This is a genomic window from Janthinobacterium sp. 344, from assembly GCF_900112025.1.
Lineage (GTDB): Bacteria > Pseudomonadota > Gammaproteobacteria > Burkholderiales > Burkholderiaceae_D > Janthinobacterium.
Window position 1 is genome coordinate 57,672 of sequence record NZ_FOKL01000006.1, and the last position, 54,650, is coordinate 112,321.

Annotated in this window: 59 protein-coding genes and 1 tRNA gene (2 of these 60 cut by a window edge); 22 read left to right on the forward strand and 38 right to left on the reverse strand. The window is 63.4% G+C overall.

Annotated features, from left to right (window positions below):
• The 13 genes from gspD to gpmA all read right to left on the reverse strand — a co-directional run.
• Window positions 1–1,245 carry the 5' portion of a type II secretion system secretin GspD gene (gene gspD, locus BM193_RS16730; RefSeq protein WP_092798624.1) on the reverse strand. Its footprint begins 996 nt before the window's first position, so the window shows 1,245 of its 2,241 coding nt (coding positions 1–1,245); its start codon is at window positions 1,243–1,245; the stop codon falls past the left edge of the window.
• Window positions 1,242–2,018 (reverse strand): type II secretion system protein N, encoded by a 777-nt coding sequence (locus tag BM193_RS16735; protein ID WP_092798625.1) that lies wholly within the window; start codon window positions 2,016–2,018, stop codon window positions 1,242–1,244. The genes gspD and BM193_RS16735 overlap by 4 nt, the downstream gene beginning before the upstream one ends.
• Entirely contained in the window at window positions 2,015–2,548 is a 534-nt protein-coding gene (gene gspM, locus BM193_RS16740) for a type II secretion system protein GspM (protein WP_092798626.1), read from the reverse strand. Before gspM ends, BM193_RS16735 begins: the two co-directional genes overlap by 4 nt.
• Window positions 2,545–3,774 (reverse strand): type II secretion system protein GspL, encoded by a 1,230-nt coding sequence (gspL, locus tag BM193_RS16745; RefSeq protein ID WP_175533322.1) that lies wholly within the window; start codon window positions 3,772–3,774, stop codon window positions 2,545–2,547. The genes gspM and gspL overlap by 4 nt, the downstream gene beginning before the upstream one ends.
• An 18-nt stretch (window positions 3,775–3,792) precedes the next feature.
• Window positions 3,793–4,764 (reverse strand): type II secretion system minor pseudopilin GspK, encoded by a 972-nt coding sequence (gene gspK, locus BM193_RS16750; protein ID WP_092798628.1) that lies wholly within the window; start codon window positions 4,762–4,764, stop codon window positions 3,793–3,795.
• Entirely contained in the window at window positions 4,761–5,384 is a 624-nt protein-coding gene (locus BM193_RS16755) for a prepilin-type N-terminal cleavage/methylation domain-containing protein (RefSeq protein WP_092798629.1), read from the reverse strand. Before BM193_RS16755 ends, gspK begins: the two co-directional genes overlap by 4 nt.
• Window positions 5,384–5,767, reverse strand: a complete 384-nt coding sequence (gene gspI / locus BM193_RS16760) for a type II secretion system minor pseudopilin GspI (RefSeq protein WP_092798630.1) — start codon at window positions 5,765–5,767, stop codon at window positions 5,384–5,386. Before gspI ends, BM193_RS16755 begins: the two co-directional genes overlap by 1 nt.
• Window positions 5,764–6,234, reverse strand: coding sequence for a GspH/FimT family pseudopilin (locus BM193_RS16765; RefSeq protein ID WP_092798631.1), 471 nt, complete (start codon window positions 6,232–6,234; stop codon window positions 5,764–5,766). Before BM193_RS16765 ends, gspI begins: the two co-directional genes overlap by 4 nt.
• A gap of 36 nt (window positions 6,235–6,270) precedes the next feature.
• Window positions 6,271–6,723, reverse strand: a complete 453-nt coding sequence (gspG, locus tag BM193_RS16770; protein ID WP_092798632.1) for a type II secretion system major pseudopilin GspG — start codon at window positions 6,721–6,723, stop codon at window positions 6,271–6,273.
• Window positions 6,724–6,817: 94 nt separating this feature from the next.
• The gene (locus BM193_RS16775; protein WP_092798633.1) at window positions 6,818–7,579 is read right to left on the reverse strand and encodes a HesA/MoeB/ThiF family protein; all 762 of its coding nucleotides are present in this window, start codon (window positions 7,577–7,579) and stop codon (window positions 6,818–6,820) included.
• A gap of 8 nt (window positions 7,580–7,587) precedes the next feature.
• Window positions 7,588–9,081 (reverse strand): S41 family peptidase, encoded by a 1,494-nt coding sequence (locus BM193_RS16780; protein WP_092798634.1) that lies wholly within the window; start codon window positions 9,079–9,081, stop codon window positions 7,588–7,590.
• A 47-nt stretch (window positions 9,082–9,128) separates the two neighbouring features.
• On the reverse strand, window positions 9,129–10,592 hold the full coding sequence (locus BM193_RS16785; protein ID WP_092799171.1) for a murein hydrolase activator EnvC family protein: 1,464 nt from the start codon (window positions 10,590–10,592) through the stop codon (window positions 9,129–9,131).
• Between the two features lie 77 nt (window positions 10,593–10,669).
• Window positions 10,670–11,416: a 2,3-diphosphoglycerate-dependent phosphoglycerate mutase gene (gpmA, locus tag BM193_RS16790; protein WP_070220895.1), complete on the reverse strand. Its 747-nt coding sequence runs from the start codon at window positions 11,414–11,416 to the stop codon at window positions 10,670–10,672.
• Window positions 11,417–11,522: 106 nt separating this feature from the next.
• Here gpmA and BM193_RS16795 point away from each other — a divergent pair, with 106 nt between their 5' ends.
• From BM193_RS16795 to BM193_RS16815, 5 genes are all read left to right on the forward strand, one after another.
• A complete protein-coding gene (locus BM193_RS16795) occupies window positions 11,523–11,939 on the forward strand; it encodes a rhodanese-like domain-containing protein (RefSeq protein ID WP_092798635.1) in 417 nt (138 codons plus the stop codon).
• Between the two features lie 25 nt (window positions 11,940–11,964).
• Window positions 11,965–12,231 (forward strand): glutaredoxin 3, encoded by a 267-nt coding sequence (grxC, locus tag BM193_RS16800; protein ID WP_034783579.1) that lies wholly within the window; start codon window positions 11,965–11,967, stop codon window positions 12,229–12,231.
• A 160-nt stretch (window positions 12,232–12,391) separates the two neighbouring features.
• Window positions 12,392–12,868, forward strand: a complete 477-nt coding sequence (gene secB, locus BM193_RS16805; RefSeq protein WP_076565035.1) for a protein-export chaperone SecB — start codon at window positions 12,392–12,394, stop codon at window positions 12,866–12,868.
• Window positions 12,869–12,954: 86 nt separating this feature from the next.
• Window positions 12,955–13,416, forward strand: coding sequence for an SH3 domain-containing protein (locus BM193_RS16810; protein WP_092798636.1), 462 nt, complete (start codon window positions 12,955–12,957; stop codon window positions 13,414–13,416).
• Window positions 13,417–13,460: 44 nt separating this feature from the next.
• Window positions 13,461–14,513 (forward strand): NAD(P)H-dependent glycerol-3-phosphate dehydrogenase, encoded by a 1,053-nt coding sequence (locus BM193_RS16815; protein ID WP_092798637.1) that lies wholly within the window; start codon window positions 13,461–13,463, stop codon window positions 14,511–14,513.
• 35 nt (window positions 14,514–14,548) lie between these two features.
• On the opposite strand, the gene BM193_RS16820 is transcribed toward BM193_RS16815, so the two are convergent.
• The 4 genes from BM193_RS16820 to mscL are packed head-to-tail and all read right to left on the reverse strand — an operon-like array spanning window position 14,549 to window position 17,275.
• A complete protein-coding gene (locus BM193_RS16820) occupies window positions 14,549–14,890 on the reverse strand; it encodes a cupin domain-containing protein (protein ID WP_092799173.1) in 342 nt (113 codons plus the stop codon).
• A gap of 18 nt (window positions 14,891–14,908) precedes the next feature.
• A complete protein-coding gene (locus tag BM193_RS16825; RefSeq protein ID WP_092798638.1) occupies window positions 14,909–15,601 on the reverse strand; it encodes a DUF2461 domain-containing protein in 693 nt (230 codons plus the stop codon).
• 21 nt (window positions 15,602–15,622) lie between these two features.
• A complete protein-coding gene (locus BM193_RS16830; protein WP_175533323.1) occupies window positions 15,623–16,783 on the reverse strand; it encodes a Do family serine endopeptidase in 1,161 nt (386 codons plus the stop codon).
• A gap of 42 nt (window positions 16,784–16,825) precedes the next feature.
• Complete coding sequence (gene mscL, locus BM193_RS16835) at window positions 16,826–17,275, reverse strand: large conductance mechanosensitive channel protein MscL (RefSeq protein WP_092798640.1); 450 nt, start codon at window positions 17,273–17,275, stop codon at window positions 16,826–16,828.
• 414 nt (window positions 17,276–17,689) lie between these two features.
• Between mscL and petA the strand changes: the two genes are divergently transcribed.
• The 8 genes from petA to BM193_RS16885 all read left to right on the forward strand — a co-directional run bounded on the left by petA (window position 17,690) and on the right by BM193_RS16885 (window position 24,064).
• Complete coding sequence (gene petA, locus BM193_RS16840; protein WP_092798641.1) at window positions 17,690–18,298, forward strand: ubiquinol-cytochrome c reductase iron-sulfur subunit; 609 nt, start codon at window positions 17,690–17,692, stop codon at window positions 18,296–18,298.
• Window positions 18,299–18,300: 2 nt separating this feature from the next.
• Window positions 18,301–19,713, forward strand: coding sequence for a cytochrome b (locus BM193_RS16845; protein WP_092799175.1), 1,413 nt, complete (start codon window positions 18,301–18,303; stop codon window positions 19,711–19,713).
• Window positions 19,714–19,749: 36 nt separating this feature from the next.
• Window positions 19,750–20,514, forward strand: coding sequence for a cytochrome c1 (locus BM193_RS16850; protein WP_092798642.1), 765 nt, complete (start codon window positions 19,750–19,752; stop codon window positions 20,512–20,514).
• Between the two features lie 120 nt (window positions 20,515–20,634).
• Window positions 20,635–21,246: a glutathione S-transferase N-terminal domain-containing protein gene (locus BM193_RS16855; protein WP_010394154.1), complete on the forward strand. Its 612-nt coding sequence runs from the start codon at window positions 20,635–20,637 to the stop codon at window positions 21,244–21,246.
• A 227-nt stretch (window positions 21,247–21,473) separates the two neighbouring features.
• On the forward strand, window positions 21,474–21,986 hold the full coding sequence (locus BM193_RS16860) for a ClpXP protease specificity-enhancing factor (protein WP_092798643.1): 513 nt from the start codon (window positions 21,474–21,476) through the stop codon (window positions 21,984–21,986).
• A 26-nt stretch (window positions 21,987–22,012) separates the two neighbouring features.
• Window positions 22,013–22,088 (forward strand) — tRNA-Thr (locus BM193_RS16865).
• 485 nt (window positions 22,089–22,573) lie between these two features.
• Window positions 22,574–23,152, forward strand: a complete 579-nt coding sequence (locus tag BM193_RS16875) for a Panacea domain-containing protein (protein WP_092799177.1) — start codon at window positions 22,574–22,576, stop codon at window positions 23,150–23,152.
• Between the two features lie 705 nt (window positions 23,153–23,857).
• The gene (locus BM193_RS16885; protein ID WP_092798646.1) at window positions 23,858–24,064 is read left to right on the forward strand and encodes a dodecin; all 207 of its coding nucleotides are present in this window, start codon (window positions 23,858–23,860) and stop codon (window positions 24,062–24,064) included.
• Between the two features lie 40 nt (window positions 24,065–24,104).
• On the opposite strand, the gene BM193_RS16890 is transcribed toward BM193_RS16885, so the two are convergent.
• Window positions 24,105–24,416 (reverse strand): hypothetical protein, encoded by a 312-nt coding sequence (locus BM193_RS16890; RefSeq protein ID WP_092798647.1) that lies wholly within the window; start codon window positions 24,414–24,416, stop codon window positions 24,105–24,107.
• Window positions 24,417–24,567: 151 nt separating this feature from the next.
• On the opposite strand from BM193_RS16890, the gene BM193_RS16895 reads away from it, so the two are divergent.
• Window positions 24,568–24,942, forward strand: a complete 375-nt coding sequence (locus tag BM193_RS16895; RefSeq protein ID WP_092798648.1) for a hypothetical protein — start codon at window positions 24,568–24,570, stop codon at window positions 24,940–24,942.
• Window positions 24,943–25,156: 214 nt separating this feature from the next.
• The gene (locus BM193_RS16900) at window positions 25,157–26,143 is read left to right on the forward strand and encodes an EDSAP-1 family PEP-CTERM protein (protein ID WP_092798649.1); all 987 of its coding nucleotides are present in this window, start codon (window positions 25,157–25,159) and stop codon (window positions 26,141–26,143) included.
• Window positions 26,144–26,208: 65 nt separating this feature from the next.
• Here BM193_RS16900 and BM193_RS16905 read toward each other — a convergent pair whose 3' ends face one another.
• The 14 genes from BM193_RS16905 to BM193_RS16970 form a co-directional block, all read right to left on the reverse strand.
• On the reverse strand, window positions 26,209–27,282 hold the full coding sequence (locus tag BM193_RS16905) for a LytR C-terminal domain-containing protein (protein ID WP_092798650.1): 1,074 nt from the start codon (window positions 27,280–27,282) through the stop codon (window positions 26,209–26,211).
• 11 nt (window positions 27,283–27,293) lie between these two features.
• On the reverse strand, window positions 27,294–28,232 hold the full coding sequence (locus BM193_RS16910) for a type II secretion system F family protein (protein ID WP_092798651.1): 939 nt from the start codon (window positions 28,230–28,232) through the stop codon (window positions 27,294–27,296).
• 28 nt (window positions 28,233–28,260) lie between these two features.
• Window positions 28,261–29,238, reverse strand: coding sequence for a type II secretion system F family protein (locus BM193_RS16915; RefSeq protein WP_092798652.1), 978 nt, complete (start codon window positions 29,236–29,238; stop codon window positions 28,261–28,263).
• Between the two features lie 8 nt (window positions 29,239–29,246).
• Window positions 29,247–30,593, reverse strand: a complete 1,347-nt coding sequence (locus BM193_RS16920) for a TadA family conjugal transfer-associated ATPase (RefSeq protein ID WP_175533324.1) — start codon at window positions 30,591–30,593, stop codon at window positions 29,247–29,249.
• Between the two features lie 55 nt (window positions 30,594–30,648).
• Window positions 30,649–31,818: a CpaE/TadZ family protein gene (locus BM193_RS16925; RefSeq protein ID WP_092798654.1), complete on the reverse strand. Its 1,170-nt coding sequence runs from the start codon at window positions 31,816–31,818 to the stop codon at window positions 30,649–30,651.
• 48 nt (window positions 31,819–31,866) lie between these two features.
• Window positions 31,867–32,463, reverse strand: a complete 597-nt coding sequence (locus BM193_RS16930) for a TadE/TadG family type IV pilus assembly protein (RefSeq protein ID WP_092798655.1) — start codon at window positions 32,461–32,463, stop codon at window positions 31,867–31,869.
• Complete coding sequence (locus tag BM193_RS16935; RefSeq protein ID WP_092798656.1) at window positions 32,453–32,935, reverse strand: TadE/TadG family type IV pilus assembly protein; 483 nt, start codon at window positions 32,933–32,935, stop codon at window positions 32,453–32,455. The genes BM193_RS16930 and BM193_RS16935 overlap by 11 nt, the downstream gene beginning before the upstream one ends.
• Entirely contained in the window at window positions 32,932–34,359 is a 1,428-nt protein-coding gene (locus BM193_RS16940) for a pilus assembly protein TadG-related protein (RefSeq protein ID WP_175533325.1), read from the reverse strand. The genes BM193_RS16935 and BM193_RS16940 overlap by 4 nt, the downstream gene beginning before the upstream one ends.
• On the reverse strand, window positions 34,349–34,651 hold the full coding sequence (locus BM193_RS16945; protein ID WP_139176183.1) for a tRNA dimethylallyltransferase: 303 nt from the start codon (window positions 34,649–34,651) through the stop codon (window positions 34,349–34,351). Before BM193_RS16945 ends, BM193_RS16940 begins: the two co-directional genes overlap by 11 nt.
• A gap of 42 nt (window positions 34,652–34,693) precedes the next feature.
• The gene (locus BM193_RS16950; protein WP_092798659.1) at window positions 34,694–36,127 is read right to left on the reverse strand and encodes a type II and III secretion system protein family protein; all 1,434 of its coding nucleotides are present in this window, start codon (window positions 36,125–36,127) and stop codon (window positions 34,694–34,696) included.
• A 34-nt stretch (window positions 36,128–36,161) separates the two neighbouring features.
• Window positions 36,162–37,004, reverse strand: a complete 843-nt coding sequence (cpaB, locus tag BM193_RS16955; protein ID WP_092798660.1) for a Flp pilus assembly protein CpaB — start codon at window positions 37,002–37,004, stop codon at window positions 36,162–36,164.
• Complete coding sequence (locus BM193_RS16960) at window positions 37,001–38,374, reverse strand: ATPase (RefSeq protein ID WP_092798661.1); 1,374 nt, start codon at window positions 38,372–38,374, stop codon at window positions 37,001–37,003. The genes cpaB and BM193_RS16960 overlap by 4 nt, the downstream gene beginning before the upstream one ends.
• A 93-nt stretch (window positions 38,375–38,467) precedes the next feature.
• The gene (locus BM193_RS16965) at window positions 38,468–39,001 is read right to left on the reverse strand and encodes an A24 family peptidase (protein WP_092798662.1); all 534 of its coding nucleotides are present in this window, start codon (window positions 38,999–39,001) and stop codon (window positions 38,468–38,470) included.
• Between the two features lie 53 nt (window positions 39,002–39,054).
• Window positions 39,055–39,237, reverse strand: a complete 183-nt coding sequence (locus BM193_RS16970) for a Flp family type IVb pilin (protein ID WP_092798663.1) — start codon at window positions 39,235–39,237, stop codon at window positions 39,055–39,057.
• Between the two features lie 481 nt (window positions 39,238–39,718).
• On the opposite strand from BM193_RS16970, the gene BM193_RS16975 reads away from it, so the two are divergent.
• Window positions 39,719–40,765, forward strand: a complete 1,047-nt coding sequence (locus tag BM193_RS16975; RefSeq protein WP_092798664.1) for a GGDEF domain-containing protein — start codon at window positions 39,719–39,721, stop codon at window positions 40,763–40,765.
• A 116-nt stretch (window positions 40,766–40,881) separates the two neighbouring features.
• On the opposite strand, the gene BM193_RS16980 is transcribed toward BM193_RS16975, so the two are convergent.
• Complete coding sequence (locus tag BM193_RS16980) at window positions 40,882–42,108, reverse strand: HD-GYP domain-containing protein (RefSeq protein ID WP_092798665.1); 1,227 nt, start codon at window positions 42,106–42,108, stop codon at window positions 40,882–40,884.
• 172 nt (window positions 42,109–42,280) lie between these two features.
• Between BM193_RS16980 and BM193_RS16985 the strand changes: the two genes are divergently transcribed.
• The 3 genes from BM193_RS16985 (at window position 42,281) to BM193_RS16995 (ending at window position 48,626) form a co-directional block, all read left to right on the forward strand.
• On the forward strand, window positions 42,281–43,222 hold the full coding sequence (locus BM193_RS16985; protein WP_092798666.1) for a LysR substrate-binding domain-containing protein: 942 nt from the start codon (window positions 42,281–42,283) through the stop codon (window positions 43,220–43,222).
• Between the two features lie 194 nt (window positions 43,223–43,416).
• Window positions 43,417–47,013, forward strand: a complete 3,597-nt coding sequence (locus tag BM193_RS16990) for an indolepyruvate ferredoxin oxidoreductase family protein (RefSeq protein ID WP_254786293.1) — start codon at window positions 43,417–43,419, stop codon at window positions 47,011–47,013.
• 155 nt (window positions 47,014–47,168) lie between these two features.
• Window positions 47,169–48,626, forward strand: a complete 1,458-nt coding sequence (locus tag BM193_RS16995; protein WP_092798667.1) for an ATP-binding protein — start codon at window positions 47,169–47,171, stop codon at window positions 48,624–48,626.
• Between the two features lie 7 nt (window positions 48,627–48,633).
• On the opposite strand, the gene BM193_RS17000 is transcribed toward BM193_RS16995, so the two are convergent.
• The gene (locus tag BM193_RS17000; protein WP_092798668.1) at window positions 48,634–49,644 is read right to left on the reverse strand and encodes a substrate-binding domain-containing protein; all 1,011 of its coding nucleotides are present in this window, start codon (window positions 49,642–49,644) and stop codon (window positions 48,634–48,636) included.
• Between the two features lie 434 nt (window positions 49,645–50,078).
• Between BM193_RS17000 and BM193_RS17005 the strand changes: the two genes are divergently transcribed.
• Window positions 50,079–50,411, forward strand: a complete 333-nt coding sequence (locus BM193_RS17005; protein ID WP_139176185.1) for a hypothetical protein — start codon at window positions 50,079–50,081, stop codon at window positions 50,409–50,411.
• 7 nt (window positions 50,412–50,418) lie between these two features.
• Here the strand turns inward: BM193_RS17005 and BM193_RS17010 are convergent, their stop codons facing one another.
• On the reverse strand, window positions 50,419–51,474 hold the full coding sequence (locus BM193_RS17010) for an MBL fold metallo-hydrolase (protein WP_092799181.1): 1,056 nt from the start codon (window positions 51,472–51,474) through the stop codon (window positions 50,419–50,421).
• A gap of 157 nt (window positions 51,475–51,631) precedes the next feature.
• On the opposite strand from BM193_RS17010, the gene BM193_RS17015 reads away from it, so the two are divergent.
• Window positions 51,632–52,255: a TetR/AcrR family transcriptional regulator gene (locus tag BM193_RS17015; protein WP_092798670.1), complete on the forward strand. Its 624-nt coding sequence runs from the start codon at window positions 51,632–51,634 to the stop codon at window positions 52,253–52,255.
• Here the strand turns inward: BM193_RS17015 and BM193_RS17020 are convergent.
• Together BM193_RS17020 and BM193_RS17025 are read right to left on the reverse strand one after the other, a co-directional pair.
• Complete coding sequence (locus BM193_RS17020; RefSeq protein WP_092798671.1) at window positions 52,228–53,325, reverse strand: WD40/YVTN/BNR-like repeat-containing protein; 1,098 nt, start codon at window positions 53,323–53,325, stop codon at window positions 52,228–52,230. The genes BM193_RS17015 and BM193_RS17020 overlap by 28 nt on opposite strands.
• Window position 53,326: 1 nt before the next feature.
• Entirely contained in the window at window positions 53,327–53,596 is a 270-nt protein-coding gene (locus tag BM193_RS17025) for a MoaD/ThiS family protein (protein ID WP_092799183.1), read from the reverse strand.
• Between the two features lie 103 nt (window positions 53,597–53,699).
• Between BM193_RS17025 and BM193_RS17030 the strand changes: the two genes are divergently transcribed.
• A complete protein-coding gene (locus BM193_RS17030) occupies window positions 53,700–54,011 on the forward strand; it encodes a hypothetical protein (RefSeq protein ID WP_092798672.1) in 312 nt (103 codons plus the stop codon).
• A gap of 21 nt (window positions 54,012–54,032) precedes the next feature.
• Here the strand turns inward: BM193_RS17030 and BM193_RS17035 are convergent, their stop codons facing one another.
• A protein-coding gene (locus BM193_RS17035) for an outer membrane protein assembly factor BamB family protein (protein ID WP_092798673.1) crosses the window boundary here: on the reverse strand, window positions 54,033–54,650 show its 3' portion. The gene runs 1,062 nt beyond the window's last position; 618 of the gene's 1,680 nt are visible here — the last part of the coding sequence; its start codon lies off the right edge, out of view; the stop codon is at window positions 54,033–54,035.

Sequence of the window (54,650 nt, forward strand, 5' to 3'; positions counted from 1 at the left end):
CGTCACTTCGACGATCAGCGCCTCGATATAGACCTGGGCGCGGCGCACATCGAGCTGGTCGATCACGGCGCGCAGGTTGCGGTAGACGGCTTCGTTGCAGGTCAGGATCAGCGTGTTGGTCGACGCGTCGGCCTGGATGAAGCCGGCCGCGCCGCCCGAGGACAGCTGCTGCGGCCCGTTGCTCAGCGAAGCGCCGCCCGTGGTGCCGCTCTGCGTGCTGCCGCCCAGGCCAGTGCTGCTCATGCCGCTGTTGCTGTTCTGGCTGTTCTGGTTGTTGTTCAGGCTATTGTTGGCCGGCTGCTGCGCCGAGGCGGCCGTGCCGTCCGACGTCACCACCGAGCGCAGGGTCTGCGCCAGCTTGGTGGCGTCCGCATTTTTGAGGTACACCACGTGCACGTTGCCCAGCTGCGTGGTGGGCTGGTCCAGCTTCGAGATCAGCGACTTGGCCAGGTTGGCGCGCGCCGCCGATGGCGCGCGCAGCACCAGCGAATTGGTGCGCGGGTCGGCCAGCACGGAGACCTTGCCCGTCTCGCCGGCCGCGCCGGCGCCGGCGCCGCCGCCTTCCATCAGTTTATTCACCATCGAGGCCAGGTCGGAGGCGATGGCATAGCGCACGGGGATCACGTCCAGGTCCGTCGAGGCGGGCACGTCGAGCGCGGCGATGATCTTCGCCAGGCGCTTGAGGTTATCCGCGTAATCGGTGATCACCAGCGAGTTGTTGCCCGGGTTGGCATTGATGGTGTTATTCGGCGAAATCAGGGGGCGCAGCACGGCCAGCAGGTTGGCCGACGATTCGTAGTTCAGGTAAAACACCTGGGTGGCGATCTGGTCGCCCTTCACCTGGCTGCTGCCGTTGCCCACCTGGGTCGGCACGGACTGCAGCTTGGCGTCCGCTTCCGGCACCACTTTCGCGTAGCCGTCGCCGGACACCACCGCATAGCCCTGCAGGCGCAAGGCCGAGGCGAGCAGGCCGAAGGCCTGCGTCTTGCTGATGGATTTTTCCGACACCAGCGTGATCGTGCCCTTGACGCGGGGATCGATGACGAAATTGATGTTGGTGTAATGGCCCACCGCCTTGATCACCGATTCGATGTCGGCGCCGACGAAATTGAGCGCCGCCTCATCGCCGGGCGCGGCCCAGACGGGCGCCGGCATGCCGGCCACGGAACAGCACAGCAAGGCGGCGGCCGACAGGCGGCGCAGCGAGAAGGAGGAGGTATTTGGGCTCACGGATGGTTTTTTCATTGTCTAAACTCTAGGGCGATGATGTTTTTTTCGCTATTGCTACGGCGCTGTCCCAGCAAATTCAACAAACTCGCCAAGGTCTCTTCATATCCTGCTGCGGCCTGGGCCTGGCCGGAAAACTGCATGCGCCCCTGATTCAGGCTGCCGCTGCCGTCGAGCAGCAGCGGTCCCTTGATGGAGCGCAGTGTCAATGCCGCCTGCTGCCCCCGCCAATCGAAATCGAGTTCATAACTGCCCAGCGGGCGCAGGGACGACAGGCGCGACGCCATGTCCGTCATCTGCAAGGTGGTGCGGCCGATGGCGGAAAACTGCTGCTGCTCCAGGGCCAGCTCCAGGGTGCTCCACGACAGGCGCATGCTGCCCGTCGGCGCCACCGTGTTCAGCGGCGCGCCCAGGCCGCCCAGGCCATCGGCCGGCAGCAGCAGGGCCGCCGGACTGACCTGCCAGTGCGACCACGAGCCGCGCAGGTTGACCGCCTGCGACAGCGCCTGCGGATTCTGCAATTCCACGTCCACCGATCCCCACAGCACCGACGGCGAAATGCGCCAGCTGAAGCGTCCCGGCAGCAGCGGCGTCACGGCGCCATTCGCGCTGGCCGCCCCGCCGATAAAGGCCGAGCCGCGCCACAGGGTACCCTGCGCGTCGCCCAAGGTCAAACGCCCGCCCGTCTGCTTTTCCACGATGCCGGCAACCCAGCCGGCAGGGAAAAAGACCAGCAGGGTCAAGCAGACGCTGACGACGATGGCCAGCAGCCATCCGAGCAGGCGCGTCATCGCGTCGCGCCCGGGCTCTGGTGCAGGCTGAAGGCGGCGTCGACCAGTCCCGCCTTGCTCTGCGCCGTGATGGTGGCTTCCTGCACGGCGATGCGGCCTTCACGGCGCAAGCCGTCGAGCCACAGCATGACGCTGGCAAACGGCACGCCGTTCAACTGCACGCGCGCATATTCGCCCGTCAGCGACAGCGATTGCGGCGCCAGGCCGCGCGCTTTCAGCGACGCTTCCAGGCTGGCGCGGCTCATCGGCGCCACCTGCACGGGCGCCTGGCGCGCCAGCTCGCCCGCCTCGCGCGCCAGGGCCTGCAATTGCGCCGCGTTCTGGCGCAGCTCGGGCAAGCTCTTTTGCAATTCGATGCGCCCCGTCCAGGCGGGCTCGAAAAACACCGCATACACGAGGGCCAGGCCCGCCACCACGCCGCCGAGGGCCAGCAGCTTGCGCTCCTGCTGCGTGCGTTCGCTCCAGAAGGCTTGCAGATGCTGCTGTTGGCCGGCCAGCGCGGCGCGCGCCCTGATCACTGCTGTACTCATGCTTTTGCTCCCGTGGCCAGGCTGATTTTCCATACGCCCGGCGCCGTTTCATTCAGGGCCAGCTTGCGCGCGGCCAGGCCATCGCGCACCTGCGCCTGGGCGCTGGCGTCGACCATGTCCGGTTTCAGCTTGACGATCAGGCTGCGATCGCGGTATTCCAGCGACGCCACCACGCCGCGCCCGGCCAGGCCGCCCAGCGCCTCGCCCAGCGCCGCGCTCATGCTGGTGAAGTCATCCATGCTGGCTTGCCCGCCCTGCAGCTTGGCGGCAGCGATATTGCGCCGCATCTGCTCCGCCTCCAGGCCATACACGGGCGCCTCGTTCGGATACGCGGCCTTGAAGGTCTGCTGCATCGACGTGCGCACGGTGGCCGCCTCGCGCTTCAGACGCATCCATTCGATATTCATGCCCGCCAGGTTGACGACCACCGTCAGCAGCGCCAGGCGAATCGGCCAGCGCCAGCGCCGCCATTCCGCCGCCGAACCGCCCGCCGTGCCCAGCGCGCTGGCCAGGTCCAGCGCCGCGCCGCGCGCGCCGGCGATCCAGTGCGCCCAGTGATCCGCCTCCACCGTCACGCCCGCCATGCCGGCGGCCAGCTGCTGGTACTGCGCCAGCTCGGCCGGCGGCACGTACAGGGTCAACGGCACATCGCCGGCAAACGCGCGCGTCGTCAGCAGCGCCTGCTGCGGCTGCGCCGGCAGCACCAGGCCCAGGCCCTCCTGCGGCGCCTGGCGCAGGGCCAGTTCCAGGCCGGTGCCGGCCGGCTGCAGGGATGCCGTCACGCCGCCCGGCTGCAAAGGCAGGCACAGCTGCGACGGCAACAGCGCCACCTTGCGCGCGCCCTGCGCCAGCAAGGCTTTCACCAGGACGTCGGCCCAGGCGCGCTGCGCCACGGCCACCGTGCGCATGCCGTTCGCATCGGCCGCGCCGGCGGCCAGCAGGCAATCGTGCGCATCGCCGAGGATGTGTTCTTCCACCAGGCCCGGCAAGGCCGCGCGCAGGCGCGCACCGGCCAGCGGCGGGGTTTTCAGGCGCAGCAGCGTCACGTCGGCCGCCGCCAGCAGCAGCACGACCTGCTTCGCGCCGGCGATCAGCTGGCCCAGGCTGCCCAGCGCCGCGCTGCCCTGCTGCAGCAAGGCGCCGCCATCGCCGGCCAGCACGAAGGAGCACGCCGCCGCGCCGTCGGTGGACGCCTTGGCCGGGTGGCGGATATACAAAGTTGTCACAGTGACTCGCTTTCAGGGTTAATTTTCCCGCAACCAGACCAGGCTGGTGGTGCGCTGCGGATCCGTTTTTCGATTGACGAGCGCCACGGCATCGAGGGCGGCGCGGTCCAGCCGCACGCGGATGACGGTGAGGAAGTAGCGGCTCTTCACGTCGAGCTCGATACCTTCAATCACTTGCTTAGCATCAATATTATTCTTGAAGTTTGCCAAATCAACAAACTTTTTACGCGGATTGCTCAAAGTCAGGGCGCTGGCCTCGGACAGGGACATCATCGTCACGGCCGCCAGCACCTCGGCCGGCGCCGTATTCACGTTCACCGCCGTCAACTCCGGCAGCACGATGACAAAGTCGCGCAGCTGCTCGATCATCTGCGGCGTATAGCCGGGCACGGACAGCAAATCCTCCACCTGCGTGAAGGCCACCGGCTCGCTGCCGCCGCCCGACGCCGGGCTGGCCGTCTTGCCATCGCTGTCGCTGCCGGCGGCGCGCGGTTTCGGCTTCGCGCGCAGCACCGCGTCGGCCGTCGCCTGCGCCAGGCCGCTGTCGAGCTGCAGGTTGGACAGCAGGCGCTGGTAGGCCTGCACGTTGGGCTGGCTGACGATGCCCGTGGCAGTGGCCAGGTTGGTGATATTGAAACGCGCCTGCGCATCGAGCGCGCGGCCCGACACGGTGGCGTCGAATTTTTCCGTGTCGACCTTTTCGCGGTCGACGTAGTCGTCGAGCCGCGCCTCCTCGATGGGCGTGGCCCACACGCCGTCCAGCGCCGTCAGCGACGGGTTATCCTGGCGCAGCCAGAAGCGGGCGAAGTCGACCATGCCGCGCATGGCCCACTGCGTCTGCAGGCGCAGGCGCTGGTTTTCCATCGAGCGCACCTGCACCTGCTGTTGCCAGAACAGGCTGGCGACCACCGTGATGGCCAGCGCCGTCAGCAGCAAGGCCGTGATGACGGCCACGCCGCGCTGGCGCCGTGGGCGGGAAAAGCGCTTCATCCCGGGCCCAATAAAAAGACTTTGGACAGGCCCGCGTCCTGGCCCGGCATCTGCAAGGTCACTTCCAGGCCCGGCACCTGCGTCGAGATGGCGGCGCCCGCCGTCAGCACGTTCCAGGCGCCATTGCTCCAGCCGCGCATGACCATGCTCTCGACGCCGCGCATCAGGGGCACGTCGGCGCTGGAGGTATCGGTGTCGTCGCGCGCCGCCTGCCACAGGGTATCGAGCACGGCCAGGTCGCGCGTGCCGTTCGACTCGCGCCGCGTCAGCACGCCGCCGTTCAGGCGGTAAGTGACCACTTGCAACTGTTGCGGCTCCTGTTCCGAGGCGGCCAGGCGCACCAGGGTCAGGCGGTCATTCTCGGCCGACAGGTTGGTGCGGCCATTGAGCAGGCTGTTGCCCTGCCCGGCGCCGGCCAGGTGGTCGCAATCGCTCTGCATCTGGGCAAACGCCAGCTGCATGCCGCGTGCCTGCTCCAGCTGGCTGGTCAGCACTTCGCGCGAACGCACGATGCTGTCCAGGCCGCGCCAACCCAGCACGGCGACCATGGCCAGGATGCCGATCGCCACGAGCAGCTCGATCAGCGTGAAACCGCCGGCAGGACGATTGCGGCGCGCCATCAGTCGTTAAACGAAAGCAGGACCAGGCGCACGATGCGCCGGGCCGGGTATTGCGCGTCGTAGACGTTGACGCGCACTTGCCGGATGCGGGGATTCGGCGTGGCCACCACTTCTTCCTCGCAAATGAGTTTCAGGTCGCCCTGCGGGCAGTCGACCGTGCGCTTGCCCGTCTGCGGAAAGGTCTTTGCCAGGCGCAGGCGCACCAGGTGGTTTTCCGCCGACCAGGTGGCCATCATGGCGCTGCGCAAGCCGTCGCTGTTCTGCGTCAGGCTGCCGACGGCGCGCAGGGAGGCGCCCAGGGCCGTGCCGACGATGACGAGGGCGACCAGGACTTCCAGCAAAGTGAAGCCGCGCTGGCGAGGTTGTCGGGTAAAGGCCATCATTGCTCGACCGTGAAGTGGCCGATGCCGTCGGCGCGGATGGCCACGCTGCGCTCGCCGCTGGCCAGGGTCAGCACGAACGGCTTGTCGACCGGTTCGCGGCCGAAGATGATGCGCAGCGGCTGGGCCACGCTGTTCGACGGCTGCACGCTGAGCAGCATGGGGGTATTGCTGAAGGCGCGCTCGCGCAGCAAATCATCCTGCGTCACGGGTTGCCACAGCTTTTCATTGAGCACCAGGAAACGGTATTGGTTTTCATCCGCCTCGAAGGCCACTTGCCGGCTGCGCACGATGGCTTCATCGCGCGCCAGTTGCAGCAGCAGGGCGATGCGTTCGGCTTCCTTTTGCAGGGCCTGCTGGCCATTCGGCATGGCGTTCAGCGAGACCAGGCCCAGGGTGACGCCGATGATGACCATCACCACCAGCAGTTCGATCAGCGTAAAACCGCCGCGGCGTTGCCGGGACGCCATGCGCTGCCTGCTGATGGTCTTCATGGAAAGAAAAACTTACAGTTCCCACGAGCCGATATCGGCATCGTCGCCGCTACCGCCTGGCTGGCCATCGGCGCCCAGCGAAATGATGTCGACTTCGCCCTTCACGCCCGGCGACAGGTACTGGTAGGGATTGCCCCATGGATCCTTCGGCATCTTTTCCAGGTAGCCGCCCGCTTTCCAGCCATTCGCGGCCGGTCCCGTCGTCGGTTTTTCGATCAGCGCCTGCAAGCCCTGCTCGGTGGTCGGATAGCGCTGGTTGTCCAGGCGATACAGTTTCAAGGCTTGCATCACGGTGGCAATGTCGACTTTCGCCGCCGCCACTTTCGATTCGCCCGTGCGGGCGATCAGCTTGGGCACCACCAGCGAGGCCAGGATGCCCATGATCACCACGACGACCATGATTTCGATCAGGGTGAAGCCGCGCGCGCGGCGCTGGCGTGTCGGATGGTTTGCTGCGTTTTGCATAAGAAAGAGAGAAGAAGGTGAGTAATGAGAGCAGAGTATAAAGCGGAAATATGACAAAGCCTGTCATATGGGGAAAAAATTCTGCGGCGGGTTTTCAGAGCGACAAGACCACTTCGCCGCAGACGGCGCAGCCAGGGTCGCGCGCGACCTGCATGCTGCTCCATTCCATGCGCAAGCCATCGAGCAGCAGCAGGCGCCCGGCCAGCGATTGCCCCACGCCCATCACCAGTTTCAGCGCCTCGGCCGCCTGCATGGCGCCGACCACGCCGACCAGCGGCGCGAACACGCCCATGGTCGAGCATGCCTCGTCGGTGAACTGCTGCTCCTGCGGAAACAGGCAGGAATAACAGGGCTGGCTGCCCGTGCGCGGGTCGAAGACGCTCACTTGCCCGTCGAAGCGGATCACGGCGCCCGACACCAGCGGCACCCTGGCGGCCACGCAGGCGCGGTTGACGGCGTGGCGCGTGGCGAAGTTGTCCGTGCAGTCGAGCACCACGGTGGCGGACAAGACCAGTTCGGCCAGGCGCGCATCGTCGACGCGTTCCCGCAAGGCGACGATCTCGATCTCGGGGTTAATGCCGAGCAAGGTTTCACGCGCCGATATGGCTTTCGGCTGGCCCACGCGGGCCGTCGTGTGGGCGATCTGGCGCTGCAGATTGGTGAGATCGACCGTATCGTCATCGACCAGGGTCAGCTTGCCGACCCCGGCCGAGGCCAGGTACATGGCCGCCGGCGAGCCGAGCCCGCCCGCGCCGATCACCAGCACGTGCGCGTCGAGCAGGGCTTGCTGGCCTTCGATGCCGATCTCGTCTAACAGGATGTGGCGCGAATAGCGCAGCAGTTGATGGTCGTTCATGGCGGCGACTACGGTTTTTGCACCGGAATCTTCTTGTCGTCCGCCTTGATGTCGGAAGCGATTTCCGGCTTGGCGCCGATCTTCTCGCCCTTGGCATCGGCCTTCGCCAGCTGCACCGGCAAGCCCTGGAAGTGGTTCAGCGCCTGCTGCAGCTGGAAATCATCCTTGGCGCCGTATTCGAGCGGCTTGCGTTTTTTCGCCGTGGCGATCAGGCGCTGCTCTTCTTCCAGCTGCTCGTGCATGCCTTCCATGGTCGGCTTGGCCGCTTCCGGCTTGCCGTCGTCGCTGCTCAGGTGTTTTTCCAGGTCCGCCTCGCGGATGCGCAGGCTATTCCAGCCATCGCCCTCGGCCGTTTCATCGACCAGCAGGTCCGGCACGATGCCGCGTGCCTGGATGGCGCGGCCTTTCGGCGTGTAGTAGCGGGCCGTCGTCAGCTTGACGGCCGTGTCGGCCGTGATCTGGCGCAAGGTTTGCACGGAGCCCTTGCCGAAGGTTTGCGTGCCGATCACGGTGGCGCGCTGGTAATCCTGCAAGGCGCCGGCGACGATTTCCGAGGCGGACGCGGAACCGGCATTGACCAGCACCACCAGCGGCACGGTTTTCAGCGCGGCTGGCAGCTTGGCCAGCGGGTCGGCCTTGGCGCCCGGCGGCGCATAGAATTCGCGGCGGCCATAAAACACCTGTTTCGATTCCGGCAACTGGCCCTTGGTCGAGACGATGACGGAGTTCCCCGGCAGGAATGCCGTCGCCACGCCGATGGCGCCCGGCACCACGCCGCCCGGATCGTTGCGCAAGTCCAGCACCAGACCCTTGAGCTTGGGGTCTTGCGCATACAGGGCATTGATCTTTTTGACCATGTCATCGACGGTCGGTTCCTGGAACTGGGCGATGCGCAGCCAGGCATAGCCGGGCGCGACCATCTTGGCCTTCACGCTCTGCACGCGGATTTCCTCGCGCACGATGGGGAACACCAGCGGCTTGCTTTCGCCCTTGCGCGACATGGTCAGCACCAGCTTGCTGCCTGGCTGGCCGCGCATCTTCTTGATGACCTCTTCCAGCTGCAAGCCCTTCAGCGGGATATTGTCGAGGCGGGTGATCAGGTCGCCCGCCTGGATGCCGGCCTTGGCGGCGGGACTGTCCTCGATGGGCGAGACGACTTTCACGTAGCCGTCATCCATGCTCACTTCGATGCCGATGCCGACAAACTTGCCCTGCACGCTTTCGCGCATTTCCTTGAAGGCATTCTTGTCGAGATACACGGAATGCGGGTCCAGGGACGACACCATGCCGGAAATGGCTTCCGTCAGGAGTTTCTTGTCTTCCACCTTCTCGACGTAATCAGTCTTGATCAGGCCAAACACGTCGGACAACTGGCGCAGCTCGTCGAGCGGCAGCGGGGCATTCGTGATTTTCTGCGCCACGGCCGGGTATTGCAGCGACATGCCGATGCCGGCCAGAACGCCCAGACCGATCAGGCCGATACTTTTGACTTTGATACCCATGTATTCTTCGCAATCTACAAATTCGCTGCCGCAGCAATGGTGGGAACTTAAAACTTCACCCAGCTGGCTGGATCGAAGGCGCGGCCCTGATGACGCAATTCAAAGTATAGCCCTGATTCCTCATTGCCGCCGCTGTTGCCCGCGCTGGCAATGGTGTCGCCGCCCTTGACGGCATCGCCCACCCGTTTCAGCAGCGACTGGTTATTGCCATAAATACTCATGTACTGGCCGCCATGGTCGACGATGATCAGGTTGCCGAAGCCGCGCAACCAGTCGGAAAACACCACCCGGCCGGCGGCAATGGCGTGGATCTCGCTGCCTTCGCCCGTGCGGATGAACACGCCCTTCCAGCTGGGGCCGTCACCGCGCTTGCTGCCGAAACGGGCGGCGATCCTGCCCGCCACGGGCGCGCGCAACTGGCCTTTCAAACTGGCGAACGCACCGGCCGGCGCGGCCGGGCCCAGGCTTGGACGCTCCGGTTCCGGCTCCGGCTTGGGTTCCGGTTTCGGCGCCACCTTGGCCACTTGCGGCGGCTCGTCGTCATCGATCGGATCGAGCTTCACGGGCGGCGCTGGCGGTGTCTGCGGCTTGATCTTGCCCGATTTGTTTTGTTGCTCTTTTGCAATGCGATCGCGCTCGGCCTGCGCCTGGGCGGCCTTGGCGCGCGCGGCCAGCTGGCGTTCGCGTTTTTCCGCGGCGATCCTGGCGTCGGCGGCGGCCTTGGCGGCGGCGCGCTGCTCGGCCAGCAATTGCTGGCGTTTCTTTTCCGCCGCCGCGGCGGCGGCCTGCTCTTCGATGAGCTTTGCCAGCTTGTCGACCAGGTTGCCCATGCGCTGTTCGTCGCGCTCGACATTGCCCGCCTCCTTGCGCTGCGCCACCAGGCGCTGCGACAAACTCGTCAGCAAGGCGGCGCGGCGCGCCTTTTCCTGCACCAGCAAGGCTTTCTGGTCGCGCTCTTCCTGCGCGATTTCTTCCAGCTCATCCTTGGCGTTCTGCACGTCGGCCTGGTTTTTTTCCACGGCCAGCAAGTTGGCGCGCAAGGCGTCGAGCAGGCGCGCCTGCGCCTGCGACACATAGGCCATGAATTGCAGGTCGCGGTTGATGCGGTTCGGGTTGTCGCCCGACAAGAGCAGCTTGATGCGGTCTTCATTGCCGGCGACATATTGTTCGCGCAGCAACTTGGACAGCTGCGTCTTCTGTTTCTCGACGGTGGCCGTCAGTTGCTGGTGCTCCTGCCCCAGCGCCGTCAGCTTGACGCCCGTCTCGGTCTGTTCCTGCGCCAGGTCGCGCAAGGCGCGGTTGGCGTTGGAAATGGCCTCTTCCGACTCGGCCAGGGTATCGGCCGCGTCGTCCTTGGCGCTTTCCGTGCGGCTGATGTCGCGCTTGAGCGCCGTCAGCTTTTGTTGCAATCCGGCACGTTGTGCTTCCGCGGCCGCCTTCTGCTTGCTGCGTTCGGTGGGTTTGGCGCCGTGCGCGGCGCCGCTGGACAACAGCAGCGCCGCGCACAGCAGGGCAGCGGCGCGCCACGCCGGCAGGGATCGTTCAGCAGAGGGGGCGATGGCTGTGCCGCGGAAGAGAGACGACAAAGTTACTTGGCCTTCCCTTGGTTCGCCACGGCAGCCTGGGCTGCCGCGATCGCTGCCGGGTCGCCCAGGTAGTAATGGCGGATCGGTTTCAGGTCGGCGTCCAGTTCATACACGAGCGGCTGGCCATTCGGGATGTTCAGGCCGACGATGTCGCTGTCGCTGATGCCATCGAGCATCTTGATCAGCGCGCGCAGGCTGTTGCCGTGGGCCGAAATGATGATCTTCTTGCCGGCGCGGATGGCCGGGGCGATTTCCTCGTCCCAGGCCGGCATCACGCGCGCCACGGTGTCTTTCAGGCATTCCGTCAGCGGAATCGACGCTTTCGGCAGGCCGGCATAGCGCGGGTCGTTGTACGAGGCGCGGTCATCGTTCGCTTCCAGCGGCGGCGGCGGCGTGTCATAGCTGCGGCGCCACACCAGGACTTGCTCGTCGCCATACTTGGCGGCCGTTTCGCCCTTGTCCAGGCCTTGCAGGGCGCCGTAGTGGCGCTCGTTCAAGCGCCAGTCGTTCTTGATCGGCAGATACATCATGTCCATCTCGTCGAGCGCCAGCCACAGGGTGCGGATGGCGCGCTTCAGGACCGAAGTGTAGGCCACGTCAAACGTAAACCCTTCCTGCTTGAGGATCTGGCCGGCGGCCTTGGCTTCGTTGACGCCCTTTTCCGTCAGATCGACGTCGGTCCAGCCGGTGAAGCGGTTATCGAGGTTCCAGGTGGACTCGCCGTGACGCATGAAAACGATTTTGTACATAGTTCTATCTTCTCAAGGGGTTCAAATCAAAAAAGCAAAACGTAAAAAGACCTCGTCCAGCTTCTATTTTATAATGCGCGGATTGACTTAAACCATTGGACCCTACGTGAAATTCATTATCGACCACATTTTTCTGTTTGCCATCGTCATTATTTCCGGCGGCGCCCTCCTCTGGCCACTGCTGTCGATGCGCGGCAAGCGCGCGACCGTGCTGGAAGTCACGCAACTGATCAACCGTGGCAAGACCATCATCGTCGACGTGCGCAGCCCCGAAGAATTCGCCACGGGCCACTTGCCTGACGCAAAAAACATTCCGCTGCCGGAACTGGCAAAACGCCTGGGCGAGCTGGAAAAATTCAAAACGCGCCCCATTGTAGTGGTTTGCCAGAAAGGTTCGCGCTCGGCAACCGCCGTCGGCCTGCTGGGCAAAGCTGGTTTCGCTGAGGCAACAAGCCTGGAAGGCGGCCTCGACGAATGGAAAAAACAGGGTTTGCCATTGAAAACCTTGTCGCTGGCGAAATAAGCCGGCTTTAACTGAAGGAATGATCATGACTGTCCCCGTAATTGTGTATAGCACCGCCGTGTGCCCGTATTGCGTGCGCGCCGAGCGCCTGTTGGAAGCCAAGGGCGTGACCGTGCAAAAGATCCGCGTCGACCTCGACCCGGAAGAGCGCATCAAGATGATGGAACGCACGGGCCGCCGCACGGTGCCGCAAATCTATGTGGGCGATACCCACGTGGGCGGTTTCGACGATTTGTATGCGCTCGATCAAGCCGGCAAGCTGGACCCCTTGTTAAACGGCACGGCAGCCTGATATAAAGCGGGTTCGAGAAATTGCTTGGTTTTTTGTCGTATTGTTTTGATACAATTGCCCTCGCACCTGATCTGGCCGCGCCTACCCGGCGCGGTTTGAATACCGCAAGCACCATATTTGAACGGTGTGCCGTTCTTGTCCCTTACAACGAAAGCGTTCCATGTCTGACGAAAATCTGCAACCAGTCTTCCAAATCCAACGCGTCTACCTGAAAGACATGTCGCTGGAACAACCAAATTCCCCAGCTATTTTCCTGGAACAAGAAGCGCCAGCGATCGAAGTGGCTCTGGACGTGGGCGCCGCGCCTCTGGCCGACGGCATCTTCGAAGCCACCGTGACCATCACCGTGACGGCCAAGGTCGGCGAAAAAGTCGCTTTCCTGGTTGAAGGCAAGCAAGCCGGTATCTTCGAAGCACGCAACATTCCTGCCGATCAACTCGATCCGCTGCTGGGAATCGGCTGCCCGAACATCATCTACCCTTACCTGCGCGCCAACATCGCCGACGTGATCACCCGTGCCGGCTTCCCGCCAGTGCACCTGGCCGAGATCAACTTCGAAGTGTTCTACCAACAACGTCTGCAAGCCATCGCCGACGCTGCCGCCGCTGCTCCAGCCGGCGACGCGACGACGCACTAAGCTGCAGGCAAGACCCCGCCGGCCCCTTGGGGCTGGCCTGACACGGCGGCCTGGCCGCCGTGTTTCGTTAAGGTTCAAAAAATATCATGTTGAAAAGTGCGCTCTTGAGCAAGTTCCGCTGGGTGGCCGGCGCCGTGCTGCTGCTGGCGACCGCCGCCAGTCACGCCGTCGATTTCAAAACGGTGGGTGCCGCCCCCGTGATCCTGTATGACGCGCCGTCCGCCAAGGGTGGCAAGCTGTACGTGGCGCCACGCGGCATGCCGCTGGAAGTCGTGCTCAGCTACGGCGACTGGGTCAAGGTACGCGACGCCAGCGGCGAAATGGCCTGGACCGAAGCCAAGGGCTTGTCCGCCAAGCGCAACGTCGTGGCGCGCGCCGCGAACCTCAAGGTCCGCGCCAGCCCTGACGACACGGCCTCCGCCATCCTCCTCGTCGACAAGGGCGTGCTGCTGGAAATGAGCGAACAGCCGAGCTCCGGCTGGGTCAAGGTGCGCCACAAGGATGGCCAGAGCGGCTACGTCAAGACCAGCGAAGTGTGGGGCCTGTAAGCACGCGCCCGCCGCACCCGTTCCCCCTGCCCGTTTGAGGTTGCATGCAAGTTTCTCCTGAAGTCCCCCCCGAATCCGTCCCTGCCGCCAAGGCTGTTCCCCGCCCGATTAGCGTGCTGGGCGCCGGCGCCTGGGGCACGGCCGTGGCCATGGCCCTGGCCGGCCGCCACGACGTGCTGCTGTGGGGCCGCAACGGCGACGCCATGGCCGCCATGGCCGCCAGCGGCGAAAACAGCTATTTGCCGGGTTTCCCGTTGCCGCCGCAATTGCGCATCGGCGCCGATTTCGACGCCGCCGTGGCGCACGCCAGCGGTGAACACGGTCTGCTGATCGCCGCCTGCCCCGTGGCCGGCTTGCGGCCCATGCTGCAGCAATTGAAAGACAAGGCCATCGGCAATCTGGTATGGCTGTGCAAGGGCTTTGAAGGCGGCACGGGCCTGCTGCCGCACCAGATCGTGCAGGAAGTGCTGGGCGACAATATCCCCGGCGGCGCCCTGTCCGGTCCCTCGTTTGCGCAGGAAGTGGCGCGCGGCTTGCCCTGCGCGCTGACCATCGCCTCGCATGACGCGGCCTTGCGCGCCAAGGTCGTCTCAGCCTTGCATGGCGGCACGATCCGCGTGTATGCCAGCGACGACCTGGTGGGCGTGGAAGTGGGCGGCGCCGTGAAGAATGTGCTGGCGATCGCCACCGGCGTGGCCGATGGCCTGGGCCTGGGCTTGAATGCGCGCGCCGCGCTGATCACGCGCGGCCTGGCGGAAATCACGCGCCTGGGCACGGCCCTGGGTGGCCAGACAGAAACGTTCATGGGCTTGACGGGCATGGGCGACCTGATTCTCACCTGCACGGGCGACCTGTCACGCAACCGCCGGGTCGGCCTGGGCCTGGCGCAAGGCAAGGCGCTGGCCGCCATCGTGGCCGAACTCGGTCACGTGGCCGAAGGCGTGCCTTGCGCCAAGGCCGTGCGCGAACTGGCGCGCCGCATGGGTGTCGACATGCCGATCACCAATGCGGTGGCTGGCGTGCTGTTCGATGGCGATTTGCCGCACGTGATGGTGCAGCAGCTGCTGTCGCGCGATCCGCGCGCCGAGGCGGCCTGAGGCGGCCTGAGCCGGCCAGCCCCCGCCAGCGTAGGCTAGCGGCCCGCCTTGTGCATGAGTATGGTGAGCAGCAATAAACTGTCTTCGCGCGCTTCCAGGGCGTGCGCCTGGCCGCCGAGCAGGTACAGCATCTGCCCCGGCCCCAGCAGTTGCACGCCGCCATGCGCCTGCACCGCCACCTGGCCCTGCAAACACAATAACGTGATCTCGCCGAGCACGTGATGCTCGGGCATGGTCTTGCCCTTGGGCATGCACATGCGGATCAATTCCAGTTCATCCGTCCTGGCCAGGGCGATGGCGGAAAACTGCGACAAATCCGCCGCTGCCGCGCCCTGCACGTCGATCACCTGTCCTGAACTTGCGTGCTCCAGTGCCATCGTGTGCTCCTTCAGCAATTACTCGGGGACTTCCTCCGGCTCTTTCGCGCCGCGCATCCACTCGACCAGCGGCCACGCATCCTTCAAGCCTTCCGCCAGGGTCGGCAGCAGTGTTTCCGGTGCGTTCAGGGGCAGCGGTATCTCGGTCCAGACAAAAAAGCTTTTCAGCTTGATGAATTCGATATGTTCGGCGTCCGCGTCAAAGCCCTTCGGCGGGCGCTGCAGCTTGCCCTCGTTCTGGATCGTGCCGAAACGCGCCTTTAAACGCTTATTTTTCAGCACTTTGGAAAACCCTGGCGCATCGTTGAGCATATGCTCGCGCAGCGCCTTCAGGCGGCCCGGCGGCGGCATGTATTCGCCGGCGCCGAACAGCAGATTGCCCTGGCCATCGATCTGCAGATAGTAGGTGGGACCGCCCGCCTTGCTGGGACGGCGCATGTCGTTCGGCGCGATGGCGGCCGAAAAGCGCGTTTTATAGGGGCTCTTGTCGTGCGCGAAACGCACGTCGCGGTTGATGCGGAACAGGGCCTTCTTCGGATTGCAGTATTTGACGGCCGGATCGAATTTGCCCAGCTCGCCTATCAGCGACGTCACCAGCGCCAGGAATTCCTCGCGCAGGATGTCGTAGCGGGGCTTGTTCATCACAAACCAGGGACGGTTATTGTTGTCGCTCAGTTCACGTAAAAATTGGGTCAAATCACGCACATGCATGTGTCAGCTTCCGATCAGCAACTATTTGGAAAGCTCTTTCGGGATGGGGCGCTTGCCCACCACCACGTCGAGCGCCGCTTCGCGATTCTTGCGCAGCACCGTCATTTTAGCTTTTCCGCCGGGCGGCAGTTGGGCGATCAGGTTGAGCATTTCCGTCGTGTCGCCGACGGGCTTGCCGTCGACGGCCAGCAGGATGTCGCCAGGCACGATGCCCGCCTTGTCGGCCGGGCCGTTGCGCACCACGCCGGCGATGATGGCGCCGCTCGAACGCTGCAAGCCGAAGCTTTGCGCCAGCTCGGGCGTGATGTCCTGCGTTTCCACGCCGATCCAGCCGCGCACCACGTGGCCGTCCTTGATGATGGCTTCCATCACCGTCTTGGCCGTCGAGACGGGAATGGCGAAGCCGATGCCGACGGAGCCGCCGCTTTGCGAATAAATGGCCGTGTTGATGCCGATCAGGTTGCCGCGCGTGTCGACCAGGGCGCCGCCCGAATTGCCGAAATTGATGGCCGCATCCGTCTGGATGAAATTCTCGAAACTGTTGATGTGCAGATTGTTGCGTCCCAGCGCGGAAATGATGCCCATGGTCACGGTCTGGCCCACGCCGAACGGATTGCCGATGGCCAGCACCACGTCGCCCACGCGCGCCAGTTCCGACTGGCCCAGCACGATGACGGGCAGCTTGTCCAGGTCGATCTTGATGACGGCCAAGTCCGTTTCCGGATCCAGGCCGACGATCTTGGCGGGCGCCTTGCGGCCGTCCGTCAGCACCACTTCGATTTCGTCGGCGCCTTCGACGACGTGGTTGTTGGTCAGCACATAGCCTTCATGGCTGACGATGACGCCGGAGCCGAGGCTGTTGCGCAGGTCGTCGTCGTCATCGGCGCCGGGATCGCGGTCGCCAAAGAAACGCTTGAAGAAGGGGTCGCGCGCCAGCGGATGGGCGCCGCGCTTGGGTACCTGCAGGGTGAGGATGTTGACCACGGCGGGCATGGCGCGCGCCGCCGCGTCGCGGTAGGAACCGGGCGCCAGGCTGCTGGACGCCGTTTCCACCACGGGGACCGGCTTCGCCGGCGAGCCCAGCTGCTGTACCCGGCTGGCCGGGCGCAGCGCGCCATATACGAAGTACAGCGCCAACGCGATGGTTACGGTTTGCGCAAACAACAACCAAAATCGTCGCATAAGGCTCTCTGTCCAGGTCAGCCGGCCCGGTGCCGGTCGAGCTTATTTTGCCAGATCGTTGCTTTTCTGTCCGTTCTTCTGCAGAGAGTCGCGGATTTCACGCAGCAGCACGATGTCTTCCGGCGTCGCCGGGGCGGGGGCGGGCGCCGCTGGCTCGCTGCGGCGGGCCTTGTTCATCAGGCGCACCATCTGGAAAATGATGAAGGCGAGAATGATGAAGTTCAGCAAAATGGTAAGGAAATTACCGTAGGCCAGCACGGCGCCCGCCTTTTTCGCCTCCACCAGGGTCATGGTCGTGGCCTGGCCATTCAGGGGCAGGTAGTAGTTGGCGAAATCGAGGCCGCCAAAAATGCGCCCGATGGGCGGCATGATCACGTCTTGCACCAAGGAATCGACAATCTTGCCGAAGGCGCCACCGATAATGACACCGACCGCCAGATCGACGACGTTGCCCTTCATTGCAAATTCTTTAAATTCTTTCATCATTGCCATGAATTATTCTCCTTCGGATGTCTATAAAAACATGCCGATCATACTATTGATTCCCATCGTCACCAACTTGCGGTTGCGTGCGAGGCCCATTCTGAGACAGCCGCGCGCATCTAGTTCGAAAGAACTAGCCACCTCCTGCAAAAGTATATAAATTATGGTACAAGCAACGTTTTTGTTTTATTCGTTGTTTGCTTCACTTATAATTTGCGGTTGCCAGAAGCGACTTTTTTGCTTCCGGATAATCAACAAGAAACTGGCACGGGCTGCGCCATTGGCCGAAGTTCCGCAGGGATGTTGCCACTTTACCGTACAAAGATGCGGGTTGCGGCACACAGTGGGATAGAGCTTCGGCGACGGGTTTTTCGCGGCTGCCACTCATAATAAAGATTCGCATTTTGACTGATTGGGGTTTGCATGAGTAACGAAAAGCAGGTCGATTCAGGCCGTCGCGGCTTGCTCGTCGCCACGTGCGCGGCGGGCAGTGTAGTTGGATTGGCAACCGCGGGAGCCTTGGTAAGCACCTTCCAGCCGTCGGAGCGCGCGAAAGCGGCTGGCGCGCCGGTCGAAGTAGACATCACCACCTTGCAACCCGGCGAAATGCGCACCGTCGAATGGCGCGGCAAGCCGGTCTGGATCATCAAGCGCACGCCCGACATGGTCGCCTCGCTGAAGAAAACCGACGACAAAGTCGCCGACGCCGATTCGAAACGCAACCCCGCCGAATTTACCCCCGAATACTGCATGAATGAATGGCGCTCCATCAAGCCTGAAATTCTCGTCGCCGTCGGCATCTGCACCCACCTGGGCTGCTCCCCTTCCTCGAAATTTACCCCCGGCCCGCAACCGTCCCTGCCCGATGACTGGGAAGGCGGCTTCCTGTGCCCTTGCCACGGCTCCACCTTCGACATGGCGGGCCGCGTGTTCAAGAACAAGCCTGCGCCGGACAACCTGCAAGTGCCGCGCCATATGTACCTGAGCGACACCAAACTGCTGATAGGTAAAGACGAGAAAGGCGAGGCTTGATCATGGCTGCTTTCAAAGAAACGAAATTTCCCGCCGATGCGCCTGTCGCCGAAAAAGCCCTGGGCTGGGTGGATGACCGCTTTCCCCTGACCAAGCTGTGGAATGACCAGTGGGGCAAGTACTACGCACCGAAAAACTTCAATTTCTGGTACATCTTCGGCTCGCTGGCCATGCTGGTGCTGGTCTTGCAGATCGTCACCGGCATCTTCCTGACCATGCACTACAAACCGGATGCGGCCCTGGCCTTCAATTCCGTCGAGTACATCATGCGCGAAGTGCCGTGGGGCTGGCTGGTGCGCTACATGCACTCGACGGGCGCCTCGGCCTTCTTCATCATCGTCTACCTGCACATGACGCGCGGCCTGCTGTACGGCTCGTACCGCAAGCCACGTGAACTGATCTGGCTGTTCGGTTTCGCCATCTTCCTGTGCCTGATGGCCGAAGCGTTCTTCGGCTACCTGCTGCCATGGGGCCAGATGTCGTACTGGGGCGCGCAAGTGATCGTCAACCTGTTTGGCGCCATCCCCTTCATCGGCCCTGACCTGTCGCTGTGGATCCGCGGCGACTACGTTGTCTCCGACGCGACCCTGAACCGCTTCTTCGCCTTCCACGTGATCGCCATCCCGCTGGTCTTGCTGGGCCTGGTTGCAGCGCACTTGATCGCCCTGCATGAAGTCGGTTCGAGCAATCCGGACGGCATCGAAGTGAAGGAAAACCTGGGCGCCGATGGCCACCCCGTCGATTCGATCCCATCGCATCCGTACTACACCGTGCACGACCTGTTCGGCGTGTCGATCTTCCTCGTCATTTTCAGCGCCGTCGTCTTCTTTGCGCCGGAAATGGGCGGTTACTTCCTGGAATACAACAATTTCCTGCCAGGCGACTCGCTGAAGACCCCGCTGCACATCGCGCCAACCTGGTACTTCACGCCGTTCTACTCGGTGCTGCGTGCCACCACGGCCGACTTCATGTACGTGCTGATGGCTGCCGTGGCCGCCTACGTGGTGTTCATCTGGCTCAAGTCGCGCCTGTCGACGACGGTCAAGTCCATCATCGCCGTCATCGCCCTGGTCGCCATCGTCGGCATGCTGCCGCAGGTGCTGGACGCGAAATTCTGGGGCGTGGTGTTCTTTGGCGGTTCCGTGGTGATCCTGGCCTTCCTGCCATGGCTCGACCATTCGCCCGTGAAATCGATCCGCTACCGTCCGACCTGGCATAAATACATCTATGCCATCTTCGGCCTGTCGTTCCTGGTGCTGGGCTATCTCGGCACCCAGGCGCCAACGGATACGAAAACCATAGTGTCGCAAGTGTGCACCCTGATTTACTTCAGTTTCTTCCTGCTGATGCCATGGTGGAGTGCCATGGGCAAGTTCAAGACCGTGCCGTCGCGTGTGACGTTTCACCCGCACTAAGCCGATCCCACGCCACGCTCAAAGGACATACATCATATGAAGATTGCAAAAAAACTGCTCGCCATCCTGGCCCTCGTGCCCGCCATGGCTCTCGCCAGCGAAGGCGGCTTTCCGCTGGATAAGGCGCCCGACCGCCAGACCAACATGGCCGCGCTGCAGCATGGCGCCAAATTGTTCGTCAACTATTGCCTGAATTGCCACTCCGCCGTATCGATGCGCTACAACCGCCTGCGCGACCTGGGTTTGACGGAAGACCAGATCAAGCAGAATTTGTTGTTCACCAGTGATAAAGTGGGCGACCTGATGACGACCAGCCTGGCGCCGCAGGATGCCAAGGCCTTCTTTGGCGTCGTACCGCCGGATTTGTCGGTAATTTCGCGCGCGAAATCATCTTCCGCTGGCACAGGCGGCGACTACCTGTATACTTACCTGCGTACGTTCTATAAAGACGACACGCGTCCGACCGGCTGGAACAACATGGTCGTGCCGAATGTTGCCATGCCGCATGTGTTATGGGAATTGCAAGGCATCCAGACTGCCAAGTTCGTGGAAGAGACTGACCCGCACGATGCGGGCAAGAAAATCCACAAATTTGTCGGCTTCGAGCAAGTCAAGCCAGGCACGTTGAACAAGATCGAGTATGACACTGCGGTAGCCGACCTGGTCGGCTACATGGAGTGGATGGCCGAACCGGCACAGCAGACACGCAAGCGCCTGGGCGTGTGGGTACTGCTGTTCCTGTCGGTATTTGCTCTGCTGGCATGGCGCTTGAATGCGTCGTTCTGGAAGGAAGTCAAATAAGTGAGGCGCCGGCCATAGGCCGGTTTATGCCTGTTTCTGCGTTGTCCGCATGAGTGGACAAGCGACCTGGGGTGAGCCGTTCGCGGCTTCACCCCCTTTGTTTCTAAGGAACTATAAAAAATGATGGTTCTCTATTCGGGTACAACCTGCCCATTTTCGCAACGCTGCCGCCTGGTCCTGTTTGAAAAAGGCATGGACTTCGAAGTGCGCGACGTCGACCTGTTCAACAAACCGGAAGACATTTCGACCATGAACCCGTACGGCCAGGTGCCTATCCTGGTCGAGCGCGAACTGATCCTGTATGAATCGAACATCATCAACGAGTACATCGATGAGCGCTTCCCGCATCCGCAACTGATGCCGGCCGATCCGCTGATGCGTGCCCGCGCGCGCCTGATGCTGTTCAATTTCGAAAAAGAACTGTTCGTGCACGTGCACGTGCTGGAAAGCGAACGCGCCAAGAGCAACGACAAGGCCCACGACAAGGCCCGCGCGGAAATCCGCGACCGCCTGACGACCCTGGCGCCGCTGTTCCTGAAAAACAAGTACATGCTGGGCGACGAATTCTCGATGCTCGACGTGGCTGTCGCGCCGCTGCTGTGGCGCCTGGACCACTACGGCATCGAACTGTCGAAGACGGCTGCACCACTGATGAAATACGCCGAACGCATCTTCTCGCGTCCTGCGTATATCGAAGCACTCACTCCTTCGGAAAAAGTGATGCGCCGCTAAAAGATATCCCCATAAAGCTCCTGCGCAGCTCGCTCTCGACTTGGCGTGACTCGCCGTACTCAGGTACGGCTGCGTTACTCAAGCCGCTATCGGGCTTGCGCGCGACGCTTTCCGGGGCATCTTGGGGCATGTGTTAAAGTTGCTTTTTGTGCTGTCCCAGTCTTTTGAATTACCGGTGCGCCCGCCTCATGCTTGACGGGGGGCGTACCCGCCTCACAGTGCCTATCATGTCTGAAATCTCAACCAAACCTTATATGCTGCGCGCCATCTACGAGTGGTGCACCGACAGCGGCTACACGCCTTATCTCGCGGTCAAAGTCGATTCGCGCACCACGGTACCGATGGAATACGTGAAAAAGGGCGAAATCGTGCTCAACATCAGCTTCGGCGCCACCAGCGGCCTGAAGATGGACAACGACGCCATCCGCTTCCACGCCCGCTTTGGCGGCGTCTCGCGCGAAATCTATGTGCCCGTCGACAACGTGATGGCCATCTACGCCAACGAAAACGGCCAGGGCATGGCCTTCGAGCCCGTGCTGGGCAACGATGATCCGGACGCGCAACCGACGGACAGCCCGGCCTCCGCCGACGTGCCGCCGCCAGTACCCGCCCCGTCCGCCAGCGCCCCGACCCTGTCGTCCGTGCCGACCGGTTCCCAAGAACAACGCGACAACGCCACGCCCGGCGACGACGAGCCACCAAAAAAAGGCGGCCGCCCGACCCTGACACGCATTAAATAGCGTATAATTCGCAACGCGCAGTTTTTGCCGACTTAGCTCATTTGGTAGAGCAGTTGATTTGTAATCATCAGGTGGCCAGTTCGAAACCGGCAGTCGGCACCAAGAATATCAAGGGCTTACAGAAATGTAAGCCCTTTTCTTTTAGGCCAGTAGCAAGCAAGTGACAACGCCAACTTATCGTTGCGCCTCTCTTGATTACAAGCAATCTCACCTCACGTACTACTTTCCAGCGTGGCTTCTTGTCGACGTTCCCGGCGAAGATAGGCATAAATCAGTGTGGTTTCCAGGCTGGTGCGCGGTGGAACCCTGTTTGCCGCATGACGACATGCAGAAGCACGTTGGCCGACCTCCCCGTCTAGCGGCAAAGCCATCCAGCCGATACGCTGGCGCTTATCGATTTCGTTTGACAATCATCAAAATTACTGTACATTTATACAGTTAAACTGATTTCATCCACTTTCCGCACATGTTGCATGGGCCAGAGCGTTATGCACGGCAATATGTTGACAGCGATGTACTTTGTGCGTAGATTGATCTCGAATAGCTATCCAAATTGCTCAAAATTGATGCGATGGAGGCTCAAAATTATGCAAAACTTATACTCCGAAAAGAAAGCCGCGCAGGTTGCCGCTTACTTCCTATTTCAAGCCCAAGGCCGCCTTCCTGTACTTAAGCTGATGAAGTTGCTTTATCTAGCAGAGCGGCGCTCATATGAGATGTACGGCGATCCGATCATTGGCGACAAGCTTGTTTCTATGGATCACGGACCTGTTCTGTCTCAAACATTGAATCGCATTAACGGAATGTCCTCATCTGAAGATAATGGGTGGGATGCGTGGATCGCGGATCGTGAGGACCATGCTGTGGCTTTGCGTGACGGAAGTCGGATTCGTTCGCCAGAGCAAGACCTTCTGGAATTATCTGAAGCCGAGTTTGAAGTTCTCGCAGAAACTTGGAAAGATTTTGGTCACTTGAGCAAATATCAGATTCGCGACCTCACTCACAAAATTTGCCCTGAGTGGGAAGATCCTGAAGGCTCATCAGTACCCATCACGTTAGAAAAATTGTTCGAAGTACTTAAATTTAATAATGAACAAGCACGGTTACTGAAAAAACAATTGCGCGAGCAGCAGGCGATCAACGCCGCTTTTACATCGGCGGCATGATGCCCGGCTGGTTACCTCGAGCCAAGGAAACACTACTCATACCATCTGGCCCTGGTGGTTTGTTTCATTTATTTGTAGTACTAAATGACCCAGCGCCCATCGATGGCTATCCTGACAATATGTGCGCGTTGGTATGCGTTTGTTCGACCTATCCGAACGTCCCGTTCGATGCAACTTGTGAGCTTCAGGTCGGAAGCCATCCTTTCGTAGAGCATCACAGTCACATCGCCTACAAGCATACTCGACTGGAGCCTGCGGCCACATTGTCGCAATTGGTGAAGAGCGGGGTATTTCGTGTGCACCGTCCTTGCGGAGACCCGCCTTTTTCAGAGATCAAAGCCGGGCTGAATGCATCGAAGTTCACAAAGGGTGCCTTCAAACGACTACCAATTTAGTTGTGTAGCTAACCTTTTTCTTCCCAGGCGCCTGCAGGATGCTCCTGGCGCCATTGACGCTCATGGCGACCCGAAGTGAGCGCATAGCGTGGGACGCAATGCAGACTATCTCCACCCACACGCCAACAAAACCAACTGAAGTCCCGGCTTTAACCGGCAGCAATGTTGTCAGCATGATGGCAGCCTTCGCCAGATTCGCAATCGCATTGCTGCACCGCGCAATGACTATCAGCACGTTTAGGCGCAAGATGGGCACGTGCTTGCGCAAAGCAGGCTACCGATGTCTGGCTTGCCTACCTGGGGAACCATCATGTCCGCACACACTTACAAGCTGATCGAACTAGTCGGCACGTCGACCGAGAGCAGTGATCAGGCGATACGCGATGCCATTGCCAAGGCCGCGCTGACGGTCAAGCACATGGACTGGTATGCAGTGACGGAATCGCGCGGGCATATCGTCGATGGCAAGGTGGCGCACTTCCAGGTCACGCTGAAGGTCGGCTTCCGGCTCGAATAAAGGGAGCGAATAAAGGGATCGAATAAGGCCGGCGGCGCGTTCAGCGCCTGCCAGGCACTGCCCGGCTCTCCAGCCACTCCCGGCCGCCGTTGTCGAGCGCGGCTTGAATCACCTTTTCCGGCAAGCTGTAGACGGTCGCCCAGCTGGCGCGGCCGTCCTGCGTGTTGGCGGGAAAGCTGTGCGTCTCGATGGGCCAGTGGTATTTGCGTTTCAGCGCCTTGACGATGGCGGCCAGCGAGACGCGGCCTTGCAGCGGTTCGGCGCCGGACTGGTCGCGGTTCGACAGCAGCACGGCCAGGACCTGGCCGCGGCCCGTGCGCGCGCCGGGGAAGGTGGGGGGTTTGTTTGCCATGGCCTATTTTACCGGGCGGGGCGCGGCGTGCCGCACCTTTGACATGGCGCAAGCGGCATATCCGCCTTGCGGCCACGATGGGTATTTCGCCAGGCGTGCCAGCGCCCCTACGGCAGCCTGGGCCTTACATCACGGGGCACAGGAGAACATCATGCACAGCCTCAACATCCACGCCATGCAATGGCAGCCCGTCGCCGATATTTCCGCCGTCAATCCGCTGCTGCCCGAGGACGTGGCCTGCTTTCGCGAATTGCGCGACGTGCTGCAACGCTATGGCGCGCTCGATCGCTTCGGCATTTCCCTGATCCACCGCCATTTCGACATCGCCGACGACGAGGAACTGATGGAGTACACGGATGCGTCACAGCGCACGCTGACGGTCAAACCTGTCAAGAAAAGCGACATCGACTGGCAGCACACGACGATTACCAACTGGAAATTGACGGAAGGCGAGGAAGTGGCGCGCATCGGTTGCGGCTGCGCGCGCAATTCCGGCGGCCACCTGGGCTATCACCGGGGGACATGAGGCGGTGCGCCGGCGCCGGCCAGGCGGCGTCGGCCTTTCTTACACCTTGCCACTTTCAGTCCAGTTCGCTTAGCGCAAGTAGTTGATTCGATGCGATTTTTTTGTGTGGCACGCAAGCTGCTTATCAACGTCTACGAGATGCATCCAGGCAGGTAGTCCTGGAGCGTCACCCCCGGATGTCACTTCCGACAATGACCACGATAATGAGGCTGCGATGAACGTCGATCACACACGAAGCAAGGCCCTGGGCTGGCTGGGCGCACTGGCGGCGGCAAGCCTGCTGGCCAGCGGCCAGGCGCATGCCGGCGCGTACGGCCTGGCCGTCAACGAGTTGAACAATTTCCGCATCACCACCAGCGCCGGGACCCTGTCGCTGGCCGGGGCCAACCGCAATGCCAGCGACAGCGCGTTTTTCGAAGGCGGCGTGGCCGTCAATCCGCGCGCCGTCAACACGGGGCCGGCCGCCAACGCCGACGTGCTGCAAGTGTGCTCGGGCAGCGGCTGCGGCGCCTCGCCGCAAAACCACTACGCGCCCACCGCCGCGCTGGAATTCGCCCGCGGCGATGCGCATGCCTTCGGCAACATGCTCACCGCCGCCGGCTCCACCGTCAGCGCCGTCTCGGAAGCCCAGCGCAACACGGTCGGTGCCGCGTCCGCCACGGCTGGCGATACGCTCACCGGCTCCATCAACCTGACCCTGTCGAGCGCCGGCTTCATCACCTTCAGCTTCATGGGACGGCGCGACCTGCTGGCCAACGTGACGACCATGGGCGACAAGTCGAACGTGTCGATCATGGATATCTTCAATATCTCGTGCAACACCGCCAGCCCCGTCGGCTGCCTGTCGAATGCGAATGCGGACGGCGTGATCTTCCAGTTCGCGCCCGATGGCGACCCGAACAATGGCAGCGACATCAACGGCAACCACACGGTGGGCAGCCTGGACCCGTTCAGCCTGAACATGACGGCCGGCACCAACGATCCCGCCACCGCGCGCGCCTTCACGAATGGCTTTGCGATGTTTTCCCTGACCTCGAATTTCGCCCTGCCCGCCGGCAGCTACACCTTGAATTTTTCCAAGTCCACGCGCACCGACATCGTCGTCATCGATCCCCTGGCCGTGCCGGAACCGGGCACGCTGTTCCTGCTGGGAACAGGCTTGGCCGCCCTGGCCTTTACGCGGCGGCGCCGGCCGCAATAAGCAGCGGCGCAATAAAACGCGGCGCCTGCGAAGGCGCCGCGTTTCTGTCTACCGGCTGAAACGTTTTAGCCCAGCCGCGCCAGCGCTTGGCGCGCCAGTTGCAGCTGCTGCACATAATAGCGGTGCAGCACGGCCGGGTCGCCCAGATCATGCCCGAGGATCAGCCGCAGCTCGCTGGCCGGACAGGCAGCGGGCACGGTCTGAACCTGGGGGCCCAGCTGACGGGCCAGCTGGCGCGCCGCCGGCTCCTGCGCGGGCCGGTATTCGACGCGCGTGTGCGTCACCTGGAAACCAGTCTCATTACCCAGGCGCACCACTTGCACGGGTCCGCCAGCCAGACTGCGCGCCAGCGCCGCGGCCATGCCGGGCACGCCATTGCCATTCAAGATTTCCAGGCGGGGACGCGGTGTGCTGGCCCCGGCGACCGGAGCGCTTGGCCGTGGCAGCGGAGCGGCGGGCAAGGCCGGCACGCGCTGCAAGCGGGCCATGCCGTCGCTCTGCGTGATCTCGATGCGTGCCATGGCGGGGGCGGCTTGCGCCTCCGCCGGTTCCGGTTGCGGCGCCGCAGCGGAATGCAGCAGGGCCACATCGCTGCGCAAGTCATGCTCCTGCAGGCTTTGCGCCTGGCGCCGCATGACGGCGGCCCGCTCGTGCTGGCCCAGCCGTTCCAGCACCAGCGCCAGATGCTGCCAGGCCAGCGCATTGAGCGGATCGAGCAGGCAGGCCTGTTCCAGCGCCGGTAACGCGAGCGCATCGCGTCCGCTCAGGTAATAGGCATGGCCGAGATTACTGAACAGATACGCCTGCTGCGGACGCGGCGCGCCGCCCTGCCGCGTCAAGGCCAGCCACTGGGCAATCGCCGCGTCATGCTCGCCCCGCTGCGCGTGCAGCACGGCCAGGCCGTTGCGCGCATTCACGTGCCGCGGCGCACGGCGCAAGGCCTGTTCATAGGCGGCCTGCGCCGCAGGCAGTTCGCCGGCGTCAAAATGCCGCCGGCCCGCCGCATAGGCAAGGTCGGCGAGGTCGGCAACGTCGGCGTCGGCCAGCGTTGGCAGCGGCGCCTGCGCCGTGTGGCTGGCGCAGGCGCCCAGGCCCAGGCAGGCGCAGGCGGCCGTCAAACGGGAAATCGTCCAGCGCATGATAGCTCCTTTCAGCGGTTGGCCATGGCTGGCACGAGCACGCGATAGACTTCGATCACGGCCGGCCCCATGAGCACCAGCATGAGGGTGGGAAAGACGCAAAAAATCAGCGGGAACAGCAATTTCAGGGCGATCTTCGCCGCCGCCTCCTCGGCCAGCAGGCTGCGCTTGCTGCGCAGGTTCTCCGAATGCACGCGCAGCGAATCGCCCATGCTGGTACCGAAGCGTTCCGATTGAATCAGCATGGCGACGAGGGTATCGACATCCTCCACGCCGCTGCGCAAGGCCAGGTTGCGCAGCGCCTTTTCCTTGGAAAAGCCGGCGCGCATTTCCATCAGCACCAGCTGCAACTCCTGCGCCAGCACCACGCTCTTGATGTGGATCTCGCCCGACACCTTGACCAGCGCGCGCTCCAGGCTCAGGCCCGCTTCCACGCACACCGTCAGCAAGTCGAGCGCATCGGGGATGTTTTCAAAGATGTCGCGCTGGCGCCGCTTGGCCGTACTGGCCAGCACCAGGTTCGGCAGGTAGTAGCCGACGGTGGCGCTGACGCACAGCAACAGCAGCAGCACGCTGCGCAGCTGGGCCGCCATGGCGCTGGCCGCGTACAGGCCCAGCATGGTGGGAAACAGCAGCGCCAGCACCGTCTTCGCCGCGAAATACAGGGCCGGCGCGCTGGCTTGCCGCCAGCCCGCGTTCATGAACCGCGTGCGCAGCGGCGAGCGCTCCCAGCCCTCTTCCGGCAGCGACAGCTTGCTGAAGGGCTGCGCCGCGCGCGCCACCCGCTCGACCCAGCCGCCGTCCGCTACCGCATCGCTGGCGGCCGGCGCCATGGAACCGAACAGGCGTTGGCGCAAGGTGCCGGGGAAAAAGATCAGCCACGCCAGCAGGGCCAGCGTCACCACCACGGCGAAGACGATCACGAGAAACAGCAGTTGTGCACCGGTCATGAAATAGGTCCTCTCCAATCGGCCCGCCCTAAATGCGGATACGGATCACCTTGCGCATCCAGACGACGCCCAATGCCACCATGCCCGCCGCATACCACAGCAATTTGATGCCGCTGGGATCGGTCCACAGCAGGCGGATGTATTGCGGATTGACCAGTGCCATGACGCCGATCATGACCACCGGCATCAGCCCCAGCACCCAGGCCGACATGCGCCCCTCGGCCGACAGCACGCGCACCTGTCCCAGCAGCTTCAGCCGGGAGCGGATGATGCGCGCGATGCTGACCAGCACTTCGGCCAGGTTGCCCCCCGATTCGCGCTGCACCAGCACGGCGATGACGAGGTAGCGCAAGTCCGTCAGCGGGATGCGCGCGGCCAGGTTTTGCAGCGCCTCGTTCATCGGCACGCCGTAATTGATCTCTTCGTGCGCCATCTTGAATTCGCCGCTGATCGGCTCACTGAGCTCGTCCCCGACCATTTGCAGCACGTTGGAAAACGAGTGGCCGGCGCGCAGGGCGCGGGCGAGGAAATCGGCCGCTTCCGGCAACTGCGCCTCGATCTTTTGCAGCCGCGCCGCCCGCGCGCGCAGCACGAACATGAGCGGTCCGCCACCGGCCACGCCCAGCAACAGCAGGGCACCCGGCAAAGGCATGTGCCAGACTGTCAACAGCAGCAGCGCCGCCAGCAGCAGGCCGCACGCGCCGCCGAGAAACTGCGCCACCGACCACGCCAGGCCCGATTGCAGCAGCAAGTGGTCCAGCTGCGCCGCATGCGGCGCGCGGCGCAGCATGCGGTCCAGGCCCGGCGCGCGCGCATAGCGGCGCTGCTTGAGGATGGACACCCGTTCGCTGCCCGCCTCGCCGCGCGCCGCCATCAGGCGCAGGCGCCGGTTGATGCGCCGCGCCGCGCTGCCGTGCGTGCCAGACCACCACAGCCAGGCCCCTTCCACCATCAGGATGCAGGCGGCGAACAGCAGCACGGCAAAGCCGTAGAAGACCAGGTCCATGCTGTCTCCTATTCGTAGATGCGGTCGGGGTCAAAGACGCTGTCCGGGACCGGCGCGCCAAACATGCGCAAACGCTCCGTGAAGCGGGGCCGCACGCCGGTGGCACAAAAGTGGCCCAGCACCTTGCCTTGGGCATCGACACCCGTCTGCTCGAAACGGAAAATCTCGTGCATGGCGATGATGTCGCCTTCCATGCCCGTCACCTCCTGCAGGCTGACCAGCTTGCGCGCGCCGTCCGTCAGGCGCGATACCTGCATCACCACCGTCACGGCCGAGCAGATCTGCTGGCGCGTGGCGCGCGGCGTCAGGTTCACGCTGGCCATGCCGACCATGTTTTCCAGCCGCGCCAGCGCATCGCGCGCCGTGTTCGAGTGGATCGTCGCCAGCGACCCCTCGTGGCCCGTGTTCATCGCCTGCAGCATGTCGAGCGCCTCGGCGCCGCGCACCTCGCCCAGGATGATGCGGTCGGGCCGCATGCGCAGCGCGTTGCGCACCAGCGCGCGCTGGCTCACTTCGCCCTTGCCCTCGATATTGGCGGGGCGCGTTTCCAGGCGCACCACGTGCGGCTGGCGCAGCGCCAGTTCGGCCGCATCCTCGATGGTGACGATGCGCTCGCTGCCGGGGATAAAGCCGGACAGCACGTTGAGCAGGGTCGTCTTGCCGCTGCCCGTGCCGCCCGAAATCAGGATATTGATCTTCGCCTGGCCCAGCGCCTGCAGCACCTGCACCATGGGCGGCGTCAGGCTCTTGTAGTCGAGCAGGTTGGCGATGGTCAAAGGCTGCACGGCAAAACGCCGGATCGACAGGATCGGGCCGTCCACGGCCAGCGGCGGAATGATGGCGTTCACGCGCGAGCCGTCGGGCAGGCGCGCGTCGACCATGGGACTCGATTCATCCACGCGCCGGCCCACGCGCGAGACGATCTTCTCGATGATCTTCATCAGGTGCGCATTGTCGTGGAAGGTCACTTCCGTCAGCTGCAGGCGCCCGCCCCGCTCGACGTAGACCTTGTCGTACGTATTGACGAGGATGTCGGAGACGCTGGCGTCGGCCAGCAAGGGTTCGAGCGGCCCGAAGCCCAGCATCTCGTGCTGGATGTCGAGCACCAGGCTATGCCGCTCGTGCTGGTTCAGCACGATGCGTTCTTCCTCGATGACGCGCTGTACCAGCAGCGCCAGCTCGTGCTTGAACTGCTCCGCCGTCAGGCGTTTCAAGCGTTCCAGGTCGATACGGTCGAGTATCGTCTGGTGCATGGTCTTTTTCAGCTCCTGGTAGGCGTGCAGCGCCAGCGCACCTTGCCCATTGCTGGCGGGGCGCAGCGTTTCATTTGCCGCCAGGCGTTCGCGTAAAGTCATCTCGGCTCCCATGATGGCTCCCGGCGGGAGCCTTGACATCTGCAGCTGCGGCGTCTCAGGCTTCGCTGCGGCTGAACAAGCGGTCGAACAGGCCCCGGCTCTCCGTCACGCGGCGCGCCGTCACCAGTTCCACCAGTTCGGCCAGGCTGCGCGCCACGGCGCTGGTGCGCGACAGCTGCAGCAGCGGTATGCCCTGGTTGACGGAATCGGTGGCGGCCAGGTAATCGTTGGGCACCGTGTGCACCACCTCGGCGCCCAGCGCCTGTTCCAGGTCCGCCAGGCGCAAGCGCCCGCCCTTTTCATAGCGGTTGACGATCAGGCGCAGGCGCTCGCCCGGATAGCCGAGCGAACGGAAGATGTCGAGCAGGCGGCGGCCGTCGCGGATGTCGGGCAGGGCCAGCTGCAGCACCGGATAGATGGCGTCCGCGTTGTCGAGCGCGCGCAGCGACAGGGCATCGATCTGGCGCCCCACGTCGAGCACGATGTAATCGTAATGCTGGCGCGCCACGGCGAGGATGCGGTCCATGTGCTCGGGCTGCATGTCGACCTTGTGCGCCGGGTCGTCGGCCGCCGCCAGCACGCCGAAATTGGGCGTCACGTGCACCAGGCACGAGGCGAGAAAGGCGCCATCCATGCGCGTGATTTGCGCGCAGATATCCGACAAGGTCATGCTCGGCTTCTGGTCCGAGACGTACAGGGTGGCGTCGCCGAACTGGCCGTGCAGGTCGATCAAGAGCACCTTGCAGCCAGCCAGGCTGGCCAGCGCATACGAAAAATTCGTCGACAAAAACGTGGCGCCGCTGCCGCCCTTGCACGAGATGAAGGCCAGTACCTTGCCGTCGCGCATTTGCGTCACGCCGGCCTGGATATCCACCCGGTCCATCGCTTCATGGAAAGCCTTGTGCACCAGCGGCAGTTGCAGCACCTCGCGCATGCCGGCGCGCATGGCGCGGATCAGCACATCCTGCTGCTGGCCCCGCGTGAGCAGCATCAGCACGGCCAGCGGATACTGGCGCGCCAGGCGCTCGAGCAAATCGGCCTCGTCGGCCTCGATGCCGCTGGCGTCGACGATCACCAGTTCCGGCGCCTCGGGCAGCATGCGTTCGACCGCATCGCGCAAACCGCTGCGCCGTTCCAGCAGGCGCAGCACAGGCATGCGCGCCGCGCCCTGCGCGGCGATTTCATCGTGCAAGCTGGCGTCGCGGCTGATCATCAAGGCTTTCATCGCACTTCCTTCAAGTCAATATGGTCGGCTTCGTCCTGGCGGCGGCGTTCAAGGACAGAAATTCGGGTTGTCCGGATAGCCCAGCGACTCGGCCACCGCCATGGTGGCGCCGTTCGGCAGGCGCACGGCCCCCGCGCCGGACGGAAACAGCAGCCCCAGCAAGGGCAGGATGGGCCGGTACGGCACGCTCTCGCAGCGCGCGCCATCACCGGGCACGCACAACCGGGCGCGCACGAAACGGATGCAGCTGGCGCCATGCGGATCGTTCAGGCAATTGATGCGGTTGCGCTGCGGGCAGCCCGGCAGCGCGTTCACCGGCAAGGCCGCGGGGACGCCATTGGCCAGCGACAGGTAATCGATGCGCACATAGGCATCGCTGATGCTCCCGCCCAACGGCAAGACGCCCGGGCCGGCGCGCAGCACGGCGCGCTCGCGCACGGCCTGCAAGGCGCTGGCGTTGCTGAAATCGGTGACGGCGGCGGCGCGCGCGGCACGCCGCGTCATCTCGTGCACCATGTTCCAGACATACACGGCGCGCGCCACTTCAAGCATGGCAAAGACAAACAAAAAGAACAGCAGCGCCAGCATGGCGAATTCGACGGCAAACACGCCACTCTGGCGCCGCTGGCGTGGTTTAATTGACATAGCGCAAGGTCGCGTTGGCACGCAGCGGTATCGACCACAGCTCGGGCATCCAGGCGCGCACCAGGTCGGGCAGGAAGCTGACGCGCATGTCCACGGCCACCTTGATGCGCACCTGCGTCGGCGCTTGGGCGAAGGTGCCGCAGTTATAGTCTTCGTCGAGATACAGGCAGTTCAGGCTGACGCTGACGGTCTTCATCTGTGGCGCCGTGTCCGCCATCGCATCGACCACCATTTGCCGCGCAAACGCGCCGTGCTGCGCAGCGGTGTCCGCATTCGCCATCTGCGGCAGCGGCAAGGTGGCCATGTAGCGCGCCGCGTCGTGCACGCCTTTCTGCAAGGCGGTGTAAGCGAGGAACGCGCGGCCGAACAGCAGCACCACGGGTAGCAGCCCCATGAAGAACAGCATGATCAGCGCCAGCTCGATGGCCGCCAGGCCGCCCTGGCGCCGCGCCGCGCGGCATGGCGGCCTCATCGCAGCAACTCCGCCGGTCCGGCCAGCGTGCCTTCGGCCACCACGCCGGCAAATTCGGCGCTCAGGACGCCATTGCTGGCCGGCGCCGTCATGTAGAAGCGGCCGATGCCCTGTACGTGGGCCAGCACGTCGCTGCCGGCCGGTACGGGGCAGGCCAGCAAGGCGATATGCAGCGCGCGCCGCAAGGCCACGCCCGTGTTGCCAAGCGGCGCCGTCTGGAACCCCGACGCCAGGTACGGGGTGCCGCTGGTCGGATAGCCGGCCTTGGCGACGGGCGCGGCCGGGGTCGCCGGATACAGCTTGGCCCAGTCGCCGGGCGCAAACGGCAGGTAGCCACCGGCCGGCTTGGTGCTGCTGTATTTCGCCGCCCTGGTAAACGACCACAGCGGTCCATAGCTGCCAAGCGCCGGCGGTGTCGCGGGTGTCTCGGGGTCGGCCACGGACAGCAGGGGATTGCCGCTGCTGAGCGCGCTGGGCGCGTCAGGCGTATTTGTCATCCACCAGTTCGCGGCCGTATTCGGAAAGACGCGGACATTCGCGTCGGGCGGCGCGGTGACAGCGTGGCAGCCGCTACCCGCGTGCAGGTTGAAGCGTGCGTTGAAGGCCGGCCACAGTGCGGCGGGAAACGGCCGGTGTACGTGCACTGCCGCACTGCCGATATGCGGGTACAGCACGCTGCCCGTGCAGACGAAGGGCAAGATGGCGGCATCGCTGACCTGCGCCGGCGTTCCCAAGGTACCCGGCTGGCCCAGGGGATTGAGCACGAAGTGTTCGGCCGCCGGACCGTGTGGATTGAGCTTCAACAGGTTATACGCGACGCCGCGGCGAAAACCGTATTCCAGCAATTCATCCGGCGACAGGCCGGCATTCTTGCGTGGACTGGCCGCGAGGTTGGACAGCGCGCAAACGGCCAACGGGGCCAGGTGCAAGCTGGTCCGGCCGGCCACGGCGCGCGCCCGCGTATCGAGCGTGCGCAGCGCTGGCGACCAGGCGCCCAGGAAGGCGGTCGCCACTTTCCCCAGCGCCGGGTCGTTGGCTTGCGTATCGATGCGCACGAACAGGGCCGTGGCGGGATCGGGCACGCTGCCCGCCGCATGCCACTCGCTGGCGGGCGCGTCAACGGCGCTGGCAAAACGGATGCTGGCATCCGACAAAATGGCGCCTTCCGTGCGGCGCAGGTAGGCGCTCTTGTCGGCCGCGCTGCTCCTGGCTTTCGTCACGGCGGCGAGCAAGCCGTCGGACGTGCCCACCAGTTCCGCCGCTGCCGCCATCGCCGCGTTATCGGCCAGGTTCTGCAGTTCGGTCTTGCGGCCGATGACTTGCCCCACGTCGAGCGCCAGGCCGATAAAGCCCAGTATCACGATGAGCAGGATGGAAAAGGCGATGATCATCGCGCCGCGCTGGCCCTGGCGTCTATTTGCCATTGCCGCCCCCCAGCATGAACTGCACCGGCTGCGGCGCCTGGCCATTCGGCTCGACAAACGAGGCGCGATAGCGCTGCATGGCGGCGTGCGCGCTGGGACCGTCCAGTCCGTCGGCAGGCGTGCGGTTGCCGGCGCCGGCCGGATAGCGCACCTGCTGCGTCATGACCAGGCGCACCGCGTCGCCAAAACGCTGGTCCAGTTGTGGCGTGCTGCTGTGCGCACAAGCGGCCAGCAGCAGCACCGGCACCAGCACCGCCAGGCGCCGCGGCAAACTCTCTAGCAATGTCGGCATGGCATGGCTCCCCGTGTCATTGGCACTCATTCATTGCAACGTTCATTTCAACTCGAAACCACCGGCCGCGCGCGGCGCCGGCGCTGGCAACGACGCCTTCGGCGGCGGGCCTTCCATCATGCCGCCCAACATCAGGTCCTTGCGCGAAGGCGGCGTCAGCTGCGCCGTCGGCAGCAGCGTATCGGACGGCAGGGGTTTCACCAGATGCGCGGTGATGACAAACAACAGTTCCGTGCGGTCATGTTGGAAGTCCGTGCTGCGAAACAAGGCACCGAGAATCGGCACTTCACTGAGCCATGGCACGCCCGTGATATTGCTCACCTGGTTGTTCTTGATCAGGCCGCCGATGGCGTAGCTCTGGCCATCGAACAGCTGCACCGTGGTCGACGCGCGCCGCGTGGTGATCACCGGCAGGATCGAACGCCCGCTCACCCCGGCGGCGGAAATGCCCACGCCTTCGCGCGACAATTCCGACACTTCCGGCGCCACCTTCAGATTGATGCGTCCGCCCGACAGCACGGTGGGCGTGAAACGCAGGCCGACGCCGTATTCGCGCTCTTCCAGCGTGATCTTGTTGTTGTCCTGGCCGACGGGAATGAAGATCTTGCCGCCGGCCAGAAAACTGCCCTCCTGCCCGCTGATCGCCATCACCGTCGGCTCGGCCAGGATACGCACCAGGCCATCCTGCTTCTGCGCCTCGATGGTCAGTTTCTGGCCGTTCGACTTGCGCACGTCGAGCATGCCATTCGCCGTGCCGCTGAGGAAATTCGACAGCAAGGTGGTGGCCCAGCTGCCCGAGGCAAAGCGCAAGGTGGCGCCCACTTCCAGGCGCTCCAGCAGGGACTTCGACACTTCGGCGATCTGCACGGCCAGCATCACTTGCTGCGGCGCGCTGACGTCGAGCATATTGATGATGCGGCTGTTCGGCGTGGCCGAGCCGCCGGCCGCCACGGCCGGCGGCGGCACGGCGCTGCCATCGGCCGGCTTGGGCAGGGCCAGCGGCACGGTAGCGCGGCGCACATAGGCATGCGCCAGCTCGACGGCGCGCAGCACGGCGCCCGCATCCTGCACCGTGCCCGACAGCACCAGGGTATCGGCCACGGCCGTGACGCGGATGGCTTTTTCTTCCGGCATCAGGGCCGCCAGGGTGGCCTGCAGGCCGGCCGGGTCCATGCTGACGCTGACGTTGACCACGCTGCACACGCCGCTCTTGCCCTGGATAATCATGTTCGTGCTGCCCACGTCGACGCCCACCACGTACAAGGTATCGGGCGCCACCAGCATGGCTTGCAGCACGGCCGGATTGCCGACGCTGCGCGCCAGCACCGCCTCGGGCAGGCGCAGCATGCTCGACTTGCCCACCTGCAGCTGCAGATTGCCGGGCGTGGCCGCCTCGCCTCCGCAGCGGGGACCGGAATCGGCCGCGGCGCTGGCAAGCGGCAGCAAACAGCACAGTGTCAGCAGGGCGCGGTTCATGTGAGCGTATCCATGGTTAATCAGGACTGCAGGCTTAAAAACATTCGCGCGACTGGCGCGTACCATCGATGACGCCGCTGCACTGGCGCTGCACCGCCTGCGCCACGCGGGCCGGGCGCGGCGCCACGGCAACGGCGGGCGCGGCACTCTCGGGCTCGGGTTCGGCCGCACCGCCCAGCAAGGTCAGCTTGGTGGCGCCTGTCGTCACGCCCGGCTGCGGATCGACCTGGTTGCGCAGCACCAGCGACAGGGTGCCCACGCTGCGCGCCAGGTCCAGGTTTTCCGCCTGTTCCGGCGTCACTTCCAGCGTCACCGCATTGACCACGCGCGGCTTGGTCTCGTCGCGCCCCACTTCCTGCGCCACGGCCAGCACCAGGATGCGCTCGAGCACGATCTTGGAAATGCTGCGTCCCTGCCCGCTTCCCCGCTCGCCGCCATCCTCATGGGTACTCACGATGATGTCGACATAGTTGCCCGGCAAGGCGAAACCGGCCACGCCGATCACGTCATTGACACGCACGGTGATGGCGCGCCGCCCTTCCGTGATCAGGGCCGACAGGCCGCCCAGGGTGCCGGCCGGCGCCAGCTTGGCCTCGCTCAAGGGTTCACCGCGCAGCACGCTGGTTTTCAGCACGCGACCCGCCAGTTTCGCCGGGTCTTGCAGCGCGCCCTGCGGCAAGCTTTCCGCCGGCCATTCGGCCAGGCGCAGCATCTCCGGTGTCAGGCGCTGGCCCAGGTTGACATCGCTGGCGGCGACGACGATCTTGCCCTTGCCGGCCGGTGTCTGACGCAGCAGCCAGTGCGAGGCCAGCAGCACGGCAAGCAGGCCCAGCACGACCGCCATGGCCATCATCAAGAGGGCGCGCCGGTTTTTCATGCGATACGCTCGCACAGGCTGGTGGCCGGCATGTCACAGCTGGCAAACAGGCTGTTCCAGGCTTGCTCCACGCTCGCCACGGTCAGCTGCGCGTCGCTGCCGGCAAAACCGGCGAAGTCGGCGATACGCGCCAGCAATTCATGGGGATAGCTGGCCAGCAGGGGACGTCCTTGCGCGCCATGCAACTGCTGCATCAGGTAATTCAGGGCCAGCTCGTCGAACGCGATGCCCGCCACCCGGCACTGCTGGCGGAACAGGGCGCGATACGCGCTGTCGGCCAGCGGCCCCACCCGCACCTTGTAGCCGATGCGGCGCAGCAAGGCGGCATCCAACAGCTCGCCGGGCGCCAGATTCGTGGCCAGCACCAGCGCACTGTCGAACGGCACGCCGATATGCACGCCGCCCGGCAAGCTCAGCTGGTCGACGCCGCGCGCCAGCGGCTGCATCAGCCGCGTCAGCAATTCCGGCGCACCGAGACGCTGGCGGCCCAGGTCATCGACGATCAGCATGCCGTTATTGGCCCGCACATGGGCCGGCGCCTGGTAGCAGCCGCCGCTGGCGTCCTGGCGCAGCTCCAGCATGCCGGCGTCGAGTTCGGCCCCGACGTGGATCACCGGACGCTGGCACAGCACCCAGCGGATATCCGTGCTGCGCCGCTCCAGCGCCTGGCGCGCATGGCTGACATGCTGCGGCGCCGGCGGCAGGTGCTGCGCCGCATCGTATAGCTGGATGATGTCCTGGCCGACGACGATGGCGTAGGGCACGGCCACCAGGCCATGCAGCAACTGTCCCAGCTGCAGCGCCAGCGTCGACTTGCCGCTGCCGGGCGGGCCGTACAGCAGCAGCGAGCGTCCCGAATGCAGGGCCGCGCCCACCATGTCGAGCATGCCCGGCCCCGCATGGGCGCCGCCCAGCACGGCCGCCAGGTCATCGCTGGCGACGCGCTGTTCCTGCGCCTGCCACGACTGGCGCGCCACCATGGCGCGGTAGGCTTCCAGCGTGACGGGCGCGGCGCCGATGTAGGCGCAGCGCTCGAGGAAGGCGCCGGCGCGCTGCTTGCCCGCGCCCGTCAGCTGATACTGCACGTCGATATCGGACTCGCCGCGCCAGGCCACTTCCGCCATCTGCTCCGTCACCATGAAATCGAGCACTTCGCGCAAGACATTGATCGACAGGCGCAGGCGCGTGGTCAGTACCGACAGGTGCGTCTTGCCGCCCACAAACATGAGCTTGGCGATCAGCTCGACCACCAGTTGCCGTTCCAGCCCCGTTTCACGCAGGCTCTTCGGCTGCGGCGGCAAGGGCGGCATCAGGTTCGCGTCGGCGGGGCGCGGCATACTCTCGGTGCTGGAATAGTCGACCTCGGTCATGCTGTGTCTCCAAGCCGGTGAAGGCTGCGTTGAACAGATTTCATTCTAGCGAGCAGGTGTCAGCGCCCATTGATCAAGAGCAATGAATACCACTCAGAAATAATTGCGACCTTGTACCGCCAGGCTGCCCAGGGCAATCGCCAGTCCGTAGGGCATGTTGCCCACGCTGGCCTGCTCAGCCAGTGCGGCGGGCGCCAGGGGAATGCCGGCCGTGCGCGCGATCATCGGCCACAGCAGCTGGCGCAGATTGCGCAGACAGGCGCGCCACTTGCCCTGATACGTGATCATCAGCACGGCCATCACGCCACCGAGCACAAAGGTGGCGAAACAGATCTGCAGCACCGGCCATGGCCCCGCGAAGGCGCCCACCATGGCGATCAATTTGACGTCGCCGGCGGCCATGCCGCGCAGCACGTACAACGGCAGAAACAGGAAAAATCCCGTGGCCATGCCGCCCAGCCACAGCGGCGCCACTTGTTGCGGCCACAGCCACCCATGCAGGGCCAGCGCGGCCACGATGCCGGATAGCACCAGCGCATTCGGGATCTTGCGGCGGATCAAATCACTGACGGCGGCGGCTGTCACAAAGCACAGCAGCAGCAGATCGCACAAGGCATAGGCAGGCATGCGACACCTCCTGAAAAAAACCCGCCACCGGCCGGCCAGTGGCGGGCACCCGCTTAGGGCGTCAACACCAGGTTCGCAGAAATGTCGGTGAGGACGGTCAGCAAGTTGGTCTTGATCAGCAAGAAACCGGCAGTGATGGCGGTGGCCATCAATGCCGCGATCAGGCCGTATTCGATTGCCGTAATGCCATCCTCATCCTTGACAAACTGCTGTACCGCCGACAGGAAGGTATGCATGACAAGCTCCCAAAAGTGAATCACAAGTCCCTGGCGCAATCGGGTGTGAAACATTGCCCATTCCTGCTAATATGTTTCCTGCCGTAAATTTCTGCGCCATTGCATTGACTATAAAGCGCCCACGTTTTGGCAAATTGACGCGTCACAAGTTTCCATATGGAAATTATCAAACCTGGTTGAAATGACGGTTGTCGCAAACAAATGTTGCGATGAAGATTGAAAGCCTTCGTCAGGGCAAGGTTTTTGCAACGCCATGCAGGAATCTCATGTATTTACATGAAATATTGCATACGTTAATTGCCTATTAGGCAAAAAGACATTATCCTGCTTAGCTCTTCTTTGGAAAGGCCTCTCGCCCGGCGGTACAGAGCGTCATGCCACCAAATAAATCTTGGCTTCTTGTAGACGGACGCGAACATGCTCTTGCTTGATGCAATGCTGGTATGACGACACTTGTGTGACTACTTTCCAGAGAACGACAATGGATTCCCTACTGAAACACATGGTGGACATGACAGGGCACCGCGATCACACGATGCTCGACATTTCCGTGATCTCGGCGGTTCAGGAACTCGCTTCCGCGTCGCAGACCCGTGTGCTGGCGCTGACCACCGTGCGTGGCCAGGTATTCGTGCGTTCGCGGGCCATCATCGTGGCGGGCAGCGTGGCCCGCATGGAAGACAATGCCGACCCTGCACTGCCGGGTGAGCCGCTGTCGGAGTATCCGGCATTGGCCGCCTGCCTGGCGCGCCACGAAGCGAGCGCCGATGCCCTGTGCGCCGATGGCCGCCACCTGCTGTGGCTGCCCATCTGGATCGGCGACCAGGTCACCACCTGCCTGGAAATCACCAATCCCACGCCCTACACGGGCGCCACCATCCAGGTGATCGGCGGCATCGTCAGCGTGTACCGCAACTTCCAGAACCTGCTCGACTACAGCGAACGCGATTCGCTCACCGGTTTGTTGAACCGCAAGACCTTCGATGACCAGCTGGCGAAAATATTGCAGAGCCGTGGCGAGCCGGAAACGGACAAGCCGCGTCCCGTCGATGAAGAGAGGCGCCAGCATACGGATACGGAGCGGCAATGGCTGGCCGTGATCGACGTCGACCATTTCAAGCTGGTCAACGACAAATTCGGCCATCTGTACGGCGATGAAGTGCTGATCCTGATCGCCAACCAGCTGCAATCGTCGTTCCGCTCGCAGGACCGCATCTTCCGCTTCGGCGGCGAGGAATTCGTCGTGCTGCTGCGCTCGATCACGCTGGAAAATGCGCAAAAAATCATCGACCGCTTCCGCACCAACGTGGAAGCGCACGACTTCCCGCAAGTGGGCAGAGTGACCGTCAGCGTGGGCTATGTCAGCATCACGGCCTTCGAAGCGCCCGTCATCATCCTCGGCCGCGCCGACCAGGCCTTGTATTACGCCAAGAGCCATGGCCGCAACCTGGCCTGCCACTACGATGAATTGGTGGCGAAAGGCATGCTGACAACGATTGCCTCGAACGATACGGCGGAATTTTTCTGATCGCCTGAGGATGGGCGTCTGAGCGCCCATGGCGGCGTGGCGGGCGCTACTGCCTTCGCGCCAGCGCCTTGCCCTGCACGTTTGTCAGGCGCTCCTTTTCAAAGAACCCACACCGCTCATGCATCGGCCAGCGACAAAAAGCGCATGGGATCGACCTGCCACTTGGCGGCCGATTCATGGCTGACAATCTTGTCGGCGCCGCCAAAGCCGAAGCCGCGCGACAGGTCGACCGTCTCGGGCTTGATGTAGGTCTTGCTCTTGGTACTGAAAAACACATTCACTTTCGGCGCCAGCAGATTGCTTTCGTGCGCCTCGATGACGACGGCCAGGCGGCCCGATTCGAGCATCACCATGGTGCCGACCGGATAGATGCCCACGCAGCGCATGAAGTCTTGCGCAAACACGGGATTGAAATGGAATTTGCTCCATTCGTAGATCTTGCGCAAGGCCTCGGCGGCGGGGATGCCCTTGTGATAGCTGCGGTCCGACGTCAGCGCGTCATACACGTCGACGATGGCGGCCATTTGCGCCAGCTCGCTGATGGCGTCGCCGGTCAGCTGGTCCGGATAGCCGCTGCCGTCGCGCCGTTCGTGGTGGTGCAGGGTGATGTCGAGCGGAATCGGCCCCACCTCGGGCGACTGGCGCAGGATCTCGTAGCCATCGCGCGGATGGCGCTTGATCTGCGCGAATTCTTCCGGACTCAAGGGACCGGGTTTGTTCAGCACGCCATCGGGCACGAGCGCCTTGCCCGTATCGTGCAGCAAGCCACCCAGGCCCGCCTGGTGCGTGGTGGCCGCATCGATGCCGCGCGAGCGGCAAAACGCCACCAGCAGCGCGCACACGCTGACGGAATGCAGGAAGGTGTAATCATCCTTGGTCTTGATGCGCAACAAACCAACAAGGGCACCGGGATTGCGCAGGATCGATTCGGTGATATCTTGCACCGTGTGCTGCACGCGGTCGAGCTCAACGGCCTTGCCCAGGCGCACATCGGCCATCACCGTGCGCACCAGGCTCGCCGCCTGCTGGCGCACCTGGGTGGCGCGCGCCAGTTCCATGCCCAGCGACACGCGCGTGACCACCTGCGGCGCGCTGACGATCTGCACCAGTTCGCGCTCGGTGGCGGCCTGGGCCTGCGCCACGGTGGGCGCGTCCTGCACGTCGAGTCCCTTGCCGCTGTCGATCACCACGTCGTGGATGCCGGCCTGGATGATCTTGCGGATCTCGTCCTCGCTGCGCAACAGGAAACGGTTGCGCACGAAGGGATGCGTCATCCAGTCGCAACTGAGATCATGGATGTACATGCCCACTTTTAATTGCGCGGCGTCGACTTTCTTGAGCATGCTTTCATCCCACAAGTAACGGCTGGAGCACCGAAGGCGCTAGAATGAGTATAACAAAATTGTTATTTTGCAGGCCGCGTTCGGCGCTGCGGCGCAACACCCTGTTTTTTCCACTTACCGCCCTGCTGCCGGCGCACTTGCCGCAGCGGCGCACGCACCGCTGCCGGGATCCATGGAACTACGCCAACTACGCTACTTTGTTGCCATCGTCGACCACGGCTCGCTGTCGCGCGCGGCCCTGATCCTGCACGTGGCGCAGCCGGCCCTGACGCAGCAGCTGCGCCAGCTGGAAGAGGAACTGGGCGTGCAGCTGCTGCACCGCTCGGCGCAAGGCGTGCTCAGCACCGATGCGGGCAAGATCTTTTACGAGCACGCGCAAGCGATCCTGAAACAGGTGGCGGATGCCCGCTCGGCCGTCACGCAAAGCGCCGCGCGGCCATCCGGCAATGTCACCTTGGGCTTGCCGCACAGCATCTCCGGTGCGCTGGCCCTGCCCCTGCTGCTGGCCGCGCGCGCGCGCTACCCCGAGATCACCCTGCAGCTGACGGAAGAAATCACGGGCAACCTCAATGAGCAGCTGAAATCGGGCCGCATCAACCTGGCCGTGCTGTTCGATGATGGCCAGCTGACGCCCTTCGCCTGCAGCCCGCTGGTGGAAGAGGAGATGTGTTTCATTTGCCGCAGCGATTCGCCGTTCGCGCCCGACGGCACCGGCGTGTCCTTCCAGCAGGCGCTGGCCGCCACCCTGATCCTGCCGGGCCTGCAGCATGGCGTGCGCCCGCGCATCGACAGCCGCGCCCGCGAACTGGGCCTGGCGGCGGCGAACATCATCGAAATCAACTCCATCGCCATCCTGAAATCGGCCATCCTGGCCGGCATGGGCGCCACCATCCTGCCCGCCGCGCCGCTGCTGGCCGAGCTGAAAAGCGGCGCCATGCGCAGCTACGCCATCCACAGCCCGACCCTGTCGCGCTCGGTGGCCCTGTGCGCCTCGAAGAACATCCCCCTCACCAATGCAGGCACGGCCGTGAAAAACCTCGTGCTGCAAGTGGCCGCCGAGCTCTGCCAGAGTGGCCAGTGGGTGGGGGCCCACGTGCTCTCGCCTACGGCATAAGAATTTCTTATACCCCTATCGGCAAAGCGTATTTGCCCCTTCCGCTTCCCCGTTCTACACTGACCCCGTCAACTATTTTAAATTTAAAATAGTGATGTGCCGCCCACATGCGGCCAGCCCGTCTGCACAGTGCGCGCCTTACCGGGCGCGCCCCGAGTACAGCCGCTATCTGAAACACCCTTTTGGAGACAGCCATGTCCGTGACCACGGAAAACGGCTCCGCAGCGTTCGCTAGAAACGCCGGTGCCGCGCCATCTACCCCCCTGCAGCCTTCCCGTTTGACCAGCGTCAGCCTCGACGATAAATACACGGCCACGTCCGGCGCCATCTTCCTGTCCGGCATCCAGGCCCTCGTGCGCCTGCCCATGATGCAGCGCCTGCGCGACCAGGCCGCCGGCCTGAACACGGCCGGCTTCATTTCCGGCTACCGCGGCTCGCCCCTGGGCGGCCTCGATGAAAACCTGTGGAAGGCGAAAAAGCAGCTGGAAGCGCACCACGTGCAGTTCGTGCCCGGCGTCAACGAAGACTTGGCCGCCACGGCCGTCTGGGGTTCGCAGCAGGTGGACCTGATCGGCCCGGCCAAGTACGACGGCGTGTTCGCCATGTGGTACGGCAAGGGCCCGGGCGTGGACCGCTGCGGCGACGTCTTCAAGCACATGAACCATGCGGGCACATCCAAACTGGGCGGCGTGCTGCTGGTGGCCGGCGACGACCACGGCGCCTATTCGTCGACGCTGCCGCACCAGTCCGACCACCTGTTTTCCGCCTCGATGATCCCCGTCTTGTATCCGTGCAATGTGCAGGAATACCTGGACCTGGGCATCCACGGCTGGGCCATGTCGCGCTTTTCCGGCTGCACCGTGGCCTTCAAGGCGCTGGCCGACACGGTCGAATCGTCCGCGTCCATCGACGCCGATCCGTTCCGCGTGAAAGTCAAGATTCCGCAGGATTTTCAGATGCCCGAAGGCGGCCTGAACGCGCGCCTGTCCAGCATCCCGCTGGGCCAGCAGGCGCGCAACCAGGAAGCGCTGATGCAGGACTACAAGATCTATGCGGCCCTGGCCTACGCGCGCGAAAACAAGCTCAACCACACCACCATCGACAGCCCGAACGCCAAGCTGGGCATCATCGCCTCCGGCAAATCCTACCTGGATGTGCTCGAAGCGCTGGAAGAGCTGGGCATCGACGAGCAGATGGCGGCCGACGTGGGCATGCGCCTGTTCAAGGTGGCCATGCCGTGGCCGCTGGAACCGGACAGCGTGCGCGAATTCGCGCAGGGCCTCGATGAAATTCTCGTCGTCGAAGAGAAGCGCCAGATCGTCGAATACCAGCTCAAGGAACAGCTGTACAACTGGCGCGACGACGTGCGTCCGCGCGTCATCGGCAAGTTCGACGAGAAGGGCGAATGGGTGGCGCCGCGCGGCGAATGGCTGCTCACCTCGAAGGCGGACTTTTCCGTTTCGCAAGTGGCCAGAGTCATCGCCAGCCGCATCGCGCGCCTGATTTCCGACCCCGTCACCTGCGACCTGATCAAGGCACGTTTGAGTTTCCTCGACGCCAAGGATGCGGTGTTAAAGAAAGCCGTGAACACGCCGTTCCGCCCCGCGTTTTACTGCTCCGGCTGCCCGCACAATACGTCGACCAAGGTGCCGGACGGCAGCCTGGCGCTGGCCGGCATCGGCTGCCACGTGATGGCCACGTCGATCTATCCGGAAATGAACAAGCTGACCACGCACATGGGCGGCGAAGGCGCGCCGTGGATCGGCCAGGCCGCATTTTCGGAATTGCCGCACGTGTTCCAGAACCTCGGTGACGGCACCTACTTTCATTCCGGCTACCTGGCCATCCGCGCCGCGCAGGCGGCCAAGGTGAACATCACCTACAAGATTCTCTACAACGACGCCGTCGCCATGACGGGCGGCCAGCCCGTGGACGGCCTCATCACCGTACCGATGATGGCGCAGCAGGTGGCGGCCGAAGGCATCGCCCGCATCGCGCTGGTGACGGAAGATTTATCGCGCTACAGCGACCGCGGCAACCTGCCCGCCCACCTGACCTTGCACGACCGCAAGGACATGGATGCCGTGCAGCGCGAATTGCGCGAGGTGCCCGGCGTGTCCGTGCTGATCTACGACCAGACCTGCGCCGCCGAAAAACGCCGTCGCAGGAAAAAAGGCGAGTATCCCGATTTGGCCAAGCGCATGGTCATCAACGACGCCGTCTGCGAAGGCTGCGGCGACTGCGGCGTGCAGTCGAACTGCGTCTCGATCCTGCCGAAAGAAACGGAATTTGGCCGCAAACGCACCATCGACCAATCCTCGTGCAACAAGGATTACTCGTGCGCCAAGGGCTTCTGCCCCAGCTTCGTCACCGTCGAAGGCGGCAACCTGAAAAAGACCAAGACGGGCGCCAGTAAAGCGGGCGAGACGGACAACTTCGGCCCCCTGCCGGAACCCCAATTGCCCGCTTGCGACGCGCCGTACAACATCCTCATCAACGGCATCGGCGGCACGGGCGTCATCACCGTGGGTGCCCTGATGGGCATGGCGGCGCACCTGGAGGGCAAGGGTGCCTCCGTGCTGGACATGACGGGCATGTCGCAAAAGAACGGTTCCGTCACTTCGCACGTGAAAATCGCCGCCTCCCCCGCGCACATCCGCGCCCAGCGCATCGCCACGGGCGAGGCGGACCTGATCCTGGGCTGCGACATGCTGACGGCCGGCGCGCAGGATGCCGTGTCGAAAATGCGTCCGGGCCGCAGCCTGGCCGTCGTCAACCTGCACGAACAGCCGCCGGGCACGTTTGCGCAAAATGCCGACTGGCAATACCCGACGGCGGAAGTGCGCCAGCTGATCGAGGAATCCGTGGGCGGCGCCGATGCGGCCGACTTCATCGACGCCACCAAACTGGCCACCGCGCTGATGGGCGATTCGATCGCCGCCAACCTGTTCATGCTCGGCTACGCCTGGCAAAAAGGCCGCATTCCCTTGAGCGAAGCGGCCCTGCTGCGCGCCATCGAATTGAATGGCGTGGGCATCGAATCGAACAAGAAAAGCTTTTTGTGGGGCCGCCGCGCCGCCGTCGACGTGCGCCGTGTCACGCAGATCGCCACGCCGTCGCAAGCGATCATCGTGCAAATGCCGCAAAGCCTCGACAGCGTCATCAAGAAGCGCGTGGAATTCCTCACCGCGTATCAAAACGCCGCGTATGCGGATGGCTACCTGACCCTGGTCAAGCAGGTGCGCGACCGGGAAAACACCCTGGGACTGGGCCAGAAGCTGTCGACGGCCGTGGCGAAAAGCTACTTCAAATTGCTCGCCTACAAGGACGAATACGAAGTGGCGCGGCTGTACACGGACGGGCGTTTCGTGGAGCAATTGCAGCAGCAGTTCGAGGGCAACTTCTCCGTGAAATTCAACCTGGCGCCGCCGCTGTTCGCCAAGAAAGATGCCAAGGGGCATCTGGTGAAAGCGGAGTTCGGTTCCTGGATGTGGCGCGCCTTCCAGCTGCTGGCGAAAGCCAAGGGCTTAAGAGGCGGCACCTTCGACATCTTCGGTTATACGGCCGAGCGCAAGATGGAGCGCGCGCTGATCGTCGAATACCGCGAACTGCTGGCGGGACTGCTGGTCAACCTGACGGCGGACAATTTGGCCACCTGCGTGGAACTGGCGTCCTTGCCCGAGAAAATCCGCGGCTTCGGCCACGTCAAGGAAGCGGCCGTCGCCACGTATCGCCAGGACAAGGCGAGATTGCTGGCCAAGCTGGCGGACGGCAGCAAGCACGCGGCGTAAGACTTCAAGGTAACTCTGTAATACAACGCTGTCAGGTGGCTTGCCTGGCAGCGTTTAATTCACTATCCTGATCCTGCCATTTATTTCACTCGCTTTATCACACCAGAAAAACGACAGACGCAAAATAACCATAAAAATCAGCCACTTACAATCACATGGTAAAACATTGGGTCGTCCAGGCAATAGCGCTGCTTAAGTCCAGTCGGGATCCCGTGCCCCATGAGGTCAATGAACTGGACTGGAAACTATCGTTGTCCGGCAACAAAGAGCGCTTAATCGAACATCTGATCGCCTTCTCCAATTGTCCGCGCGGCGGCTATATGGTCTATGGCATCGCAGATGCTGGAGCTGCGCTGATGGGAGTTGAGCAAACTCAAGTTGAAGAAACCATTTTGCAGTTGACCAATCTGGGCCGCGATGCAGTTGAGCCGCCTCTTATCCTCGACCATGCAGTAGTCGAATACGACACCGTTCCTTTATTATTCGTTTATATCCGTGAACAAGCAGACAAGCCCGCACATCGCAGGGGCAAGAGTATTGAAGAAACATGGATAAGATCGGGTGGCACAAGCCGTAAAGCATCTCGATCGGAAGTTGGTGCACTCATGCTCAACAGCCATGCTCCCCGCTGGGAGGAACTACGAACGACACCCCTGCTTTCTGCCGATGAAGTCATTGAACATCTCGATCTGGCGACCATTTCCAAACTCTTGCAACGCCCTCTTCCTGACGACAGCTTTGAGCTGATGCGCTGGCTGGAGGAGGAAAATATGGTCATTCCCGATGGCAGCGGCTACTACATTACGCATTTCGGTGGTATCTCAGCAGCGCGTGAGTTGGAGCACTTCACGCACCTCAGTCGTAAACGTATTCGCGTCATCCGTTATAGCGGCACCAACAAAGTCGACACAATTGATGAAGTTCGCGGCAACAAAGGCTATGCAGTGGGTTTCGAAGGCTTGATCGGCTATCTACTGCGCGTCCTGCCACATTCGGAAGTGATCCAGCAATCCCTGCGTGAGCAAGTTAGCCTCTATCCTGAAATTGCGCTACGCGAATTAATCGCGAATGCCTTGATCCACCAGGATTTCAACGTCACAGGCGCTGGCCCTACTATAGAAATCTACGACGACCGCATCACCTTCACCAATCCGGGGACACTGCTGCCAAGCAAGCGCCTTGACCGTCTGATCGGTACGACACCAGAGTCACGCAATGAATTGCTGGCATCCAAATTTCGGCAATATCGGATCTGTGAAGAAAGGGGTACGGGATTCCAAAAAGTGGTCTCGGCCGTCGAGTTATTCGGCATGCCACCCGTCCTCTTCACGCCACTGGAAAATGGTTTCCAAGTCACCTTGTACGCGCCAAGACAGTTCGCCGACATGGCGCAGGTCGAGCGCGTGGAAGCTTGCTATCAACATGCCGTTTTGCAGTATTTTTCCAGCCAGACATTGACCAATACCACCTTGCGTACCCGCTTCAAGGTCAGCGAGCGCCAGCGCAATCAAATCACCAACTTGATCGCCGATGCTGTCGCAGCGGGACGCATCAAGCGCAAAGACAGCACCAGCGGCAATAAATTCGCGGAATACGTCCCATACTGGGCATGAGCTGATGTCAATCCGCGCAGCGCCCCACCGTCGCCCCTGGCAACAGCACCGGTTGCCAGATTTCCTGCAAGCGTTCCGGTGGCGTGCCGGCCAGCAGGGATTGCAGCATCTCGATCATCTTGGCGCCGGCGCGGCGCAGGTCGGGCTGGTCGATGGTGGTGACGTTGATGCCGATCAAGGTGTCTTCCACGTTGCCCCAGACGATGACGGAGATGTCCTTGCCGATCTCGATGCCCGCGTCCATCAAGGCGCGCACCACGCCCACGCCGGACAGGTGGTTGTCGACGATGACGGCCGTGGGACGGGGCGAGCAGGCCAGCAATTGCTGCATGGCCTGGTAGCCGCTGCGGCGGTCCAGCGAGTTGTCGAGCAGATAGCGCGGATCGGCCTGCAAGCCCGCTTGCGCCATGCAGCGGATGAAACTTTCCTTGCGCTCCAGCGCGAAATGCAGATCCAGCGGCGCACTGAGCAGGGCGATGCGCTGGTGGCCGTGGGCCGCCAGGAAGGACACGGCCAGGTCGATGCCCGTGTCGTTGTCGTAGTCAAAATACGCGTACGGCGCGTCGATGCGCGTGCGGCCATTCGCGACAAAGGGAAAATCCACCTTCGTCAAATACGCGATGCGCTCGTCAACCACCTTGGTGCGGCCCACCACCAGGCCATCGACCTGGCGGCCGCGCACCATGGTTTCATACGACGGCTGTTCGTTCTGCGGCGAGACGGGAGCGATGATCAGGCTCATCTTCGACGCTTCGACGGCGTCGGACATGCCATTCACCACGGAAAGAAAGACGCTGTCGCCCAGGTCGCTGGGCAGCAAGGGATAGATCATGCCCAGCACATTGGTGCGGCCGACGGCCAGGCTGCGCGCCAGCGGGTTGGGCCGGTAGCCCACCTTCTTGGCGGCGGCCAGGACGATTTCACGGGTGCGGGAATTGACTTCCGGATAGCCGTTCAACGCCCTGCTGACCGTCGTTTTCGACATGCCGAGGGCAATTGCGAGGCTCTTGAGATTCATTATTAACTACCTGTCTGTATGGCAAAAGAAACCAACTCTGACCGTCAATTATAGCTCAGAGCGCCAAACAGACCGCGCATTACCGTGCGCCTAAATGGTAAATAAACAACAACACATTGACATTCTTGAAAGTTGATTTGGCGGCCGGCCATTTGTGCCATGGCCTTCACGGGGCAGCGGCGATGGCAGACTGGCAATGACTAGCAGCGACAGCGGGCACTCACTTTGACCAGCGTTTCACCCGCCTCGGCAAGCCGCTCAGGCCATGCCAGCCGCGCACGATAAAATTATCAAGAAAGCATAATTAGCTGGAACTGTGCGAGAATTTGTCCTACTCTTGATTCAGGTAAAGATTACCTGCAGACATGTCGCGCCCCCGGCCAGCACTCCTCCTCTTGCGCGCACGCTTGGGCATACTTTCAAAGGTGAACAATGTGGTATCGCTAACGTCCGTCAATCAGTTGCAGGCATCGCTGGCCACGGCGCAGCGCCGGGTCGAGCAGGGGCAGAACCAGGTGCAGCGCGACAGTGAACAGCTGGCGCAAAGTCGTCAAGCGCTGGCGCGGGAACAGGAAACCTTGAGCCAGACGCAGCGCAGCAGCCAGCAAGCCCAGGCCAGCGCCCAGCCCGCCGTCCAGGCGCCGCGGCTGGACCAGGCCATCCAGGTGGCCGTGCCGCAGCAAGCCGCGCCAGCCGCCCCGAAAAGCACGCCACAGCTGAACAGTTATGGCCAGACCCTGGGCCGCCTGATCGATGTGACGGCGTAAAACCGGCCTACTGCGCCATTTCCTCTTCCAGCATCGCCAGCCACCATTTTTCGCCTTTCTTCGGCTGCGCCAGCTCGACCGCTTCGCCCATCTGCGGCGTGGCCAGGTTCACGCCCTGTTTCGCCGCCAGCGCCGTGATGCGGTCAAACGGTTCATGCCAGGCGTGCAGCCCCAGGTCGAACGTGCCGTTATGCACGGGCATCAGCCACTTGCCGCGCAAGTCCAGGTGCGCCTGCAAGGTTTCCTCCGGCTGCATGTGCACGTCCGGCCACAGCTTGTCGTAGGCGCCCGTCTCGATCATGGTCACGTCGAAGGGACCGTACTGGTCGCCGATCTGCTTGAAGCCATCGAAATAGCCGGAATCGCCGCTGAAAAACACGCGCACCTCGGGCGCGTCGATGACCCACGATGCCCACAGCGTCTGATTGCCATCAAACAAGCCGCGTCCCGAAAAGTGCTGCGACGGGGTGGCGACAAGTTTCACGCCCGCAATCGTCGTGCCCTGCCACCAGTCGAATTGCCGCACCCTGGCGGCCGGCACGCCCCATGCGACCAGGGTGTCGCCCACGCCCAGGGGCGTCACGAAATGCTCCGTCTTGGCGGCCAGCTGCAGCACGGCGGCATGGTCGAGGTGGTCGTAATGGTCATGCGACAGGATGATGGCCTTGATCGGCGGCAAGTCTTCGATACGGATGGGCGGCTGGTGGAAACGCTTGGGGCCGGCCCACTGCACCGGCGAGGCGCGCTCGGAAAACACGGGGTCCGTCAGGAAGAATTCGTTGTTCAGCTTGAGCAGCAGGGTCGAATGCCCGAGGCGAAACAGGGTGTTGTCGGGCGCGGCCAGCAGTTGCGCCCGGGTCAAGGCGTGCACGGGCACGGCGGCGGCCGGCACGGTGCTGTCTGGCTTGTCAAAGAAAAAAGTCCACATCAGCTTGAGCGTTGCCGCCGTACCCAGCTTGTGCATTTGCACGGGATTGCGGAACTTGCCTTCGTGGCGTTGCGGCGACAAGGTTGCGGAAGAAACGGACGCCGCAGGCTCGGCGCGCAAGGTGCAAGAACTCATGATGATCAGGACTCCCAAGAATAAGATGCGGTGCAAGTGCATGTGCGGCCCGGTGAATAAAATACAAGGATTAAATTACACTACACAGTGTAGTTCCAATTGCGAGCAAAGTAAACCAGGAGGTGTAAAATATTGTTTTCAAAGGAGATTTTCAGTCATGGCCTCACCGCAACGCCTCACCGACCGCAAGCGCGTCGCCATCGTCGATGCCGCCATCGCCGAGTTCCGCGAGCACGGTTTTGATGCGACCAGCATGGACAAGATCGCCGCCACGGCCGCCGTTTCCAAGCGCACCGTGTACAACCACTTCCCCAGCAAGGATGAATTGTTCGCGGAAATTTTGCAGCGCATGTGGGAAAGCAGCATGGCCCAGCCTGCCGTGCCGTATGTTGCCGACCAGCCCCTGCGCCCGCAGGTGCTGGCCCTGGTGGAACAGAAAATGGCCTTGTTGTGCGATCCGGCCTTCATCGACCTGGCGCGCGTGATCTTTGGCGAAACCATCCACTCGCCCGCGCGCGCGCAAGCCATGGTGACGCGCCTGAATGAAAAGGAAACGGGCCTGAATATCTGGATCCGCGCGGCGCAGCAGGACGGGCGCATCAAGGCGGGCGAGACCTTGGAAGTGGCGCACCTGTTGATGTCGCCTTTGAAGACCTTTGCCTTCTGGCCGCAGATCACCCTCGGTGAGCCTCTGCTGGGCCCGGCACGCGGGCGCGAAGTGACGGAACTGGCCGTCGATATCTTCCTGTGCTACTACGGCGTGGCAAAACAGACGGCATAAACGGGCGGCAAGTGGGCAGACACGGTCTGCCAATGCTCGCCGCCATCGCCCGAATACCAGGCGCCGCCCGTCGTCGACGCCATCAATAGACTGCGCCCATCGTCGGCCAGCGCCAGCCCGTGGCGGTACACGAGGTCGTAGCAATGCTGCTGCGGCAATCCCGCGCGCAACACCTCGAACGTTTTCCCGCCGTCGCGCGTGCGCGTCACGGCCAGCGCGCCATCTTGCGGGATGCGCAGCACGTCCGCCTGCGCCGGCACGAACCAGGCCGTGTCGCCATCGCGCGGATGCACGGCCACGGCAAAGCCGAAATGCGACAGGGGCGCCGTGGTCACCTCCTGCCAGTGCCAGCCGGCGTCCTGCGAGCGCCAGATGCCGTTATGGTGCTGGCACCACAGCGCGTCGGGCGTGCCGGCGCTGCGCACGATGCGGTGCGGGTCTTGCACGGCCTCGTTTTCATCGAGCTCGGGCGGCATGTAGTCGGCGCGCATGCCCGTCGCGCTCAAGGCCCAGCTGGCGCCGCCATCCTGCGTTTGCCACACGCCGCCGCAGGACACGCCGACCAGCACGGTATTGCTGTCGCGCGGATCGACGCAGATGCTGTGGATGCCGGGCACGTCGTAGCCGCCGCCAAACCACTGCGCCCGCTGTGGCACGTTCCACAGCGCATCGACCAGCTGCCAGCTGTCGCCCCGGTCGCCTGAACGGAACAAGCCGCCAGGCAGGGTGCCCGCCCACAGCACGCCGGGCTGGTCCGCGCCGCCGGCCGCCAGCGACCACACCTGCCGCAGCGTCCAGTCGATGGCATCCGTGCTGCCCTCCGGCTTGGCGGGATAGGCGGGCACGGCGACTTCCTGCCAGGCGCTGGCGCCCGCATCGAGGCGGTGCAGCTTGGCGCCGAAGTGCCCCAGGTTCAGGGCCGCGTACAGGGTGCCGTCGCGGCCGTCATGCAGCAGCATGGAGACGGGATCGCCGGCGAAGTGCGCCAGCGCCAGCTGCCAGGCACCGTCATCGCCCACGTCGAACTGGAACAGGCCCTTGCGGGTACCCAGATACGCGCGTTGTCCCATCTCACCCTCCGGAAAGTGCTTGCAAGATATACACCTGGCTGTCCGGCCGCAAGACGTCGTCGAGCTCTCGCCGCTCGCGGCAGCGAACGCCATCGATGAAGACCACCACATTGGGACGCAGGCCGCCTTGCTCGTCGAGCACATAGCCGCGCAGGCGCGGCTGCCGCGCGAAGGCTGCGTCCAGCGCGGCGCGCAGGCATGGCGCCGCCACGTCCATGGTGGGGACGTCCATAAAGCGTGCCAGTTGCCGGGTAAAATGCAATTGCGCCATGCTGCCCTTCGACGTCATCGGCCTGCAGTCATTCTAGTCCGCTTTGCGGACGATGCAATGGCACATGCCCTACAATGCAGCCAAGCACACAAGGAGGCCAGGCATGACGATTACCCCGGAAGAATTAGCGGTGCTGATGCAGGAAGTGGAAGTGGCCGACCCCATCGACTTTGCCGACCTGCCCTTCAACGAGCAGGAATTGCGCGGGCTGATCGCCAACCACCTGTGCGAGATGGCCGACGCCATGGAGAGTTTTACGCCGGAAGACCGCAACCTGGCCCTGCTGGCCGTGGCGGCCAAGCTGGTGCTGGAAAACCTGGTCTTGCACGTGCAGCTGCTGCGCCGCCACGGCCTGCCCGTCAGCGACAGCGTGGAGGCCCTGCTGCAGCGGCTGCGGGGCGGCAACCAAACCTAGCGGGCCACCGCCCCGCACCGGCTATTGCACGTTGATCGCCGTCACATAGCCGATATTGCTGCCATAGACACCTTGCGCCGAGCGGATATACAGCACGCCATTGCGCGACAGCGACAGGGTGCCGCTCAGGCGATAGGTCCATGCCGCCTGGCGGCTGGCCAGGTCGAGCGCATGGGTGTTCCTGCCACCCGCCACGAACAGCAGGTTATTGGTCACGATCAAGTCGCCATTGAGCACCTCTTCGCCCACGCTGGCCAGCGGCCAGGTCCACAACACGGCGCCATCGCTGACGTTGCGCGCCTCGATCACCTTGCCGCTGTCGTTGCCGACATAAATCACGCCACGGGCCACCACGGGCTGCGTGGTGAAGCGGCCGTTGACCGTCCAGCGCACGCTGCGGCTGCCCGCATCGACCAGGCTCAGGCTGTTGTCGACCGCCTTGCCCGGATACGGCCGCTGGTTCAGCAGCAGCACGGTGTTGTCATCGACCAGCACGGGCGCCTGGCGCAAGGAACTCTTGCCGGTGCCGCCGACTACCTGGCCCGGCACGGCCACGCTGAAGCGCTTGCTGCCATCGGCAATATTGAAGGCCGTCAAGGTGCCTGCCGCATTGCTGTACACGGTGCTCGCAGACACGGC

Excerpts from the sequence above, each read along its gene's own strand:
- BM193_RS16735 (WP_092798625.1), bottom strand. The coding sequence starts at position 2,018 with ATGACGCGCCTGCTCGGATGGCTGCTGGCCATCGTCGTCAGCGTCTGC.
- gspM (WP_092798626.1), bottom strand. The coding sequence starts at position 2,548 with ATGAGTACAGCAGTGATCAGGGCGCGCGCCGCGCTGGCCGGCCAACAG.
- gspK (WP_092798628.1), bottom strand. The coding sequence starts at position 4,764 with ATGAAGCGCTTTTCCCGCCCACGGCGCCAGCGCGGCGTGGCCGTCATC.
- BM193_RS16755 (WP_092798629.1), bottom strand. The coding sequence starts at position 5,384 with ATGGCGCGCCGCAATCGTCCTGCCGGCGGTTTCACGCTGATCGAGCTG.
- gspI (WP_092798630.1), bottom strand. The coding sequence starts at position 5,767 with ATGATGGCCTTTACCCGACAACCTCGCCAGCGCGGCTTCACTTTGCTG.
- BM193_RS16765 (WP_092798631.1), bottom strand. The coding sequence starts at position 6,234 with ATGGCGTCCCGGCAACGCCGCGGCGGTTTTACGCTGATCGAACTGCTG.
- gspG (WP_092798632.1), bottom strand. The coding sequence starts at position 6,723 with ATGCAAAACGCAGCAAACCATCCGACACGCCAGCGCCGCGCGCGCGGC.
- BM193_RS16775 (WP_092798633.1), bottom strand. The coding sequence starts at position 7,579 with ATGAACGACCATCAACTGCTGCGCTATTCGCGCCACATCCTGTTAGAC.
- BM193_RS16780 (WP_092798634.1), bottom strand. The coding sequence starts at position 9,081 with ATGGGTATCAAAGTCAAAAGTATCGGCCTGATCGGTCTGGGCGTTCTG.
- gpmA (WP_070220895.1), bottom strand. The coding sequence starts at position 11,416 with ATGTACAAAATCGTTTTCATGCGTCACGGCGAGTCCACCTGGAACCTC.
- grxC (WP_034783579.1), top strand. The coding sequence starts at position 11,965 with ATGACTGTCCCCGTAATTGTGTATAGCACCGCCGTGTGCCCGTATTGC.
- secB (WP_076565035.1), top strand. The coding sequence starts at position 12,392 with ATGTCTGACGAAAATCTGCAACCAGTCTTCCAAATCCAACGCGTCTAC.
- BM193_RS16810 (WP_092798636.1), top strand. The coding sequence starts at position 12,955 with ATGTTGAAAAGTGCGCTCTTGAGCAAGTTCCGCTGGGTGGCCGGCGCC.
- BM193_RS16815 (WP_092798637.1), top strand. The coding sequence starts at position 13,461 with ATGCAAGTTTCTCCTGAAGTCCCCCCCGAATCCGTCCCTGCCGCCAAG.
- BM193_RS16820 (WP_092799173.1), bottom strand. The coding sequence starts at position 14,890 with ATGGCACTGGAGCACGCAAGTTCAGGACAGGTGATCGACGTGCAGGGC.
- BM193_RS16825 (WP_092798638.1), bottom strand. The coding sequence starts at position 15,601 with ATGCATGTGCGTGATTTGACCCAATTTTTACGTGAACTGAGCGACAAC.
- BM193_RS16830 (WP_175533323.1), bottom strand. The coding sequence starts at position 16,783 with ATGCGACGATTTTGGTTGTTGTTTGCGCAAACCGTAACCATCGCGTTG.
- mscL (WP_092798640.1), bottom strand. The coding sequence starts at position 17,275 with ATGGCAATGATGAAAGAATTTAAAGAATTTGCAATGAAGGGCAACGTC.
- petA (WP_092798641.1), top strand. The coding sequence starts at position 17,690 with ATGAGTAACGAAAAGCAGGTCGATTCAGGCCGTCGCGGCTTGCTCGTC.
- BM193_RS16845 (WP_092799175.1), top strand. The coding sequence starts at position 18,301 with ATGGCTGCTTTCAAAGAAACGAAATTTCCCGCCGATGCGCCTGTCGCC.
- BM193_RS16850 (WP_092798642.1), top strand. The coding sequence starts at position 19,750 with ATGAAGATTGCAAAAAAACTGCTCGCCATCCTGGCCCTCGTGCCCGCC.
- BM193_RS16855 (WP_010394154.1), top strand. The coding sequence starts at position 20,635 with ATGATGGTTCTCTATTCGGGTACAACCTGCCCATTTTCGCAACGCTGC.
- BM193_RS16860 (WP_092798643.1), top strand. The coding sequence starts at position 21,474 with ATGTCTGAAATCTCAACCAAACCTTATATGCTGCGCGCCATCTACGAG.
- BM193_RS16875 (WP_092799177.1), top strand. The coding sequence starts at position 22,574 with ATGCAAAACTTATACTCCGAAAAGAAAGCCGCGCAGGTTGCCGCTTAC.
- BM193_RS16885 (WP_092798646.1), top strand. The coding sequence starts at position 23,858 with ATGTCCGCACACACTTACAAGCTGATCGAACTAGTCGGCACGTCGACC.
- BM193_RS16890 (WP_092798647.1), bottom strand. The coding sequence starts at position 24,416 with ATGGCAAACAAACCCCCCACCTTCCCCGGCGCGCGCACGGGCCGCGGC.
- BM193_RS16895 (WP_092798648.1), top strand. The coding sequence starts at position 24,568 with ATGCACAGCCTCAACATCCACGCCATGCAATGGCAGCCCGTCGCCGAT.
- BM193_RS16900 (WP_092798649.1), top strand. The coding sequence starts at position 25,157 with ATGAACGTCGATCACACACGAAGCAAGGCCCTGGGCTGGCTGGGCGCA.
- BM193_RS16905 (WP_092798650.1), bottom strand. The coding sequence starts at position 27,282 with ATGCGCTGGACGATTTCCCGTTTGACGGCCGCCTGCGCCTGCCTGGGC.
- BM193_RS16910 (WP_092798651.1), bottom strand. The coding sequence starts at position 28,232 with ATGACCGGTGCACAACTGCTGTTTCTCGTGATCGTCTTCGCCGTGGTG.
- BM193_RS16915 (WP_092798652.1), bottom strand. The coding sequence starts at position 29,238 with ATGGACCTGGTCTTCTACGGCTTTGCCGTGCTGCTGTTCGCCGCCTGC.
- BM193_RS16920 (WP_175533324.1), bottom strand. The coding sequence starts at position 30,593 with ATGACTTTACGCGAACGCCTGGCGGCAAATGAAACGCTGCGCCCCGCC.
- BM193_RS16925 (WP_092798654.1), bottom strand. The coding sequence starts at position 31,818 with ATGAAAGCCTTGATGATCAGCCGCGACGCCAGCTTGCACGATGAAATC.
- BM193_RS16930 (WP_092798655.1), bottom strand. The coding sequence starts at position 32,463 with ATGTCAATTAAACCACGCCAGCGGCGCCAGAGTGGCGTGTTTGCCGTC.
- BM193_RS16935 (WP_092798656.1), bottom strand. The coding sequence starts at position 32,935 with ATGAGGCCGCCATGCCGCGCGGCGCGGCGCCAGGGCGGCCTGGCGGCC.
- BM193_RS16940 (WP_175533325.1), bottom strand. The coding sequence starts at position 34,359 with ATGGCAAATAGACGCCAGGGCCAGCGCGGCGCGATGATCATCGCCTTT.
- BM193_RS16945 (WP_139176183.1), bottom strand. The coding sequence starts at position 34,651 with ATGCCGACATTGCTAGAGAGTTTGCCGCGGCGCCTGGCGGTGCTGGTG.
- BM193_RS16950 (WP_092798659.1), bottom strand. The coding sequence starts at position 36,127 with ATGAACCGCGCCCTGCTGACACTGTGCTGTTTGCTGCCGCTTGCCAGC.
- cpaB (WP_092798660.1), bottom strand. The coding sequence starts at position 37,004 with ATGAAAAACCGGCGCGCCCTCTTGATGATGGCCATGGCGGTCGTGCTG.
- BM193_RS16960 (WP_092798661.1), bottom strand. The coding sequence starts at position 38,374 with ATGACCGAGGTCGACTATTCCAGCACCGAGAGTATGCCGCGCCCCGCC.
- BM193_RS16965 (WP_092798662.1), bottom strand. The coding sequence starts at position 39,001 with ATGCCTGCCTATGCCTTGTGCGATCTGCTGCTGCTGTGCTTTGTGACA.
- BM193_RS16970 (WP_092798663.1), bottom strand. The coding sequence starts at position 39,237 with ATGCATACCTTCCTGTCGGCGGTACAGCAGTTTGTCAAGGATGAGGAT.
- BM193_RS16975 (WP_092798664.1), top strand. The coding sequence starts at position 39,719 with ATGGATTCCCTACTGAAACACATGGTGGACATGACAGGGCACCGCGAT.
- BM193_RS16980 (WP_092798665.1), bottom strand. The coding sequence starts at position 42,108 with ATGCTCAAGAAAGTCGACGCCGCGCAATTAAAAGTGGGCATGTACATC.
- BM193_RS16985 (WP_092798666.1), top strand. The coding sequence starts at position 42,281 with ATGGAACTACGCCAACTACGCTACTTTGTTGCCATCGTCGACCACGGC.
- BM193_RS16990 (WP_254786293.1), top strand. The coding sequence starts at position 43,417 with ATGTCCGTGACCACGGAAAACGGCTCCGCAGCGTTCGCTAGAAACGCC.
- BM193_RS16995 (WP_092798667.1), top strand. The coding sequence starts at position 47,169 with ATGGTAAAACATTGGGTCGTCCAGGCAATAGCGCTGCTTAAGTCCAGT.
- BM193_RS17000 (WP_092798668.1), bottom strand. The coding sequence starts at position 49,644 with ATGAATCTCAAGAGCCTCGCAATTGCCCTCGGCATGTCGAAAACGACG.
- BM193_RS17010 (WP_092799181.1), bottom strand. The coding sequence starts at position 51,474 with ATGAGTTCTTGCACCTTGCGCGCCGAGCCTGCGGCGTCCGTTTCTTCC.
- BM193_RS17015 (WP_092798670.1), top strand. The coding sequence starts at position 51,632 with ATGGCCTCACCGCAACGCCTCACCGACCGCAAGCGCGTCGCCATCGTC.
- BM193_RS17020 (WP_092798671.1), bottom strand. The coding sequence starts at position 53,325 with ATGGGACAACGCGCGTATCTGGGTACCCGCAAGGGCCTGTTCCAGTTC.
- BM193_RS17025 (WP_092799183.1), bottom strand. The coding sequence starts at position 53,596 with ATGGCGCAATTGCATTTTACCCGGCAACTGGCACGCTTTATGGACGTC.
- BM193_RS17030 (WP_092798672.1), top strand. The coding sequence starts at position 53,700 with ATGACGATTACCCCGGAAGAATTAGCGGTGCTGATGCAGGAAGTGGAA.